Source organism: Mesorhizobium sp. P2_D6, from assembly GCF_056404315.1.
The window spans coordinates 498,758-551,967 of record NZ_JBFUEG010000003.1 but is presented as its reverse complement, the minus strand read 5'-3'; the positions used below and the strand labels follow the sequence as shown (position 1 = coordinate 551,967).

The 53,210-nt window shown below is 62.2% G+C and carries 67 protein-coding genes (2 of these 67 running past the window's edge); 50 read left to right on the top strand and 17 right to left on the bottom strand.

Going from position 1 to position 53,210, the window contains the following annotated elements:
- A protein-coding gene (locus AC1D1L_RS09200) for a hypothetical protein (RefSeq protein ID WP_477340613.1) crosses the window boundary here: on the bottom strand, nt 1-135 show its 5' portion. Its footprint begins 36 nt before the window's first position; only the first 135 of its 171 coding nucleotides appear in the window; the start codon lies at nt 133-135; its stop codon lies beyond the left edge, outside the window.
- A gap of 200 nt (nt 136-335) precedes the next feature.
- Nucleotides 336-992 carry an alpha/beta hydrolase gene (locus AC1D1L_RS09195; protein ID WP_477340611.1) on the bottom strand — a complete coding sequence of 219 codons (657 nt, stop codon included), beginning with the start codon at nt 990-992 and terminating at the stop codon, nt 336-338.
- Nucleotides 993-1,209: 217 nt separating this feature from the next.
- Here AC1D1L_RS09195 and AC1D1L_RS09190 point away from each other — a divergent pair, with 217 nt between their 5' ends.
- Entirely contained in the window at nt 1,210-2,397 is a 1,188-nt protein-coding gene (locus tag AC1D1L_RS09190) for an OpgC family protein (protein ID WP_477340609.1), read from the top strand.
- A 15-nt stretch (nt 2,398-2,412) separates the two neighbouring features.
- Here AC1D1L_RS09190 and AC1D1L_RS09185 read toward each other — a convergent pair whose 3' ends face one another.
- Complete coding sequence (locus tag AC1D1L_RS09185; RefSeq protein ID WP_477340607.1) at nt 2,413-3,492, bottom strand: LacI family DNA-binding transcriptional regulator; 1,080 nt, start codon at nt 3,490-3,492, stop codon at nt 2,413-2,415.
- 146 nt (nt 3,493-3,638) lie between these two features.
- On the opposite strand from AC1D1L_RS09185, the gene AC1D1L_RS09180 reads away from it, so the two are divergent.
- The gene (locus AC1D1L_RS09180) at nt 3,639-3,782 is read left to right on the top strand and encodes a hypothetical protein (protein WP_477340605.1); all 144 of its coding nucleotides are present in this window, start codon (nt 3,639-3,641) and stop codon (nt 3,780-3,782) included.
- Between the two features lie 62 nt (nt 3,783-3,844).
- Nucleotides 3,845-3,988: a hypothetical protein gene (locus tag AC1D1L_RS09175; RefSeq protein ID WP_185970435.1), complete on the top strand. Its 144-nt coding sequence runs from the start codon at nt 3,845-3,847 to the stop codon at nt 3,986-3,988.
- Between the two features lie 42 nt (nt 3,989-4,030).
- Here the strand turns inward: AC1D1L_RS09175 and AC1D1L_RS09170 are convergent, their stop codons facing one another.
- Nucleotides 4,031-4,405 (bottom strand): DUF423 domain-containing protein, encoded by a 375-nt coding sequence (locus AC1D1L_RS09170; RefSeq protein ID WP_477340603.1) that lies wholly within the window; start codon nt 4,403-4,405, stop codon nt 4,031-4,033.
- A 40-nt stretch (nt 4,406-4,445) separates the two neighbouring features.
- Nucleotides 4,446-5,711 (bottom strand): MFS transporter, encoded by a 1,266-nt coding sequence (locus AC1D1L_RS09165; protein WP_477340601.1) that lies wholly within the window; start codon nt 5,709-5,711, stop codon nt 4,446-4,448.
- Between the two features lie 151 nt (nt 5,712-5,862).
- Between AC1D1L_RS09165 and AC1D1L_RS09160 the strand changes: the two genes are divergently transcribed.
- Together AC1D1L_RS09160 and AC1D1L_RS09155 are read left to right on the top strand one after the other, a co-directional pair.
- Nucleotides 5,863-6,528, top strand: coding sequence for a GntR family transcriptional regulator (locus AC1D1L_RS09160; protein ID WP_477340599.1), 666 nt, complete (start codon nt 5,863-5,865; stop codon nt 6,526-6,528).
- An 82-nt stretch (nt 6,529-6,610) separates the two neighbouring features.
- Nucleotides 6,611-6,871: a DUF982 domain-containing protein gene (locus tag AC1D1L_RS09155; protein ID WP_112563470.1), complete on the top strand. Its 261-nt coding sequence runs from the start codon at nt 6,611-6,613 to the stop codon at nt 6,869-6,871.
- 65 nt (nt 6,872-6,936) lie between these two features.
- Here the strand turns inward: AC1D1L_RS09155 and AC1D1L_RS09150 are convergent, their stop codons facing one another.
- Nucleotides 6,937-7,095 (bottom strand): hypothetical protein, encoded by a 159-nt coding sequence (locus AC1D1L_RS09150; RefSeq protein ID WP_192253203.1) that lies wholly within the window; start codon nt 7,093-7,095, stop codon nt 6,937-6,939.
- A gap of 178 nt (nt 7,096-7,273) precedes the next feature.
- On the opposite strand from AC1D1L_RS09150, the gene AC1D1L_RS09145 reads away from it, so the two are divergent.
- Nucleotides 7,274-8,245 (top strand): glycosyl transferase family 90, encoded by a 972-nt coding sequence (locus AC1D1L_RS09145; RefSeq protein ID WP_477340597.1) that lies wholly within the window; start codon nt 7,274-7,276, stop codon nt 8,243-8,245.
- Between the two features lie 2 nt (nt 8,246-8,247).
- On the opposite strand, the gene AC1D1L_RS09140 is transcribed toward AC1D1L_RS09145, so the two are convergent.
- The gene (locus AC1D1L_RS09140; protein WP_477340595.1) at nt 8,248-9,291 is read right to left on the bottom strand and encodes an aldo/keto reductase; all 1,044 of its coding nucleotides are present in this window, start codon (nt 9,289-9,291) and stop codon (nt 8,248-8,250) included.
- A 247-nt stretch (nt 9,292-9,538) separates the two neighbouring features.
- On the opposite strand from AC1D1L_RS09140, the gene ppk2 reads away from it, so the two are divergent.
- A complete protein-coding gene (gene ppk2, locus AC1D1L_RS09135) occupies nt 9,539-10,459 on the top strand; it encodes a polyphosphate kinase 2 (protein ID WP_112567462.1) in 921 nt (306 codons plus the stop codon).
- A gap of 233 nt (nt 10,460-10,692) precedes the next feature.
- Here ppk2 and AC1D1L_RS09130 read toward each other — a convergent pair whose 3' ends face one another.
- Together AC1D1L_RS09130 and AC1D1L_RS09125 are read right to left on the bottom strand one after the other, a co-directional pair.
- Nucleotides 10,693-11,337, bottom strand: a complete 645-nt coding sequence (locus tag AC1D1L_RS09130; RefSeq protein ID WP_477340593.1) for a dihydrofolate reductase family protein — start codon at nt 11,335-11,337, stop codon at nt 10,693-10,695.
- Between the two features lie 426 nt (nt 11,338-11,763).
- Nucleotides 11,764-12,459: a winged helix-turn-helix transcriptional regulator gene (locus tag AC1D1L_RS09125; RefSeq protein ID WP_477340591.1), complete on the bottom strand. Its 696-nt coding sequence runs from the start codon at nt 12,457-12,459 to the stop codon at nt 11,764-11,766.
- Between the two features lie 176 nt (nt 12,460-12,635).
- Between AC1D1L_RS09125 and AC1D1L_RS09120 the strand changes: the two genes are divergently transcribed.
- Entirely contained in the window at nt 12,636-12,962 is a 327-nt protein-coding gene (locus tag AC1D1L_RS09120) for a DUF1330 domain-containing protein (RefSeq protein ID WP_352560442.1), read from the top strand.
- A gap of 64 nt (nt 12,963-13,026) precedes the next feature.
- Here AC1D1L_RS09120 and AC1D1L_RS09115 read toward each other — a convergent pair whose 3' ends face one another.
- Entirely contained in the window at nt 13,027-14,235 is a 1,209-nt protein-coding gene (locus AC1D1L_RS09115) for a polyhydroxyalkanoate depolymerase (protein ID WP_477340589.1), read from the bottom strand.
- 112 nt (nt 14,236-14,347) lie between these two features.
- Between AC1D1L_RS09115 and AC1D1L_RS09110 the strand changes: the two genes are divergently transcribed.
- Nucleotides 14,348-15,004 carry a glutathione S-transferase family protein gene (locus AC1D1L_RS09110; RefSeq protein ID WP_203280044.1) on the top strand — a complete coding sequence of 219 codons (657 nt, stop codon included), beginning with the start codon at nt 14,348-14,350 and terminating at the stop codon, nt 15,002-15,004.
- Nucleotides 15,005-15,032: 28 nt separating this feature from the next.
- On the opposite strand, the gene hemB is transcribed toward AC1D1L_RS09110, so the two are convergent.
- Both hemB and AC1D1L_RS09100 read right to left on the bottom strand, forming a co-directional pair.
- Nucleotides 15,033-16,064: a porphobilinogen synthase gene (hemB, locus tag AC1D1L_RS09105; RefSeq protein WP_192253223.1), complete on the bottom strand. Its 1,032-nt coding sequence runs from the start codon at nt 16,062-16,064 to the stop codon at nt 15,033-15,035.
- Nucleotides 16,065-16,183: 119 nt separating this feature from the next.
- On the bottom strand, nt 16,184-16,684 hold the full coding sequence (locus tag AC1D1L_RS09100) for a pyridoxamine 5'-phosphate oxidase family protein (protein ID WP_477340586.1): 501 nt from the start codon (nt 16,682-16,684) through the stop codon (nt 16,184-16,186).
- 192 nt (nt 16,685-16,876) lie between these two features.
- On the opposite strand from AC1D1L_RS09100, the gene AC1D1L_RS09095 reads away from it, so the two are divergent.
- The 10 genes from AC1D1L_RS09095 to AC1D1L_RS09050 all read left to right on the top strand — a co-directional run bounded on the left by AC1D1L_RS09095 (nt 16,877) and on the right by AC1D1L_RS09050 (nt 26,251).
- Nucleotides 16,877-17,914, top strand: coding sequence for an enoyl-CoA hydratase/isomerase family protein (locus AC1D1L_RS09095; protein ID WP_477340584.1), 1,038 nt, complete (start codon nt 16,877-16,879; stop codon nt 17,912-17,914).
- Nucleotides 17,911-18,333 carry a DUF6163 family protein gene (locus tag AC1D1L_RS09090; protein WP_192253233.1) on the top strand — a complete coding sequence of 141 codons (423 nt, stop codon included), beginning with the start codon at nt 17,911-17,913 and terminating at the stop codon, nt 18,331-18,333. Before AC1D1L_RS09095 ends, AC1D1L_RS09090 begins: the two co-directional genes overlap by 4 nt.
- A gap of 203 nt (nt 18,334-18,536) precedes the next feature.
- A complete protein-coding gene (gene ldtR, locus AC1D1L_RS09085; protein ID WP_112562982.1) occupies nt 18,537-19,052 on the top strand; it encodes a transcriptional regulator LdtR in 516 nt (171 codons plus the stop codon).
- 54 nt (nt 19,053-19,106) lie between these two features.
- Nucleotides 19,107-19,619, top strand: a complete 513-nt coding sequence (locus AC1D1L_RS09080) for a hypothetical protein (protein ID WP_477340582.1) — start codon at nt 19,107-19,109, stop codon at nt 19,617-19,619.
- A gap of 344 nt (nt 19,620-19,963) precedes the next feature.
- Entirely contained in the window at nt 19,964-21,217 is a 1,254-nt protein-coding gene (locus AC1D1L_RS09075; protein ID WP_352589350.1) for a L,D-transpeptidase family protein, read from the top strand.
- Nucleotides 21,218-21,737: 520 nt separating this feature from the next.
- Nucleotides 21,738-23,051, top strand: a complete 1,314-nt coding sequence (gene glyA / locus AC1D1L_RS09070; RefSeq protein ID WP_477340579.1) for a serine hydroxymethyltransferase — start codon at nt 21,738-21,740, stop codon at nt 23,049-23,051.
- A gap of 79 nt (nt 23,052-23,130) precedes the next feature.
- Nucleotides 23,131-23,718, top strand: a complete 588-nt coding sequence (locus AC1D1L_RS09065; protein WP_477340769.1) for a hypothetical protein — start codon at nt 23,131-23,133, stop codon at nt 23,716-23,718.
- Nucleotides 23,719-23,965: 247 nt separating this feature from the next.
- On the top strand, nt 23,966-24,445 hold the full coding sequence (nrdR, locus tag AC1D1L_RS09060) for a transcriptional regulator NrdR (RefSeq protein ID WP_477340577.1): 480 nt from the start codon (nt 23,966-23,968) through the stop codon (nt 24,443-24,445).
- Between the two features lie 2 nt (nt 24,446-24,447).
- A complete protein-coding gene (gene ribD, locus AC1D1L_RS09055; RefSeq protein ID WP_477340575.1) occupies nt 24,448-25,569 on the top strand; it encodes a bifunctional diaminohydroxyphosphoribosylaminopyrimidine deaminase/5-amino-6-(5-phosphoribosylamino)uracil reductase RibD in 1,122 nt (373 codons plus the stop codon).
- 64 nt (nt 25,570-25,633) lie between these two features.
- Entirely contained in the window at nt 25,634-26,251 is a 618-nt protein-coding gene (locus AC1D1L_RS09050; RefSeq protein ID WP_477340573.1) for a riboflavin synthase, read from the top strand.
- Nucleotides 26,252-26,264: 13 nt separating this feature from the next.
- Here AC1D1L_RS09050 and AC1D1L_RS09045 read toward each other — a convergent pair whose 3' ends face one another.
- Nucleotides 26,265-26,912: a glutathione S-transferase family protein gene (locus AC1D1L_RS09045; protein WP_477340767.1), complete on the bottom strand. Its 648-nt coding sequence runs from the start codon at nt 26,910-26,912 to the stop codon at nt 26,265-26,267.
- Between the two features lie 223 nt (nt 26,913-27,135).
- Here AC1D1L_RS09045 and ribH point away from each other — a divergent pair, with 223 nt between their 5' ends.
- From ribH to AC1D1L_RS09005, 8 genes are all read left to right on the top strand, one after another.
- Nucleotides 27,136-27,630, top strand: coding sequence for a 6,7-dimethyl-8-ribityllumazine synthase (gene ribH / locus AC1D1L_RS09040; RefSeq protein WP_203280035.1), 495 nt, complete (start codon nt 27,136-27,138; stop codon nt 27,628-27,630).
- Nucleotides 27,627-28,118 (top strand): transcription antitermination factor NusB, encoded by a 492-nt coding sequence (gene nusB, locus AC1D1L_RS09035; protein WP_112562963.1) that lies wholly within the window; start codon nt 27,627-27,629, stop codon nt 28,116-28,118. The genes ribH and nusB overlap by 4 nt, the downstream gene beginning before the upstream one ends.
- Nucleotides 28,115-29,347 (top strand): MFS transporter, encoded by a 1,233-nt coding sequence (locus AC1D1L_RS09030; protein ID WP_477340571.1) that lies wholly within the window; start codon nt 28,115-28,117, stop codon nt 29,345-29,347. Before nusB ends, AC1D1L_RS09030 begins: the two co-directional genes overlap by 4 nt.
- Before the next feature lie 155 nt (nt 29,348-29,502).
- Nucleotides 29,503-30,414, top strand: coding sequence for a glycine betaine ABC transporter substrate-binding protein OsmF (osmF, locus tag AC1D1L_RS09025; RefSeq protein WP_436259610.1), 912 nt, complete (start codon nt 29,503-29,505; stop codon nt 30,412-30,414).
- 286 nt (nt 30,415-30,700) lie between these two features.
- A complete protein-coding gene (locus tag AC1D1L_RS09020; RefSeq protein WP_477340569.1) occupies nt 30,701-31,864 on the top strand; it encodes an ABC transporter permease in 1,164 nt (387 codons plus the stop codon).
- Nucleotides 31,861-32,799 carry an ABC transporter ATP-binding protein gene (locus tag AC1D1L_RS09015; RefSeq protein WP_112561324.1) on the top strand — a complete coding sequence of 313 codons (939 nt, stop codon included), beginning with the start codon at nt 31,861-31,863 and terminating at the stop codon, nt 32,797-32,799. Before AC1D1L_RS09020 ends, AC1D1L_RS09015 begins: the two co-directional genes overlap by 4 nt.
- The gene (locus AC1D1L_RS09010; protein WP_192253270.1) at nt 32,796-33,548 is read left to right on the top strand and encodes an ABC transporter permease; all 753 of its coding nucleotides are present in this window, start codon (nt 32,796-32,798) and stop codon (nt 33,546-33,548) included. The genes AC1D1L_RS09015 and AC1D1L_RS09010 overlap by 4 nt, the downstream gene beginning before the upstream one ends.
- Before the next feature lie 261 nt (nt 33,549-33,809).
- Entirely contained in the window at nt 33,810-35,951 is a 2,142-nt protein-coding gene (locus tag AC1D1L_RS09005) for a sodium-translocating pyrophosphatase (RefSeq protein WP_436259613.1), read from the top strand.
- A gap of 87 nt (nt 35,952-36,038) precedes the next feature.
- Here the strand turns inward: AC1D1L_RS09005 and AC1D1L_RS09000 are convergent, their stop codons facing one another.
- Both AC1D1L_RS09000 and AC1D1L_RS08995 read right to left on the bottom strand, forming a co-directional pair.
- Complete coding sequence (locus AC1D1L_RS09000; protein WP_477340566.1) at nt 36,039-36,227, bottom strand: hypothetical protein; 189 nt, start codon at nt 36,225-36,227, stop codon at nt 36,039-36,041.
- A gap of 217 nt (nt 36,228-36,444) precedes the next feature.
- Nucleotides 36,445-36,957 (bottom strand): outer membrane protein assembly factor BamE, encoded by a 513-nt coding sequence (locus AC1D1L_RS08995; protein WP_477340565.1) that lies wholly within the window; start codon nt 36,955-36,957, stop codon nt 36,445-36,447.
- 115 nt (nt 36,958-37,072) lie between these two features.
- Here AC1D1L_RS08995 and AC1D1L_RS08990 point away from each other — a divergent pair, with 115 nt between their 5' ends.
- The 9 genes from AC1D1L_RS08990 to AC1D1L_RS08950 all read left to right on the top strand — a co-directional run bounded on the left by AC1D1L_RS08990 (nt 37,073) and on the right by AC1D1L_RS08950 (nt 43,263).
- Complete coding sequence (locus tag AC1D1L_RS08990) at nt 37,073-37,615, top strand: ubiquinol-cytochrome C chaperone family protein (protein WP_477340563.1); 543 nt, start codon at nt 37,073-37,075, stop codon at nt 37,613-37,615.
- Nucleotides 37,616-37,638: 23 nt separating this feature from the next.
- Nucleotides 37,639-38,187, top strand: coding sequence for a YceD family protein (locus tag AC1D1L_RS08985; RefSeq protein WP_477340561.1), 549 nt, complete (start codon nt 37,639-37,641; stop codon nt 38,185-38,187).
- A gap of 144 nt (nt 38,188-38,331) precedes the next feature.
- A complete protein-coding gene (plsX, locus tag AC1D1L_RS08980) occupies nt 38,332-39,402 on the top strand; it encodes a phosphate acyltransferase PlsX (protein WP_112561328.1) in 1,071 nt (356 codons plus the stop codon).
- A gap of 10 nt (nt 39,403-39,412) precedes the next feature.
- The gene (locus AC1D1L_RS08975; protein ID WP_477340559.1) at nt 39,413-40,381 is read left to right on the top strand and encodes a beta-ketoacyl-ACP synthase III; all 969 of its coding nucleotides are present in this window, start codon (nt 39,413-39,415) and stop codon (nt 40,379-40,381) included.
- Nucleotides 40,382-40,483: 102 nt separating this feature from the next.
- Complete coding sequence (locus AC1D1L_RS08970; RefSeq protein ID WP_006201891.1) at nt 40,484-40,807, top strand: integration host factor subunit alpha; 324 nt, start codon at nt 40,484-40,486, stop codon at nt 40,805-40,807.
- Nucleotides 40,808-40,997: 190 nt separating this feature from the next.
- Nucleotides 40,998-41,429, top strand: coding sequence for an SgcJ/EcaC family oxidoreductase (locus AC1D1L_RS08965; RefSeq protein ID WP_477340557.1), 432 nt, complete (start codon nt 40,998-41,000; stop codon nt 41,427-41,429).
- Nucleotides 41,430-41,696: 267 nt separating this feature from the next.
- Nucleotides 41,697-42,239: a MerR family transcriptional regulator gene (locus AC1D1L_RS08960; RefSeq protein ID WP_477340555.1), complete on the top strand. Its 543-nt coding sequence runs from the start codon at nt 41,697-41,699 to the stop codon at nt 42,237-42,239.
- Between the two features lie 89 nt (nt 42,240-42,328).
- The gene (locus AC1D1L_RS08955) at nt 42,329-42,631 is read left to right on the top strand and encodes a hypothetical protein (RefSeq protein ID WP_352560376.1); all 303 of its coding nucleotides are present in this window, start codon (nt 42,329-42,331) and stop codon (nt 42,629-42,631) included.
- A 428-nt stretch (nt 42,632-43,059) separates the two neighbouring features.
- Nucleotides 43,060-43,263 carry a hypothetical protein gene (locus tag AC1D1L_RS08950; protein ID WP_352591216.1) on the top strand — a complete coding sequence of 68 codons (204 nt, stop codon included), beginning with the start codon at nt 43,060-43,062 and terminating at the stop codon, nt 43,261-43,263.
- A gap of 224 nt (nt 43,264-43,487) precedes the next feature.
- Here AC1D1L_RS08950 and AC1D1L_RS08945 read toward each other — a convergent pair whose 3' ends face one another.
- Nucleotides 43,488-43,691 carry a hypothetical protein gene (locus tag AC1D1L_RS08945; RefSeq protein ID WP_477340553.1) on the bottom strand — a complete coding sequence of 68 codons (204 nt, stop codon included), beginning with the start codon at nt 43,689-43,691 and terminating at the stop codon, nt 43,488-43,490.
- Between the two features lie 170 nt (nt 43,692-43,861).
- The gene (locus AC1D1L_RS08940) at nt 43,862-44,476 is read right to left on the bottom strand and encodes a hypothetical protein (protein ID WP_477340551.1); all 615 of its coding nucleotides are present in this window, start codon (nt 44,474-44,476) and stop codon (nt 43,862-43,864) included.
- 274 nt (nt 44,477-44,750) lie between these two features.
- On the opposite strand from AC1D1L_RS08940, the gene AC1D1L_RS08935 reads away from it, so the two are divergent.
- The 14 genes from AC1D1L_RS08935 to AC1D1L_RS08870 form a co-directional block, all read left to right on the top strand.
- On the top strand, nt 44,751-45,032 hold the full coding sequence (locus tag AC1D1L_RS08935; protein ID WP_112561791.1) for a helix-turn-helix domain-containing protein: 282 nt from the start codon (nt 44,751-44,753) through the stop codon (nt 45,030-45,032).
- A gap of 213 nt (nt 45,033-45,245) precedes the next feature.
- Nucleotides 45,246-45,704: a YbaK/EbsC family protein gene (locus AC1D1L_RS08930; protein ID WP_477340550.1), complete on the top strand. Its 459-nt coding sequence runs from the start codon at nt 45,246-45,248 to the stop codon at nt 45,702-45,704.
- 48 nt (nt 45,705-45,752) lie between these two features.
- The gene (locus AC1D1L_RS08925; RefSeq protein ID WP_477340548.1) at nt 45,753-46,541 is read left to right on the top strand and encodes a hypothetical protein; all 789 of its coding nucleotides are present in this window, start codon (nt 45,753-45,755) and stop codon (nt 46,539-46,541) included.
- A gap of 224 nt (nt 46,542-46,765) precedes the next feature.
- Complete coding sequence (locus tag AC1D1L_RS08920) at nt 46,766-47,113, top strand: CatB-related O-acetyltransferase (RefSeq protein WP_477340546.1); 348 nt, start codon at nt 46,766-46,768, stop codon at nt 47,111-47,113.
- 297 nt (nt 47,114-47,410) lie between these two features.
- Nucleotides 47,411-48,727, top strand: a complete 1,317-nt coding sequence (locus AC1D1L_RS08915; protein WP_477340544.1) for a tyrosine-type recombinase/integrase — start codon at nt 47,411-47,413, stop codon at nt 48,725-48,727.
- On the top strand, nt 48,724-49,242 hold the full coding sequence (locus AC1D1L_RS08910) for a hypothetical protein (RefSeq protein WP_477340542.1): 519 nt from the start codon (nt 48,724-48,726) through the stop codon (nt 49,240-49,242). Before AC1D1L_RS08915 ends, AC1D1L_RS08910 begins: the two co-directional genes overlap by 4 nt.
- Nucleotides 49,243-49,320: 78 nt before the next feature.
- Nucleotides 49,321-49,542, top strand: coding sequence for a DNA-binding protein (locus AC1D1L_RS08905; protein WP_477340540.1), 222 nt, complete (start codon nt 49,321-49,323; stop codon nt 49,540-49,542).
- Nucleotides 49,539-49,769 (top strand): hypothetical protein, encoded by a 231-nt coding sequence (locus AC1D1L_RS08900; RefSeq protein WP_477340538.1) that lies wholly within the window; start codon nt 49,539-49,541, stop codon nt 49,767-49,769. The genes AC1D1L_RS08905 and AC1D1L_RS08900 overlap by 4 nt, the downstream gene beginning before the upstream one ends.
- On the top strand, nt 49,753-50,097 hold the full coding sequence (locus tag AC1D1L_RS08895; protein ID WP_477340536.1) for a hypothetical protein: 345 nt from the start codon (nt 49,753-49,755) through the stop codon (nt 50,095-50,097). The genes AC1D1L_RS08900 and AC1D1L_RS08895 overlap by 17 nt, the downstream gene beginning before the upstream one ends.
- Nucleotides 50,098-50,853 (top strand): helix-turn-helix domain-containing protein, encoded by a 756-nt coding sequence (locus AC1D1L_RS08890; protein WP_477340534.1) that lies wholly within the window; start codon nt 50,098-50,100, stop codon nt 50,851-50,853.
- Nucleotides 50,850-51,116, top strand: a complete 267-nt coding sequence (locus AC1D1L_RS08885) for a hypothetical protein (RefSeq protein WP_477340532.1) — start codon at nt 50,850-50,852, stop codon at nt 51,114-51,116. Before AC1D1L_RS08890 ends, AC1D1L_RS08885 begins: the two co-directional genes overlap by 4 nt.
- A 28-nt stretch (nt 51,117-51,144) precedes the next feature.
- On the top strand, nt 51,145-52,191 hold the full coding sequence (locus AC1D1L_RS08880) for a phage major capsid protein (protein WP_477340530.1): 1,047 nt from the start codon (nt 51,145-51,147) through the stop codon (nt 52,189-52,191).
- Between the two features lie 10 nt (nt 52,192-52,201).
- Complete coding sequence (locus tag AC1D1L_RS08875) at nt 52,202-52,987, top strand: hypothetical protein (protein ID WP_477340528.1); 786 nt, start codon at nt 52,202-52,204, stop codon at nt 52,985-52,987.
- A protein-coding gene (locus AC1D1L_RS08870; RefSeq protein ID WP_477340526.1) for a hypothetical protein crosses the window boundary here: on the top strand, nt 52,984-53,210 show its 5' portion. It continues 58 nt past the right edge of the window; the window shows 227 of its 285 coding nt (coding positions 1-227); it begins with the start codon at nt 52,984-52,986; its stop codon lies off the right edge, out of view. Before AC1D1L_RS08875 ends, AC1D1L_RS08870 begins: the two co-directional genes overlap by 4 nt.

Genomic DNA, 53,210 nt, shown 5'->3' with positions numbered 1-53,210 from the left:
CACGACGCTGGCCTCTTGGAGGGTTTTGAGCGCTTCCTCTTTGGTGAGGCCGAACTTGCGGGCAAAGTAGGCGGCTTCGATCGCCATTTCGCGGTCTGCCTGTGGTTCAGCTTTCTGCTTTGCCTTCTTGCTCACGACAAGAATCATAGCACATTCCACTAGATAGATCCAAAGAAGCTCGTCCACCGCGCTTTTTACTCGGGCAGCGGCCAGTGGGCTCCCGGCTTACTTAGCCTAGATCGCGGCGCGGTCGCGAACGTCGATAGCTCTCTCAATCCTGGCCACTTTCGGAGGGATGGCCACGATTGCCGGCACGACCCGGTAGTGATGATTTGCTATGCAGCAATCGGCGCAGCAAGCCATTGCCGGACGATGGCGGCGTCAGGTTCGCCGATGTCATGACCTGAGGCGACGATCCGGGCATCGACCTCGGCGCCGCGTTTGGTGAGCAGCGTCACCAGCGCCGGCGCGAACGGCCCGTAGGTCTCGTCGGCGGCGCCGGCAATAATCAGGACCCGCGTTCCGCCGAGGTCGGCTGACGGCGCATCGTCAAGCACCGGCATCGCTCTCAGCAGCGCCGCTTTCCGGACGAGGCCTGCGTTCAGCAGCATCAGGCTGGAGACCAGATTTGCCCCGTTCGAATAGCCGAGGAATGTAGCCCGTGTGAGATCGAGCCGATGGCGCTTTGCGGCCTCGCTTGCGAATGCGGCAAAGGCCGATGTCTCGGCGCGGATGCTGACCTGCTCGAAGCGGGTCGGGTTGATCCGCTCGAACCAGCGGAAGCCGTCCTCCTGGGGGATGCGGCCCCGCACCGCGACCAGCGTGGCGTCGGGTGCGATCTGCCTCGCAATCGGCAGCATCGTCGTTTCGTCGACGCCCGATCCGTGCAGCAAAAACAGGCATTCGCCGCTTGCATTTGCCGGCTCGAGGAACCGGTAAGGGAAGGCCAGATCCTGGCGCAGAACGTCATGCTTTTCGGTATATTCAGGCACGCTCATATCTCTTTGATTTCGTGATTGTTTTGTTCGTTTGCCGGCTTCAAAACGGAATATTTTCACGCTCCGCGAAATGTGATTGAACCAGGCTCATTTCAGACCGTTTCTGCGCCGATATGCTTCCCGCGGGAGGAATCGAAGCGGTGTGCGCCGATGGTCGCATCCCGGCATGACAACACGAGCACCCTTGCTCTCGCTTTGAGGCCTTTTGTCGATGACTATGCAACTCCCGCCGGATCGCGCCGAACGCGACACCCGCATTGACGTGTTCCGCGCGCTCGCCCTGTTGACCATCTATATCGACCACGTGCCGGGCACCGTCTTCGAAACGCTGACCTACAAGAATTTCGGATTCTCGGACGCGGCGGAAGCCTTTGTGCTGATCTCCGGCATGTCGGTGGCGCTCGCCTATGGCAGCAAGTTCCAGACCGGTGGTCGGCTATTGGCGACGTTGAAGATGTGGCGCCGCGCCGGCGTCCTCTACACCGCCCACATCGTCACCACCATGGTGGTGATGGCGATGTTCTGCGCGGCGGCGGTGTTCGCCCACCGGCCTGAGCTGCTGAAACTGATCAACATCGAACCGCTGATGAAGAACACGCCCGAGGTGATGGTCGGCATCGTCACGCTCGGCCACCAGCTCGGCTACAACAACATCCTGCCGGTCTATGCGGCTCTGCTGTTGATGGCGCCGCTCTTCCTGCTCTTCGTCAGCTACAGGCCGCTGCCGGCACTTGTTTTCTCTGGCGCGCTGTGGCTCGTCGCCGGCATCTGGCAGATCGCGCCGCCGAACTATCCCGAGCCGGGCTTCTGGTTCCTCAACCCACTGTCCTGGCAGTTCCTGTTCAACATTGGTCTCGCCGGCATGCTGCATGTCCGGCGCGGCGGTACGATTCCCGTCAATCGCTGGCTGGTGGGCGCAGCGGCGACCTATGTCGCGGCAGCGCTGGTCTGGGTGCACAGCCCGCTCTGGGGCCAGATCACCTGGTTCGATCTGCCTGTGGTGATCGGCGGCTTCGACAAGACCTTCCTGTCGCTGCCGCGGTTGCTGCACATTCTGGCGGTGAGCTATCTGATCGTCGCGGTGCCGGCTTTCTCGAACCTGTTCCGTGTCAGCCGCGACCATCCGCTCGCTCTGCTCGGCAAGCGGTCGCTGCCGGTCTTCCTTGCCGGCACGGTGATCGCCATGGTGGCGCAGGTGATGAGGCTGATCAATCCGGGCGGCTTCGCCTATGACGCCCTGCTGATATCGGCCGGCATCGCCATGCAGTTCGCGCTCGCCTTCTATCTCGAATGGCTGTCCGCAATCGGCTGGTCGGGCAAGAAACCGGTTCGCACCGAAGCGCCGGCCGCTCGCCAGCCTTTCGGCATGTCGCCCGTGGTGGCAAGGCTGAGCAGGTAATTCAGCCGGGCTGATCTAGCCAGGCGAAGGGCCGGATGAAGCTCGCACAACAAGATCGACCGGCAGTAGCAGCCGTTGGTGCGAGCCGTCATTGTCTAGGATCGCCTTGACGGCAAGGCGGCCCATCTCGGCGATCGGTTGCGCGACGGTGGTCAGCGGCGGCTTGGAAACAGCACCTTCCGGCACACCGTCGAAGCCGACGACGGACACGTCGCCCGGTACAGCGATGTCATGTTGGCGAAGCCAGTCGAGCGCATGCAGCGCCATTCTGTCCGACATGGCCAGGATCGCCGTCGGCTTTTCCGGCAGCGCGAAAATATGCTCGAGACCGGCCCGCACGGTCTCTTCGTCATTCAGGGTTTCGTAGATAGGCACCTGCGAGACGTCGATGCCGAAGCGGGAGAGTTCGGCGAAATAGCCGCGCAAACGGTCCCGCGTGCCGGAATAGAGTGCCGACGTCTCGACCTGCTCTTGCGTGACAGGACCAAAGCCGGCGTCGGCAGATTCCAGGGCGAGTACGGCAAAGCGGCGATGGCCGAGCTCGGCCAGATGGCGCGCGGCAAGGCTGGCGCCGGCGATGTTGTCGATGCCGATCGCCGCGACTGTCTCATCCTCCGAATCGAGGTCGAGCGCCACGAAAGGCAGTTTGCGCTCACGCGCCAGTTCGACCGCCCGTGAACCGCCCTCGATGCAAAACACAATGAAGCCGTCGACAAGGGCGCTCTGGATGTTCCAGGCGAGCTGTTCGTTGTTGGCGGCGGAGACCAGTGAAATCCCCGCACCGGTCGCATCGCAGGCTTGTGAGATGCTGGCCATCATGACGCGGGCGAACGGATCGTCGAAGAAATACGACAAGGGTTCCGCCGTGGCGACGCCGATAGCGTTGACCTTGCCGGCGCGCAGCAACCGGCCCTTGGGGTCGGGGCCGGCATAGCCCATTGCCTCCGCTGCCGCCTTGACGCGCTCGCGCACCTCTTCACGCACGATCTCGGGTCGGGCGAAGACATTGGACGCCGTGCCGTGCGAGACGCCGGCTGCCTTGGCAATGTCGGCCAGCCGCACTGGTCTCGTCTTCCCGGAGGTCAATACCGTCATCTTCGTCTCCTGAACCGGGCCTATCTAACACTTTCGTTGGATCGGTTCAAATTTTCTCTTGATCGGAAGCGGAGGAGGGTCTATATTTGAATCGATCCAAAGCAATTTACTGCGATGCGATTGGATCGGTTCAAGAGGAGGGTGCCATGCATCCCATGAATTATCTGTTCGAAGACATCTACGGCAATGACTGGGGCATCGCCTCGGATACCGCCACCCGCAAGCGCCGTGGCCGGACTGGCCCGTGGAAGCGCGACCTGCATTTCCTCGTGGAACGCAAGCGCAGCTGATCGGTCGGTATTTTCATGCCGATTGATTGGATCGATTCAAATTCTTCAAGAGGAGACCGAACATGCATCCCGTGAAGCATCTGTTCGAAGACATCTATCGCAACTATTGGGGCATCTCGCCAGCTGCCGAGCGCCCGGAACGGCAGCGGCTGACCAAGCCTGCCAAGCGCAAGCGCGACCTGCTGCCGGAACGCCGGCAGGATTAAGCCTCGTGTGAGAAATTCTGATGGGGCAGGGTTCTTGCCCCGTCAGGAACGCCGGTGCACCAGCGCCGAGGCCGCGATCGCCATCCAGCCGGCGATCAGCAAGCTGCCCCCGATCGGCGCCGACATCGGGAAAAGCCGCGATCCCACGAAATCCCGGGCCAGCAGATCGCCGCAGAACAGCACCAGCCCGACGAGTAGCACCAGGCTGCCGATCCGCAGGATCCGGTTTGCACCGGCAAGGCCGACGGCCAGAAACACCGGCGCGTGCATGATCAGGAATGATGCGGCGGTGCCGACGAAAGCGCCGCCCAGATGCGCGGCCGCAGCCGACAGTGCCACGCCCGCCGCGCCGCACAGGCCGCCGGCGAAGACGAGGATGCGGGCGCTGCCTGTTGCCGGATGGTCGGCGATGCTCATGTCTCGGGCTCCTGTGATTGGCGATAGGCGGCGCAACCTGTCAGGATTTGCCTGATACCGCCAGCATGTCACGCGTGCGGCGTGACTGGACCAGCCAGTTGTAGACAGCGCCGCCGGCCATCAGCACGGAGGTGCCGAGAAACACCGCGCGCATGCCGCAATGACCGCCGACGAAGCCGCCGAGCAGCGGACCTGCGACCTGGCCGACATATTGCGCCGAGATCGCCAGGCCCAGCACATTGCCGCCGACGCCATCGGGAACATTGTGGCGGATGACGCTGGTGATGCAAGGCAAGAGACCGCCCAGCACCAGACCCATGAGAAAACGCAGGCCGACAAGCTGCCAGCTTTCGGTGACGAAGGCTTGCGGTATCAGCAGCATTGCCGAAACGGCAAGCGATGCGACGATGACGTTCCAGTGGCCGATGCGGTCGGCGAGCTTGCCCAGTCGTGACGCCGACAGGATGGCGCCGAGTGCGGCCGCCGACATGACGACGCCGGAGGTCAGTGTCACTCGACTGGCGTCCGCGACCAGTTGCTGGACATAGACGGTGATGATCGGCTCGATCGACATGTTGGCGAAGGTGAACAGCATGCCGGTTGCCAGCATGGCGGCGACAGGCCGCTTGTCAGGGATCTGCGCCCAGCCGCCCTTCGGCTTCTCCTTGGGTTTGGCTAGCGCTGTCGGGCGAGGCATCTCCTTGATCAGGAATGTCGTCGCCAGCGCCGCCAGGAAAATGACGCCGCCGGCGATCAGGAAGGTGGCGCGGATGCCGATCAGCGGCGGCAGCGCGCCGCCGAGCAGCGGGCCGACCAGGCAGCCTGCGGTGATGCCGGCCGACAGCACGCCAAGCGCCCAACCGGAGCGCTCCTTTGGCGTCTGCATGGCGACCAGTATGGTCGAGCCCGAGGAATAGCCGCCGGCAAAACCGATCAGCAGGCGCAGCAGCACCAACTGCCAGACGGTCTGCACCATGCCGGTCAGCGACATGCAGATCGCCATGCCGAAACTGGCGCGCACCAGCATTACCTTGCGGCCGTAGCGGTCGCCCAGCCGCCCCCACAGCGGCGCGACGAGGGCCGCGGCAAAGAAGGTTGCGCCGAAAGCGATGCCCGACCATTGCACGATCGCTGCGTGGCCCACGGCGCCCAGCTGCTCGACATAGAGCGGCAGGAACGGCAAGAGCAGCGTCATCGCCACAAGCGTGCTGAACGATCCGGCAAAACACACGAACAGATTGCGCTGCCAATGCACATTGTAGGCGGAGGGCGTGTCGGTCGCTTGCGCTGCACTGTCCTGCGGCATGTCATGTCCTGTCCGCTTGCTGCGGATACCATTTTGGGATACCAAACTGGTATCCGTCTTGAACGCAAGCTTTGCCGCTGTCAATGCGGCGCTCCCAAACGTGATCGGCCAGTCCTCAATGCGAGGCCGATCGCCAGCAACGGAACCAAAGATGTCGCAGATGCAGATCGTCGAAAACGCGCTTCGCGAGATGATCCTCGGCCTCGAGGTCGGGCCTGGCGAAAGGCTGACGGAACGCTGGATCGAGAGCCGCTTCGGCGCCTCTCGCACGCCGGTCAGGGCAGCGCTGCTGCGGCTTGAGACGGAAGGGTTGATCTGCCGCGACGGGCGCGGCTGGACGGTATCGCCGATCAACCTCGCCGAACTGGAACAGATCGCGGTCTATCGCGAGGCGGTCGAGGTAGCGGCCGTCAGGCTGACTTCGGCGCTGGCCGACAGAAGCGCCATAGAAATCATCGAGGCGATGCTGGACTCCTGCGATGCCGCTACCCCGCGCGAGGAATGGCATCGCGTCGGCATGGATTTCCACATCGAACTGGCGCGGCTCTCCGGCAACGAGTTCCTGTTCAGGGCGGTGCGCGATGCCATGACGCGGCTGTCGCGGGCGCGCTGGCTGGAGGTGCGTGACGAGGCAGCACTCGGCCGCGCCTGGAGCGAACATCACGCCATCCTGGCGGCGGTGCGGGCGGGCGACGCCGACGCGGCGGCAGCGCGGCTTTCCGCTCATATTGTCGGCAGCCGCGACCGCCTGGTGACGTCGCTGCACAATGACCGGCGCGGTCTGCGCGCCAGGGGATTTGCCGTCGTCGCCGCTTGATATCGGTCACGAAGGTGACAGATGTCAGGCGCCATCCGCTTTCGGCCTCGCTTCATGAGCGCCGATGGCGTAAGGAGCGGCCATGGAAAACAACCGATTTGAAACACCCGTGACCGTCAAGGCAGCCGCGGGGGGAGAAAACCAGCTCCTGCGCACGGCCCGCGAGGCCTCCGATTACCTGCTCAACAGCTGGCCCGGCAAGCGCAGCCCCAAGCATCGCGAAGCGCTGCAGGCCTGTCATGATGCGCTGGCCGGCGACAAGCCGGCGATGATTGCAAGGCGTGCCTTCATTGCCGCGGCGCGCGAAGTCAACGTCTTCGTCAGCGACAAAGCGACGGCCTGATTCACAACACCATCGCCGGAATCCGGCCCGTGAAGCGGGCCGGACATCGTGCAATCCTGTCTTGCCTATTTTGCCGTCTCGGTCTCGGTTTCGGAACCGGCCTCGTTTTCAGGCTCGGAGCGCTCCTTGGCCGCAACCTTGGCGGCCAGCTTCTCCGCCTTCTTGGCGGCCTTCTGCCGGTCGCGCTCCTTGCGTTCCTGACCGTAGTTCGGTGGTCGCGCCATATCGTTTCCTTTCGCTGTGCCTGATCCTGCCTAGAAGCATTGGCGGGCAAACACAACAGCGCGGGGAGGGCAGATGCCAGCGGTTCGGGACTTGCGTGATGGCTAACACAATGGTTTAGAAAAGGCTGCGGGACAGTTACTGGAGCCGCCGCCGACCGATTTCGAATCAAAACGACCGATGGCCACGCTTCAAAGAAACGCACAGAAGCTCGTCTATTATGCGCGCAACGCCATGCGCGACATTGCGCCGCCGGTCCTTTTCCGGCGCCAGCTCGGCCGTCTGCTCGCTCAGGCCAGGCTTTCCGACGCATCGGTCCGTGAGCGGCTCAATTATTACAACACGCTGCGGGAGCCCTTTACGCCAAGCCCCGAGGCCGTGCCGGTCAATCGGCTGCCGACGGACCGCAGCATGTACTATTACGATCTGAAGGAGTTCACCCGCTATTTCGATCCGGGTCTGCGCATCGACCTGGAATTCGGCGACGTCATCGAGGTGCCGAAGATGCCGTCGATCGTCAAGGACCGGCCGATCCTCGGCGACAACGGCAACGGCGTCCTGTTCAAGCTGAACAAGTTCCGTCATTTCCACATGCCGGCCGACGATGTCGCCTTCGCCGACAAGCATCCGCTCGTCGTCTGGCGCGGCGAGCTCAACAATCCGATCCGCACCTTGCTGCTGGAGGCCGCCCGCGACCTGCCGATCTGCGATGTCGGCACGCCAAGGGCGACGGCGCCGGCGGAATACCGAAAACCCTATCTCACCATCGATCAGCAGCGGCGCTACCGCTACATCATTTCCCTCGAAGGCAACGATGTCGCAACCAATCTGAAATGGATCATGAGCTCGAATTCATTGTGCCTCATGCCGCCGCCGACTTACGAGACCTGGTTCGCCGAGGGGCAGCTCGAGCCCGATGTCCATTATGTGCCGCTGGCGCCCGATTTCAGCGATCTGGCCGAGCGGGTGCACCACCTCGAAAAGCATCCGGCCGAAGCCCAGCGCATCGTCGCAGCGGCCAACGCCTATTGCCGCAAATTTGCCGACGAGCGGGCCGAGCAGGCCATCAGCCTGCTCGTGCTCTACAAATATTTCGTGCTCAGCGGCCAGATCGAGCCCGATCCGGAGGTCTGGCGGTTTATCGCGGGCTAGCGTCAGATGACGCTGCGGTCGAGAACCAGATCGGCCGGGCCGAACCGGTCCTTCGCCGTGAACTGCTGGTGCCAGTAGGGGTAGAGCACCGGCGGCCGGCTGACGGCATCGAGACGGTCGCGTTCCTCAGCGGTGAGGGAGAGTGCCGCCGCGGCAAGATTGTCCTTCAGCTGGGTCTCGTTGCGCGCGCCGATCACCAGCGAACTGACGGCCGGCCGGCCGAGCAGCCAGGCAAGCGCCACCTGCGCCGCCGAGACGCCGCGGGCCGCACCGATGTCGACGAGAACATCGACGATCCGCCACAGCCGGTCCTCGTCGCGGATCGGCGGTTCCGACCAGCCGGCAAGCTGGCGCGCGGTCGGGCTGTCGCGCCGGTATTTGCCCGACAAGAGGCCGCCGGCAAGCGGGCTCCACACCAGCACGCCAAGGCCCTGGTCGACCGAGATCGGCAAGAGTTCGTATTCAGCCTCGCGCGCTTCCAGCGTGTAATGGATCTGCTGAGTGATGAAGCGCGGCTGGTGCTGGCTGTCGCTGATGCCGAGCGCCTTCATCACCTGCCAGCCGGAGTAATTGGAGCAGCCGACATAGCGGATCTTGCCCTGGGCAACCAGCGTGTCGAGCGCGGCGATAGTTTCCTCGAGCGGCGTCTCACCGTCCCATTCGTGCAGGAAATAGATGTCGATGACATCGGTCCTGAGGCGCTTCAGGCTCTTCTCGCATTCGAGGATCAGATGATGGCGCGACAGGCCTTCGTCATTGGGACCTTTGCCGATCCGCATGCGCGCCTTTGAGGCGATCAGCACATCGTTCTTGCGCCTGCCGCCAAGCGCCTCGCCGATGATCTCTTCCGACAGGCCGTTCGAATAGACATTGGCGGTGTCGATGAGATTGATGCCGGCATCGATGCAGGTGTCGATGATGCGTGATGCCTCAGCGAGATCGGAATTGCCGACGGCGGCGAAAGGTCCGCTGCCGCCGAAGGTCATGGTGCCCAGCGTCAGCGTCGAAACTTTCAAGCCTGAACGGCCAAGCGTGCGGTATTCCATGTCAGATCCTCGCAATTTTGGTGGGGTGGGGCGGTTTTGGTCGAGAAGGGCGGGGGCAGCCCGAATGGGTCAGCCATTTGTAGGACAATTTAAGCGGTTTGTCGTCATGCCACGGCAATGGATCGACCAAACCCCGCCGATTTGCGGCGATGATCGACCTGCCGGCGGCTTGCAATAAAACCGTCATTGCCGGCCTATATCAAGTCGGCTCAGGGTTTCATGACAGCCGGCAAGCGGAGCAGCAGAAATGACCGAGTTAAAGCAGAATTCTCCGGCCAGGGATTGGCTTGAGGCCGAACTCGCCGACACGCTCGACGAAGACTATGAGCTTGAAATGTCGGAGCCGGCGCTGTCGCTGGAGATCGCCAAGATCTACAAGAACGCCCATCCGCCATCGATCGATCGCATGCAGTATTTTCGCGATCTGATCAGCTTGCAGTCGGAACTGATCAAGCTGCAGTCCTGGGTCGCCTACCACAAGAAAAAGCTGGTGGTGATTTTCGAGGGCCGCGATTCCGCCGGCAAGGGCGGCGTCATCAAGCGCATCACCCAGCGCCTCAACCCGCGCATCGCTCGTGTCGTGGCGCTGCCGGCGCCGACCGAGCGTGAGAAATCGCAATGGTATTTCCAGCGTTATGTGCCGCATCTGCCGGCCGGCGGCGAGATCGTGCTGTTCGACCGCTCCTGGTACAATCGCTCCGGCGTCGAACGGGTGATGGGCTTTGCCGACCAGGATCAGGTCGAGGAGTTCTTCCGCGACGTGCCGGAGTTCGAGCGCATGCTGGTCCGCTCCGGCGTCACGCTGGTCAAATACTGGTTCTCGATCACCGACGAGGAGCAGCAGATGCGCTTCCTGATGCGCATCCACGATCCGATGAAACAGTGGAAACTGTCGCCGATGGACCTCCAGTCGCGCGTGCGCTGGGAGCAGTACACCAAGGCCAAGGAAGAGACGTTTGCCCGCACCAACATTCCCGAGGCGCCGTGGTACATCGTCGAAGGCAACGACAAGAAGCGGGCGCGGCTGAACTGCATCGATCATCTGCTCAAGCAGATGCCTTACGAGGAAGTGCCGCACGAAGAAATCACGCTGCCCGAGCGGGTCTTCAATCCGGAATACGAACGGCAGGTGTTGCCGCGGGAGCTTTACGTGCCGGAGAAGTATTGAGACGGAATGCTAAGGACCGGACGGGCGGCGCTCTTGCGCGCCCCCTCTGTCCTGCCGGACATCTCCCCCACGAGGGGGGAGATTAGCAGCTTCGTCGATCGCGCCATTCCTGCAGCGATGATGATTGGCGAAGGCCAACGTGTCGTCTGATCTCCCCCCGTTTGGGGAGATGTCTGGCAGGACAGAGGGGGCGCGAAGGATCACGGCGCAGAAGGCTGCCCTCTAGCGAGAAACTAACCCCGCTTGATTGTCACGTGCGTGGCAAGCGCCGTCGCCACCTGGTCGGTGCACTGATAGCCGAGCTTGAGCATATCCAGGCCTGCAAACAGATTCTCACCCCTCCCGAGCAGCACCGGGGACACCGCCAGATGCAACTCGTCGATGAGCTTCTCCTGGAGATACTGCCGGATGGTGGAGACGCCGCCGCCGACGCGGACATCCTTGCCACCGGCCGCGGCTTTCGCCTGGTCGAGTGCCTCACGGATGCCGCCGGTGACGAAGTGGAAAGTGGTGCCGCCTTCCATTTCGATCGGATCGCGCTTGTAGTGGGTCAGCACGAACACCGGCACATGGTAGGGCGGGTTGTCGCCCCACCAGCCTTTCCAGTTCTCATCTGGCCATTCGCCGCGGATTGGCCCGAACATGTTGCGGCCGAGGATCCAGGCGCCGAGATTGTCGAAGCTGCGGACGGTGAACCGGTCGTCCACATCTGTGGTGCCGCCATCCTTGCCGACCATCTCGTGGAAGGTGCGGGTTCCGATCATCCATTTGTGCAGATTTTCGCCACCGACCCCGAGCGGATCTTGCAGGGTCTGGTCGGGACCGGCGCCGAAACCGTCGAGCGAAAGAGTGAATGCATTGACACGCAGCTTGGACATGAGAGCCTCCGAGGCAACCGGTTGTGATTTGCAAGTAGTTGTCTTGTAGCAAACCGATTGCGAATTGCAAGTGGTTTTTTTAAAAATCACAAAGAGTTAGAATATTCTAATACTTGACGGAAAAAGCCGCCGCGTTACCTTCGGGAGGCCCTGAGTCGGGAGCGCACAAGATGAAGGCATATCGCGTCGAGAGGATGGACGGAGAGGTCGTCCAGGAGAGTCAGGAGACCCAGGCCAGTACACCATTTGGAGCAGCCGAAAAGGTGATCGGCCGGAAGGTCACCTTGAGAGGCGACGCATGCAAATGGATCCGCGTGGTAGACCTGACAGACAAGGTCCCGACGCGGCGTCGCCCCAGCACCTACGAGTATAGAGCGCTGGCGGGATAGGTCAGCAAATTTGCGGCGCCTATGACGGCAACTGGCCTCAAGCCGCGGCGCGCTTCGGCATCACCGCAAACGGGCTGAGGCCAAGCCAGGTCTGCATCTTGCCGGCGACGTCGAGATCGCCGGTCAGGCTGATCTTGTCGCGTTCCTTGTGAACCGTGGTCAGCCCCATCCAGATCGACGTCATGGTGCAGAGGTCCGTCGAGACATAGAGATCGACGTCAAAGCCCGGATCGTACCAGCACAGATCGACATCGCCGTGCTTTTCGACGATCAACCACCATGAGCGTTTTGACGCCGGCAGGTCATGGTACAGGAATTGTATCACGGTGCGCCCGTCGGGCAGCGGGGAGGGGTTCAGATTGCGGCGCATGTCCCACATCAGCAGCGACGGATCGAGGTTCCTAAGCGAGAGCCTTGCCTCCACCCATTTCTGCCCCCAAAAACCCATCGCCTCGACCACCGGGCGCAAATCCCGGCCCGCTTCGGTCATCCGGTATTCGAACACGCCCTTCTCGGATTCGATCTCGGTGCGCTCGACAATGCCGCCGGCTTCGAGATCCCTAAGCCGTTGCGACAGAAGGGTCGGCGACATTTTCGGCACGCCGCGGCGCAAATCGTTGAAGCGGGTTGAGCCCGCCACCAGTTCGCGCAGCAGCACCATGGTCCAGCGTGTGCACAACAGCTCCGCCGCCATGGAGAGCGGGCAGAACTGCTTATATCCGGCTTGTGTCATGTGGCGATCTCCAAAAGAAGTTGCCGAACCTTATTCAGAAAACCTGAGATCAGCCAGTACAGAAGCTGTACTGGTCCCCCTGGTACAGTTTGGTGACTGGAGGCGCCCGGCGCCGTCATGCGAGGCAGCGGTCACGTCGCCGGGCAGTCCGGCGCCGATCCATGAGGAGTTAGACAATGACCGCTTACGTGATCGCAGACATCAAGGTGAAGGACGACAAATGGGTGCCGGCCTATGCCGCTTCGGTGCACGACCTCGTGCACAAGCATGGCGGCAAGTATCTCGCCCGCAGCGGCAACGTGAAGACACTCGAGGGCAAGCCGCTCGACACCAGCCTGATCGCCATCATGGCGTTTCCGTCGGCAAAGGCAGCCGAAGCCTTCACCAGCGATCCGCAATACGCCCCGTTTGTGGCGGAGCGCCAGAAGGGCAGCGACAGCCGCTTCCAGCTGATCGACGATACCGATCTGGCCGGAACGATCCCTTATTTGCCCAAGGCGTGAGGAAAAGCCGGAACCCGGAAAGTCCTGGTTCCGGCTATCCCTTCAGCGTCCCTGTGGGCAAAACCTATTCCATCGACAGGATGAGATTGCGCACGGCCGGATAGATTTCGCGCTCCCAGCGCTTGCCGTTGAAGACACCGTAATGGCCGACATTGGCCTGCAAATGATGGCGCTTCAGATGCGGACGCAGCGACCGACACAATTCATGCGCGGCCGAGGTCTGACCGAGGGCGCAGATGTCGTCGCGCCCGCCCTCGACGGTCAGCAGGGCCGTGTTGCGGATCGCGCCCGGATCGACCGGGCTGCCGCGGAACGTGAACGTACCGGTGGCGAGCTCCGCCTTCTGGAACACGCGGTCGATGGTTTCGAGATAGAATTCTTCGGTGAGGTCGAGCACCGCCAGATACTCGTCGTAGAAGGCTTTTATCTTCTCGGCCTCGGCGGTCTCGCCAGTCGCCAGATGGTCATGCAGTTTTTGGTGGGCCTTGTTATGGCGGTCCATGTTCATGGCCATGAACGCGGCAAGCTGGAGAAAGCCCGGATAGACGCGGCGTCCGCCGCCGGCATGGCGCCACGGCACGCGCGAAATGACGGAACTCTGGAACCACGCCAGCGACTTGCTGACGGCGAACTCATTGACCTTTGTCGGACTCTCCCGCGGATCGATCGGCCCCGCCATCAGCGTCATCGAGCGCGGTGTCGCAGGATGCTTGTCCTCGGACATCACGGCGACTGCGGCAAGCGCCTGGACGCAGGGCTGGCAGACCGCCAGTAAGTGCGCGCCCGGCCCAATCGCTTCGAGAAAGCGGATGATGTAGTCGACATGGTCATCTACGCCGAAGCGGCCGGCGACGAGCGGTACGTCACGGGCATTGGCCCAGTCGGTAATGTAGACCTCGTGGTCTGCCAGCAGCGTCTCCACCGTACCGCGCAGCAGCGTCGAGAAATGACCCGACAAAGGGGCGATCACCATCACCTTGGGCTGGCGCGTATCCATGTCCTTGGCGAAGCGCAGCAACGTTCCGAACGGCAGCTCGAGTGCTGTCTCGACGGTGACCGGTACCTCGCGATTGCCGACCCTGACGGATCTGATGTCGAAATCCGGTCGCGTATGGGTAAGCTTGAAGCGGCCGATCATCTCCAGCCCGGCGGCAAGGCGCTGCTTTACGCTGTCGCCTGAAACCATGCTGCTCATCGCCGAGCGCAAGAGATCGGCGAAAAAACGCGACGGGGCGATGAGGTCGTCCTGAAGCTGGTAGGCCTGGTACAGCATCGAGATGCATCCCGTTCCGAAGCCGCCATGTGGCAGTGCAAAAAATCTAGTGCAAAATTTTGTGCATTGCGAGAGGATTGTTGCCGGTAAAGGGGCTCGGAGGGCCGACGGCATGACCAAGGCGACGTTGACGATCTCGTCGAAGAACTATTCCTCCTGGTCCTTGCGTGGCTGGCTACTCTGCCGCATGGCCGGGCTGGAGTTCGAGGAGAAGCGCATCGACATCGATGACCCCGAACAACGGCAGGAATTGCTGCTCTTGTCGCCATCGGTGCTGGTGCCGCGGCTGACCCATGACGGGGTGACGGTGTGGGACACGCTGGCGATCGCCGAATATCTGGCCGAGACCATGCCGGATGCCGGTCTGCTACCTGCCGACCGCGTGGCGCGCGCGCATTGCCGTGCGGTATCAGGCGAGATGCATTCAGGCTTTCACAATTTGCGCTCGGCGCTGCCGATGAGCCTGAAAGCCCGGCACAAGAGCTTCAAGATATTTTCCGGCGCGCGCCCGGACGTGGAGCGGATCAAGACGATCTGGTCCGAATGCCTGGCAGCCTATGGCGGGCCGTTTATGTTCGGTTCCTCGCCGACCGTGGCCGACGCGATGTATGCGCCGGTCTGCACCCGTTTCCGCACCTATGCGGTTGAGCTCGAAGCGCCACATGCGGGCTATTGCGAGGTGATCCTCGACTGGTCACTGATGCAGGAGTGGACGCGGGACGCGCTTGCCGAGCCCGAGGACATTATCGAACTCGACGTGGAATTTTAGGAAGGTGAGCAGGGTGGCCGCGGCGCGGCTAGCCCTTCAGCATCTGCGCCACTTCAGGCGCGAAGTAAGTCAGGATCCCGTCGCAGCCGGCGCGCTTGAAGGCGAGCAGGCTCTCCAGCATCGCCTTTTCGCCGTCGATCCAGCCATTGGCGGCGGCCGCCTTGATCATCGAATATTCGCCCGACACCTGGTAGGCGAAGGTCGGCATCTGGAACTCGTCCTTCAGCCGGCGGATGATGTCGAGATAGGGCAGGCCGGGCTTGACCATCAGCATGTCGGCGCCCTCGGCGATGTCCTGCTCGGCCTCGCGCACCGCTTCGTCGGAATTGGCGTGATCGAGATAGTAGGTCTTCTTGTCGCCCTTGAGCAGGCCGGCGGTGCCGACTGCCTCGCGATAGGGGCCGTAGAAGGCGGATGCGAATTTCGTCGCGTAGGACATGATCGCCACGTCGGAAAACCCGTTGGCATCGAGCGCGTCGCGGATGGCCCCGATGCGGCCGTCCATCATGTCCGACGGCGCAATGATGTCGGCGCCGGCCGCCGCCTGGATGACGGCCGCCGCGGTCACCTGTTCCACCGTCTCGTCATTGACGATGATGCCGTCGCGCAAAATGCCGTCATGGCCATGCGAGGTGAAGGGGTCGAGCGCGGCATCGGTGATGATGCCGATCTCCGGCACTGCGTCCTTGATGGCGCGGGTTGCACGGTTGATGATGTTTTCCGGGTCGAGGATGTGCGAACCGGTCTGGTCTCGCAGCGCAAGCTCGACATTGGGGAAGGTGGCGATCGCCGGTATGCCGAGCTTTGCCGCGCGCTCAGCCTCCTTGACGGCGAGGTCGAGCGACAAGCGGAAGACGCCGGGCATGGCGGCGATCGGCTCGCGCGTGTTCTTGCCGTCGATGACGAAGATCGGCCAGATCAGGTCGTCGACCGACAACCGGTTTTCCTGCACCAGGCGGCGCGACCAGTCGGCCTTGCGCATGCGCCGCAAGCGGCGGCTGCCGGTGATCTCGTCGACGCTGCGCGCGCCGGCGGGCTTTGCGGGGGTGAATTTGTTCATCGCCATAACTCCGGATCGCGCGGCTTTTACCACGAGCCCCGCCGCTATTTCGAGGCGGCTTTTACCACGAGCCCTTGCCGCTGACCAATGCGACACGATTGTGCCAGCCGATCTCGCCGCTATGCCTTCGGCGGCCACGCCAGCTCCGGCCCGGTTTTGAAGAATGACACATTGTTGGTGAAGATGCTCTCCGGTGTGAGTCGGATCAGGCGCCCGTTCGGATGGTCGATATCGGCCACGGTGTCGATGAACCAGCGGTTCCAGTTCGCCTCGGGACCCAGATATTTATGCAGCAGTCGTTTGAAGCGGTCGGGCGACATCGGCTCGACGGTGGCCGCGCCGCGCAGGCCGAGATGCAGCAGGATGCCGGCCTCATTGTCGAAATGCACGATCTCCACCGCGCAACGTGGGTCGCGTTCGAGGTGTTTGACAGCACTTGCCTCGGTTGAGCCGAGCAGCCAGATCGCATCGTCCTCCCAGATGAACCACATCGGCGCGTTGCGCGGCGCGCCGTCCGCGGTAACCGTTGCCAGATTGGCCATCAGCGGGCGGCTGAGGACATCGTCCGGGTCGAACTTTTTCGGCATCTCCCAGCCCGGCGCTGCGGTTTCAAGCGTCATCGTTCGCCCCTGGGTCACAAACAGGCTGGTGCTGAGGTGGTGTTTCTCCGGCAATCTTGCGCGCATTTTTTGCCTGACGACAAAGCACGGTAGCGTTCCCGGCGAAAATCCAAACCACCTCCGCCGGTTGACGCACCCATGCGCCACCTTTAGCACTTCAGTCCCGCAGGCGCGGGGAGGGAATCTCTGACGATGGATTTTGGCGGCGGCGACGAGATCCGCTTCGAACGGTTGGGCAAGGCAGGCGTCGTCACGCTGACGCGGCCGCAGGCGCTCAATGCGCTGACGCATCGCATGATCAAGGCGCTGGACAAGGCGCTCGACACTTTTGAGCACGATGCCGGCGTCGATGTCGTCGTCGTCAAGGCCGAGGGCAGGGCGTTTTCAGCCGGCGGCGACATCATGCATGTCTATGAGGCCCGCGCCGGAAAGCCGCCGGTCGAGTTCTTCGCCGACGAATACCGGCTCAACGCCCGCATCAACAGCTTCAAAAAGCCTTATGTCGCGCTGATCGACGGCATCGTCATGGGCGGCGGCGTCGGCATCTCGTTCCACGGCTCGCACCGTGTGCTGACCGAGAATGCCCAGTTCGCCATGCCGGAGGTCGGCATCGGCTTTTTCCCCGATGTCGGCGGCAGCCATCTGCTGCCGGACCTCGGCGGCAGCTTCGGCATGTATCTGGCGCTGACCGGCAACCGCATCCGCTATGGCGATGCGCTGTGGTCGGGCCTGGCCACCCACACCATCAAGGCGGCCGACCAGCCCGCCTTCCTCGACCGGCTCCGCGCCAACGGCGATCCGGAATCGGTGCTGCGCGGCTTTTTCGTGCCGGCCAAGCGCGAGACCGGCCAGCCGGTGCTGGAAGCGATCGCCCGCCATTTCGCCCAACCTTCGCTTGCCGATATCGTCGCCAGCCTGGAGCGGGCGTCCGGCGCCGACGAATTCGCCGCCAAAACGCTGGCCACAATCCGCTCGCGTTCGCCGACCAGCCTCAATGTCGCCTGGCGCCAGATCAGCGCCGGGCTGACTTTGTCGATGGAGGCCTGCATGAAGATGGAATTCCGCATCCTCAACCGCATGCTGGCCGGCCATGACTTCTATGAGGGTATCCGCGCCGTCATCGTCGACAAGGGCTCGACGCCGCAGTGGCGGCCGGCAAGCCTCGCCGAAGTCGACGCGGCTTCGGTCGACGCCTATTTCGCGCCGCTCGAACGGGAGCTCGAACTGTGAGCGAGGTCACGTCACGGCGCATCGTGCTGCAGCCCTCGGGCGTCGAAATCATCTTCGCCTGGTTCCAGCGCGTCATAGCCGGCTACTGCCTCTTGTTCGGCATCCTGTACTGGATCCGGCTGATCGGCTTCTATCCCGGCCCGCTATGGCGCTTCGACCTGATGCCCGTGCACTGGCAGGTCGCGGCGGTGATGCTGGCCGTGTTCTTTCCCTTCGCGGCCGCCGGCCTTTGGATGCTGGCCTCCTGGGGCCCGGTGATCTGGTTCATCTGCGCTGTCACCGAGATCATCATGTATGCCGGCTTTCCCGATCTGTTCGGCCACCGGCCGCTGATCCTGTTTTCGCACTTCGCGGTGGCGCTGCTTTACATCGTCTTCCGTGTCGTGATCTGGATGCAGAAGCGCCCCGCGCGCGCCTGAAACGCCGCCCTGCCGCCATTGGCTAAATCTTTAGGTTAATTATCCTTGCTCGGGTGACCGTTCGTTAAGCGTCTTCCGAAACCTATTACCGGTAAGCTCTTGTTAGCCCTAGCGTTTAAGTCGAATTTTATGAGTATTCGATAGTGTCGCGATCAAGGTGAAAAACAAAAAATCACCAGGGCGACAAACGAGAGGCAAAGACAATGATCAATTCGCGTCCGGCGGCGAAGACCGCCAACGTATCCGACGATCGCCGCGAGGCTATCCGTACGCTTTACATGGAATCGCTGCAGCTGGTGGAGCGTCTGCATCGCCGTCTGCTTGACGTGATCAAGGACGAGTTCGACCGCAACGGCCGTTCCGACATCAATGCCATCCAGGCGTTGCTTCTGTTCAACATCGGCAATTCCGAGCTGACCGCCGGCGAGCTGCGTTCGCGTGGCTACTATCTCGGCTCGAACGTCTCCTACAACCTGAAGAAGCTGGTCGATCTCGGCTTCATCAACCACCAGCGCTCGCGCATCGACCGCCGTTCGGTCCGCGTCTCGCTGACGCCGAAGGGCAACGAAGTGGCCGACGTCGTCGCCGGTCTCTATGAGCGCCATGTCGGCTCGATCGAACAGGTCGGCGGCATCAACAGCGAAGAGTTCAAGCAGATGAACCGCGCGCTGCAGCGGCTGGATCGGTTCTGGAACGACACCATCGCCTATCGGATGTAATCCGGACATCGAATCGTGAGCCGCGCCAGAAGAAGCGCGGCCGGGGGAAAGCAAATGAAGGACCGGCGCCGGGGGGCGTCGGTCCTTTTTGCGATCATGGCCGTGACACCATTTGACCATGCCGCCGCGCCTTGCTGCGGTTTGCTTTCGCCTCCGCAATGCCTAATCTCACCGCCCGGAGGGGACAGCATGCGTTTAGGCAACAATTTCAAAATCTTTCCGGTCGCAATGATGCTCCTGGCTGCGCCGCAAATGGCGTTTGCGCAGGAGTGGTGGCAAGGCGCTTTCGCCAGTGAAGGCTCGAGCCCGTGCGACAACAATGACTCCATCGTCACGTTCACAGACAAATCGGCAGATATGTGGGAAGTCGCTTGCACCGTCCAAAAAGTCCAGAAACTGAAGGGCCTGGACGCCATCATTCTCGACATGACGTGCTCGGATGATGAGCAGAGCATCGAAAAGAGACGAACGCTGTTGCTCAAGCTCGATGACAACAAGGTGTTGCGATATCCGGAAAACCAGGTGCTGCAGCGCTGTTCGGAGCTGGAAGGCAACCCCAGGAACTGAGCCGGGCCAGCGAGACTCGGGCTTGAGGGAGCAGTCAGGGAACGGTGCCGAAAAGCACCGGTCACTCCATTTCAGATCGCCGGCAGATCCAAATTGTGCGCAAAGCCACGTTGCCGCCATATTCGCGGTGGAAGCGAGGATGCGGGTGATGCAGCGGCGAAAGCCATTGGCGCGCCTGTAAGGTCGCATCGCCGTTCGCTTTTCACGGCTAAGTGATGCAGGTCATGGTTGGCTAATTGTTAACAGTGCCAACTTTAGAGTGCGGGCGATATTGCCCAATGATCGTGCAAGTAGCCGAAGCCAAACGCTACAAGCCAAGTGCTACAAGAATGTCTGGAACGTCGATGAGAACCAGCCGCCGCTTTTTCCTTTCCGGAGCCTCCGCGCTCGCCGTTGCCATGGTCGCCAATGCCGCCAGCGCGCAGGACGTCATCGACGATATCCTGAAATCCTCGGCCCGCGGCAATTGGGACGACCAGTTCGACGCCCGCGCCTCGGAAGGCGGCAAGGTCGCCTCGACGCTGCCGATCTTCAGCCTGCAGACGGTTGCCTTCACGGAGCAGGCCGTGGCGCAGTACCAGAACATTGTCGCCCAAGGCGGTTGGGAAGAGGTACCGGCGACCAAGAAGCTGCAACTTGGCGTCGACGATCCGGATGTTGTGCCGCTGCGCAAGCGGCTGATAATTTCGGGCGACCTGGCGCAGAGCGCCGGCATTTCGACGTCGTTCGATTCCTATGTCGACGCCGCGGTCAAGCGCTTCCAGGCGCGCCATGGCCTGCCGGCAGACGGCGCCATGGGCAAATACACCTATGCCGCGATGAACGTTTCGGCGCAGATCCGGCTCGGCCAGCTGCAGACCAATCTGGAACGGCTGCGCGAAAAGGCCGGCACGCTGGGCAGCCGTTATGTGCTGGTCGACATTCCGGCGGCACAGATCGAGGCGGTCGAGAACGACCGCGTGGTGCTGCGCCACACCGCAATCGTCGGCAAGATCGACCGCCAGACCCCGGTGGTCAATTCCAAGATCAACGAGATCATCGTCAATCCCTATTGGAACGCGCCTGTCTCGATCGTGCGCAAGGATATCATTCCGCTGATGCGGAAGAACCCCGACTATCTCAAGGACAGCCACATCCGCCTGTTTGCGCCGGATGGCAGCGAAGTCGACCCGATGACTGTCGACTGGTCGACGGACGATGCTGAAAAGTACCGCTTCCGCCAGGATCCGGGCTCCGGCAATGCCATGGCCTCGGTCAAGATCAACTTCCCGAGCCCGGACGGCGTCTACATGCACGACACGCCGCAGCAGAGCCTGTTCGGCAAGATGATGCGTTTCGATTCCTCGGGCTGCGTGCGCGTGCAGAACGTGCGCGACCTCGTCACCTGGATCCTGCGCGATACGCCCGGTTGGGACCGCCAGCATTTCGAGGCGACCATCAAGACCGGTGAGAACACGCCTGTGCAGGTCGTCAACCCGGTACCGGTGCACTTCCTCTATCTGTCGGCGTGGTCGACGGGTCCGGGCGTTGTGCAGTTCCGCGACGACGTCTACGCACTCGATGGCGCCCAAGAACTTCAGATCACGTCTGCGCTCTAAGCGGCTGATCTCGTTTGGAAAAAAGCCGCCGCCAAGGCGGCTTTTTTGTTCCGGCACTGGTCGCGGGCCCGGATCAGTCTTGGAAGTTGCAGGAACGGCAGCGTCGCGTATCCCGGAACGGCTCCAAGGCGAGCTATCCAGGAGATATGCGGCGCCGGCGCCTCACTCAAGTCTTGAAACGACGGGCGGCTTGAGCTCGAAATGCGGCTTGCTGGCATCGAAGCCGAGCGCACCGCCGTGCGCGACATGTTCCGCAGCGGCGTTATCAACGACCATACGCACGATCACTGTTTACCGAGATCACGCTTACTGAAGCCTTGCTCCAGGGGCGGCAGGAGCGGAAATAGCGACCTGGGGTCCGCTCTGGCGCAATCCGGCCAGCAAATTTCGCGCCGCAAACGTGGCGAGGCCAAAACAACTGTGTTAATGGCGCGGCAATGCGTGTCGCCCAGAACTGCGCAGCGGTTTTGGGGCAGCGATATGCATAGGTAAATTGCCCCGAACCGGAGGATTTCAGGCCATGGCAACTGCAGCGGCAGCGTCGAACAAATTCGAATCTTTCTTCGAAACCACGCTTGCCGATGCCGATCCGGATATTTTCGGCGCCATCCGCAACGAACTCGGTCGTCAGCGCCACGAGATCGAGCTGATCGCCTCGGAAAACATCGTCTCCCGCGCTGTGCTCGAGGCGCAGGGGTCGATCATGACCAACAAATATGCCGAGGGTTATCCGGGCAAGCGCTACTATGGCGGCTGCCAGTTCGTCGATGTCGCGGAGGAACTAGCCATCGAGCGCGCCAAAAAGCTGTTCGGCTGCAACTTCGCCAATGTCCAGCCGAATTCCGGCAGCCAGATGAACCAGGCGGTCTTCCTGGCGCTGCTTCAGCCCGGCGACACCTTCATGGGCCTCGATTTGAATTCCGGCGGCCATCTGACCCACGGCTCGCCCGTCAACATGAGCGGCAAGTGGTTCAAGGTCGTCTCCTACGGCGTGCGTAAGGACGACCATCTGCTCGACATGGACGCGATCGAGAAGACCGCGCATGAGACCAAGCCGAAGCTGATCCTGGCCGGCGGCACCGCCTATTCGCGCGTGTGGGACTGGAAGCGCTTTCGCGAGATCGCCGACGCGATCGGCGCCTATCTGATGGTGGACATGGCCCATATCGCCGGCCTCGTCGCCGGCGGCGTGCATCCCTCACCGCTGCCGCATGCCCATGTAGTCACGACGACGACGCACAAGTCGCTGCGCGGCCCGCGCGGCGGCATGATCTTGTGCAATGATGAGGACATCGCCAAGAAGATGAACTCGGCCGTTTTCCCCGGCCTGCAGGGCGGACCGCTGATGCATGTTATCGCAGCCAAGGCGGTCGCCTTCGGCGAAGCGCTGAAGCCGAGCTTCAAGGTGTACGCCGAGAGCGTTGCCGCCAACGCCAAGGCGCTGGCGTCGAGCCTCCAGGAAACCGGCCTCGATATCGTCTCCGGCGGCACCGACAACCATCTGATGCTGGTCGACCTCAGGCCCAAGAACGCCACCGGCAAGCGCGCCGAGGCGGCGCTCGGCCGCGCCAACATCACCTGCAACAAGAACGGCATCCCGTTCGATCCGGAAAAGCCTTTCGTCACCTCGGGCGTTCGCCTTGGCACGCCGGCCGGCACCACGCGCGGCTTTGGCCAGGCCGAGTTCCGCGAGATCGGCAAGCTGATCGCCGAGGTGCTGGACGGGCTGAAGGTTGCCAATTCCGACGAAGGCAATGCCGCGGTCGAGGCGGCGGTGAAGGCCAAGGTCATGGCGCTGACCGATCGTTTCCCGCTCTATCCCTATCTCGGTTGACCGCACGCCGCGCGTCGTCTTTTATCCCGCGCTCCGCGCCGCTCCTGTTCGGGCGGCGCGGCCTGTTGGAGATTTGATGATGCATGTGTACCGTCCTGCCATTCTGGCCCTCTTTGGCTCGCTTGCCGCTTTCACTGTGTCGGGCGCGGTTGCCCAGGAGCAGACGCAGCCGAGCACGGATATGCCGGCGACCACCACCTTTGGCAGGTGGACCACCATCATCGATGCGCTCGATACCGGCCAGGATTCGCACAAGACCTGCGCCGCCTCTACCGCCTTTCTCGATGGCAGCGGCAATGCGGGCACGCTGACGCTTTCGATCTCGACCGGCGACGCCCTGCCGCCCGACGCCTATCCGGCCATCATGATCACGGTCGCCAACAAGGAGCTACCGACGGGCAAGAAGATCGCGGCGACCTTCGGCGACCCCGGCGTCAAGGTTTCCGCGACGGTCTATTCCAATGATGCCGCCGGCCGCCCGAGCTGGACAGTCGACAACCAGGCCAAGACCAGCCTCGCGCTGCTGCGTGCCATGCGCCAGGTCATCTCGCTCGATGTGACGTTCGGCAAGCAAACTGTCGCCAGCATCCCGATGGATGGTTTCACCAAGGCTTACCGCAACCTCGGAACGTCCTGCGGCTTCCCGACCAAGGACGTAGCGCCCTGACGTATCTGGCGCGGCTGGCAATTTTCCTCGCGCCTCGCTATCTCTGAGGGAGCGAGCGGCCTTTGCCGAACCTTTGCCGGTCCCGGCAAAAACCTCTAAGCCTCTCGTCTAAAGCATGATCCCGAAAAGTGGGAACCGGTTTTCGGGAAAGATCATGCTCAACAAAGAGATAGATCAGGATACCGATTCGGTCATTCAACCAAACGTCATCCTGATCTAGCCAGAATCGCCAACCCGAAGGCTCTCCATGCGCTGTCCCTATTGCCAGTCCGAAGATACGCAGGTGAAGGATTCGCGCCCCGCCGAGGATGGCGCGGCGATCCGCCGGCGGCGCGTCTGCCCCGATTGCGGTGGCCGTTTCACCACCTTCGAACGCGTCCAGTTGCGCGACCTCGTGGTGGTGAAGAAGTCCGGCCGCAAAGTGCCGTTCGACCGCGACAAGCTGCTGCGCTCGGTCGAGATTGCGGTGCGCAAGCGCAATGTCGATCCCGAACGCATCGACCGCGCGGTGACCGGCATCGTGCGCCAGCTCGAAAGCTCCGGCGAGACGGAAATCGCCTCGGGCGAGGTCGGCCGTCTCGTCATGGAGGCGCTGAAGTCGCTCGACGACGTCGCCTATGTCCGCTTCGCCTCGGTCTATCGCAATTTCCGCGAGGCCAAGGATTTCCATGACGTGCTGGGAGAACTCAAAGGTGACGAGCTGAAGAGCGAAGAGGACGCCGGCTGAGCATGGCAGCGCCTGGCAAAGCCGAGCAGGAAGCTCTCGATCGCCGTTTCATGGCGGCCGCGCTGCGGCTCTCGCGCAGAAATGCTGGCCGCACCTCGACCAACCCTTCGGTCGGCACGATCATCGTGCGCGATGACGGCGCCGGACCGATGATCGTCGGCACCGGCGTCACCGCCGTCGGCGGCCGGCCGCATGCCGAGACCGAGGCGCTGGCTGAGGCGGGCGAGCTCGCGCGCGGCGCTACAGCTTACGTCACTCTCGAGCCCTGCGCCCACCACGGCCGCACGCCGCCCTGCGCCAACGCGCTGGTCAATGCCGGCGTGGCGCGGGTGGTGGGGGCGGCGAGCGATCCCGATCCGCGCGTTTCCGGCAAGGGCTACGCCATCCTGCGCGCCGCCGGTATCGAGGTGGTCGAAAGGGTGCTGGCCGCGCAAGCCGCCGAGCAGATGGCCGGCTATCTCACTCGATCGCTGAAAAAGCGTCCGGAAGTGATTCTGAAGCTTGCGCTTTCCAGCGACGGCAAGATCGGCATGCATGGCGCCGGCCAGGTTACGATCACCGGCGATATTGCACGCCGCGAAGTCTATCTGATGCGGGCCGAGGCCGACGCCATACTGGTCGGCATCGGCACGGCGCTGGAGGATGATCCGGCGCTTACCGTGCGGCTGCCGGGGCTGGAGAACCGCTCGCCGGCGCGGATCGTGCTCGACCGCCAGATCCGGCTGCCGGAAGCCTCGAAGCTGGTCTCCGGCATCGACCGGGTGCCGCTCTTTATCGCCGCCTGCCTGGAGGCCGACCCGTTGCGGCGGTCGGTGCTGGAGCGTGCCGGCGTGCGCTTCATCGGCACCGAAACCCATGAAGGCGGGGTGGCTCTGCCGGAACTGCTTGAGGATCTCGGCGCGCTCGGCATGGCCAGCGTTCTGGTCGAAGGCGGCGCCAAAGTGGCCAGCGCCTTTCTCGCCGAGGGGCTGGTCGACCGCATCGTGCTGTTCCAGGGGCCGGAGGCGATCGGCGAGGACGGCATTGCGTCGCCCATCGACGCCGACCATATCCCGGCAGGGTTCCGCAAGTTGCGCGAGATGCGCTTCGGCGAAGACAGCTATGCGGAATGGATACGACCATGATCCCAAAAAGTGGGAACCGGTTTTTGGGAAAGATCATGGTCAAACCGAAAGATAGAGATTTCTGATGTTTACCGGAATTGTTACGGATGTCGGCACCGTCGCCTCGGTGCGGCCGCTTAGGGAAGGGGTGGGCCTTCGCATCGATACCGCATACGACCCGCAAGGCATCGCCATCGGCGCCTCGATCTCCTGCGGGGGAGTCTGCCTGACGGTGACGGCGCTGCCGGACAGCGGCTCGAATGCGCGCTGGTTCGAGGTCGAGGCCTGGGAAGAGGCGCTTCGGCTGACGACAGCAATGGGCTGGAAAACCGGTACCCGGATCAATCTGGAGCGGGCGTTGAAGATCGGCGACGAACTCGGCGGTCACATCGTCTCCGGCCATGTCGATGGCATGGCCGAGATCGTCGAGCGCAAGGACGAGGGCGACGCCGTGCGCTTTACGCTCGAGGCGCCGCGCGAACTGGCGAAATTCATAGCGCCCAAAGGCTCGGTCGCGCTCGACGGCACCTCGCTCACCGTCAACAAGGTCGAAGGCACCCGCTTCGACGTGTTGTTGATCCACCATTCGCTGACCGTCACCACCTGGGGCGAGCGCAAGGTCGGCGACCGCGTCAATCTCGAGATCGACACCATGGCCCGCTACGCCGCGCGCTTGGTCGAGGCGGCGAAAGAGGGTTTGTAGCGTTCAGGCGGCTTCAACTGGCTGATGGGGCGTTGACCGCAAATTGCGCGGAGAAAGCCCTGATATAAGCGGGCCGGGCTTCTCCGCGCGCGACATAGGCAGCCAGGTTTTGATATTCGTCCAGGATGCCTGACATTCTCAGCCGCAGCAGCACGGATACCATCAACAAATCGCCCGCGCTGAACGCACCATCGAGCCAGTCGGCGGCGCCCAAATGAGCCGAAAGCTTGTCCAGCGGGGCGCGAACACGGTCCTTTACCAGGGGCAAGCGCTCCTTGCTCCAGGGCTTGTCGGCTTCGAATATCCTTGCCGTCGTCAGTTCGAGGATCGGTGGCTCGACAGTGTTGAGGGCGGCAAACATCCACGTGATGGCGCGCGCCCGCGCATCGCGATCCCCAGGCAGCAGCCCCGCATGCTGCTCGGCAAGATGAAAGACGATCGAGCCGGTCTCGAACAGGCGGAGGGAACCTTCCTCATAGGTGGGGATCTGGCCGAAGGGATGGATGGCCAGATGGTCAGGCGCCTTCATCCCCGCGAAGGACACGAGACGAACCTCATAGGGCTGGCCCACTTCCTCGAGCGCCCAGCGAACGCGCGTATCGCGCGCCAGTCCCTTGCCGCCATCGGGCGATCGCTCAAAGGCCGTGATGGTGATTGTCATCGCATTCGTTCCTTGCCTGGGCGAATTTCTTCCGCCTCCTATCACAAGACGAATGTGCCTCCCGAAAGTCGACATCGGTCCTGAACTATTTTCATTGTCGGGCGCAGTTCGCGAATGCCCGCTCCCGAGGTCGAGGTAGCACGGAAATTGGTCTGGCCCTTCGGACAAAGCTTGCGAATGCGGCCGCTTCGGCCTAAGTCACCGGCGACCCCCGGAGACATTTATGGCTGGCACATCCCAACACGGCAAAGCGTTCATCCGCCCGAAGAAGAAGGCCCACCTTCTGATCATCGAGGCACGTTTCCATGACGATCTTGCCGACGCGCTGCTCGACGGCGCAACGAACGCACTCGACGAAGCCGGCGCGACCTATGACGTCGTCACCGTTCCCGGTTCGCTGGAAATTCCAGCCGTGATCACGTTTGCGCTGGACGGCATGGGCGAGGGCGGCAAGGACTATGACGGCTTTGTCGCGCTCGGCACCATCATCCGCGGCGACACCTATCACTTCGATATCGTTGCCAATGAATCGAGCCGTGCGCTGATGGATCTGTCCGTGCAGGAAGCGATCCCGATCGGCAACGGCATCCTGACGACCGAGAATGATGCGCAGGCCTGGACGCGCGCCAAGCGCACGGAAGGCGACAAGGGCGGCTTTGCCGCGCGCGCGGCACTCACCATGATCGCGCTCAAAGAGCAACTGGGAGCGCAATCGTGAGCGAACCCGCTTCGCCCGGTCCGCGCCATGCCAACAAGCGTGGCGCTGCCCGTCTGGCCGCCGTGCAGGCGCTTTACCAGATGGACGTGGCCGGCAGCGGCGTCTTCGAGATCACCGCCGAATATGAGGCGTTCCGGCTCGGCAAGGAAGTCGACGGCGCGCTTTATCGCGAGGCCGACGCGCAATGGTTTCGCGCCATCCTGACCGGCGTCGTCGAGAACCAGAAGACCATCGATCCGATCATCCGCCAGGCGCTGACCGAGGACTGGCCGCTGTCCAGGCTGGATTCGACGCTGCGCGCCATCTTGCGCGCCGGCGTCTATGAACTGATGAAGCGCGACGACGTGCCGGTGGCCGTCATCGTTTCGGAATATGTCGACATCGCCAAGGCCTTCTACGAGGAAGAGGAGCCGAAGCTGACCAACGCCGTGCTCGATCGCGTGTCGCGCCGCGTGCGCGGTGAGGGGCGCGGCAAGGACGCGTCGTGACCGACGCGGTCGCCGGGGCAGCAAGGGAAGCGCGCCGCACGGCGATCATCCTGGCGGCGTCGCAGGCGATCATCGGCTCTGCCGCGCCGATCGCCATTTCCATGGGCGGACTGGCCGGGCAATATCTGCTCGGCCCCGACAAGTCGCTGGCGACCGCGCCGATCACTGGCTTCAATATCGGCGTGGCGCTCGGCGCCTTGCCGGCCGCCGCCATCATCCGCTGGCTCGGCCAGCGCGGCGGCTTCATGACCGGCACCATCGTCACCGCACTCGGCGGAGTTGTCTCCACGCTGGCGCTGTATCAGGCGAGCTTCTGGCTGTTCGCTTTCGCACTGCTGGTGATTGGTGTCGGCGGCGCCTTTGTTCAGCAGTTCCGCTTCGCCGCCGCCGACAACGCACCGCCAGAATTCAAGGCGCGCGCCATTTCCTTCGTGCTGGCCGGCGGCATCATCACCGCCATACTCGGGCCGCAGATCGTCATCTTCACCCGCGAATTGCTGGCGCCCGTGATGTTTGCCGGATCCTTCGTGGCCATCCCGGTGCTGGCTGCGGTCGGCGCCATTATCCTGTCGTTCCTCCGCATCCCGGCCAAGGCCGCCGGCCACGCCGAAGTTGCGTACAGCGACGCTCGGCCGCTATCCGACATCGTCACCCGGCCGCGCTTCGTCGCGGCGCTGTTGTGCGCCGTCGGCAGCTACGCGCTGATGAGCTTCGTCATGACCGGCGCGCCGTTGGCCATGGTCGGCTGCGGCCTGTCGACGGATGACGCCACGCTCGGCATTTCCTGGCACGTGATGGCGATGTTTGCGCCGAGTTTCTTCACCGGCTCGTTGATCCATCGCTTCGGCGCCGAACGCGTCGTCGCCGCCGGCCTGATCCTTTTGATCGGCTGCGCCGCGGTAGCGCTGTCAGGCCTGCATCTATGGCAATTCTGGACGGCACTGATCCTGCTTGGCCTCGGCTGGAATTTCGCCTTCATCGGCGCCACTTCAATGGTCGCCGACAGCTACCACCCCTCCGAAAAAAGCAAGGTGCAGGGCTTCCACGATTTCGTCCTGTTCGGCTCCGTCGCTTTCGCCTCGCTGATGTCGGGCGCGGTCTACAATGCCTGGGGCTGGGAGATGCTGAACTGGCTCGTCTTCCCGGTCGTCGCACTGTGCTTCGTGGCGCTGGGTGCGCTCAAGCTGACCGGATTGCGCAAAGCCGGCGCCCGAGATCATCTTGCTTGACACGGCCTGTCAGCATGGCGCCGGCCGAAATCGCGGCGACGGCACAAAATTATTGCGTCTGTGCCCGTTGTTATGAAACCGTGTGCCCCGACGGAGCGTTGAAGCCATGCTCATATGCGGCCACCGCATTCCGGTTCAAAGCAAGGGATTTCACAATGTTTTCAGTCAAGGTTCTGGCCAGTGCGGCATTGGCGCTCGGCATCACAGCGGCTTCCGCCAACGCCCAGGTGGTCGTTTCCTCGAAGATCGACACCGAGGGCGGTGTCCTCGGCAACATCATCCAGCTGGTGCTGAACGCCAACAACATCAAGACCACCGACCGCATCCAGCTCGGCGGCACACCGGTTGTGCGCAAGGCGATCACCGCCGGCGAGATCGACATCTATCCCGAATACACCGGCAACGCCGCCTTCTTCTTCGAGAAGGCCGACGATCCGGTCTGGAAGGATGCCGCAAAGGCCTATGAGACCGCCAAGAAGCTCGACTACGACGCCAACAAGATCGTCTGGCTGTCGCCGTCGCCGGCCAACAACACCTGGGCGATCGCGCTGCGCAAGGAGGTTGCCGAGACCAACAAGCTGGCGACGCTCTCCGACTTCGGCAAATACGTCGCGGGTGGGGGCAAGGTGGTTTTGGCCGCCTCGGCCGAATTCGTCAATTCGGCGGCAGCCCTGCCGGCCTTCCAGACCACGTATGGCTTCACGCTCAAGCCGGACCAGTTGATCACGCTGTCCGGCGGCGACACCGCGGCGACCATTGGCGCGGCCGCCAACCAGACCAACGGCGCCAACGCCGCCATGGTCTACGGCACCGACGGCGGTATCGCGCCGTCCGGCCTGGTCGTGCTCGACGACGACAAGGGCGTGCAGCCGGTCTACCAGCCGGCGCCGATCATCCGTGAAGCCGTGCTGAAGGAGCACCCCGAGATCGAGACGCTGCTCAAGCCGGTCTTCGCCAAGCTCGACCTCGTCACGCTGCAGGATCTCAACGGCCGCGTCCAGGTCGGCGGCGAGCCGGTCAAAGGCGTTGCCGAGGACTTCCTGAAGAAGAACGGGTTCTTGAAGTAGTCAGCGCGTAGCTCATAGTGACACCGGTGCAAGGCGCTCCACTCTGGAAGCTGCTGATCTCCCCCCTTGCGGGGGAGATGTCCGGCAGGACAGAGGGGGGTGCTGTCCCGCTGACACCTCAACCCATCACAGCTGCGCACTTTGATAAGGTTGCTTCCGAACGAACCGACGGTCGAAAGCTGGCGATCCTTCACACCACCCTCTGGCCTGCCGGCCATCTCCCCCGCAGGGGGGGAGATTGGCTCTCACGCCGACCTGCGCCAATCGCCTCTCATGAGGGGCATCCATGACCCTTCGTTTGGACAAGCTCGGCATCGTCATCGCGGCGATCGTTGCCTATGCAGCGTTCTTCGCCTCGCTCGCCACCTTCCGCGCCAACCGCATCGTGCCAGGCGAGGCGCGTTCGATCCTGGAGGCGTTGCCTCCGGCCATCGGTCCGCTGCTGCTGGCGATCGTCGTCGTGGCCGCGATCATTGCCTTGCTGAAGACTCCTCTTGTGCTGCGCTTGGCCGCCAGCGTGGTGGCGCTTGTTGCCCTTGCCATCCTGATCGGCGTTGCCGGCACCTTCCTGACGCCGGCGGGCAACACCTTCGCCCGCATCTCGCCGGCCTCCGGCTTCTGGCTACTGATCTTCGCCTTCACGCTGCTTTTGGCCGATGTGCTGACAAGGCTCAACCTGTCGCCGCTGGCCCGCGTTGGGGTGCTCGTCATAGCGGCGCTCGCCATCGGCTTGCTGTTGATCTCGGGGCAATGGGACAGCCTGTCGATCCTTAAGGAATATGCTAACCGCGCCGACAGTTTCTGGGCCGAAGGCTCCAAGCACATCACGTTGGCGCTGGGCTCGCTGGCGGCCGCGGTGATCGTTGGCCTGCCGCTCGGCATTCTGTGCCATCGCGTCGAACGGTTGCGCGCCGGCGTGCTCAATGTGCTCAACATCGTCCAGACCATACCCTCGATCGCGCTGTTCGGCCTGCTGATCGCGCCGCTCGGCTGGGTGGCCGCGCATGTTCCAGGTGCTGCGGCGCTCGGTATCAGAGGCATCGGCACCGCGCCGGCTTTCGTCGCTCTGTTCCTCTATTCGCTGCTGCCGGTGGTGGCCAACACCGTGGTCGGCCTTGCCGGCGTGCCACGGGCGGCCAACGATGCCGCGCGCGGCATGGGCATGACCGACCGCCAGCGTCTGTTCGGCGTCGAGTTCCCGCTGGCCTTTCCGGTCATCCTCACCGGCATCCGCATCGTGCTGGTGCAGAACATCGGCCTGGCCACCATCGCCGCTCTGATTGGCGGCGGCGGCTTCGGCGTGTTTGTGTTCCAGGGCGTCGGCCAGACGGCGATGGACCTGGTGCTGCTCGGCGCCGTGCCGACGGTGGCGCTGGCCTTCGCCGCGGCTATCATCCTCGACGCAGTGATCGAAATGACCGCCACCAAGCGCAGGGTTGAAACGGCATGATCGAGATCGAAGGCATTACCAAGCGCTATGACGCAACGACCGTGGTCGACGACGTCTCGATGGTCATCGAGCCGCGCACGGTTTGCGTCATCGTCGGCACCTCCGGCTCCGGCAAGACGACGCTGCTGCGGATGATCAACCGGCTGGTCGAGCCGACCGCTGGTGTGATCAAGCTCGACGGCAACGACAACCGCTCGCTGCCGGGCTACGAGCTGCGCCGCAGCATCGGCTACGCCATCCAGGGCCACGGCCTGTTCCCGCACCGAACGGTGGCGCAGAACATCGCCACCGTGCCAGTGCTGCTCGGCTGGGACAAGGACCGCATCAAAGCCCGCGTCGACGAGCTGATGACGCTCTACCAGCTCGACCCTCAGGCCTATGGCCCGCGCTATCCGCACGAGCTTTCCGGCGGCCAGCAGCAGCGCGTCGGCGTCGCCCGTGCGCTTGCTGCCGAACCCAATGTGCTTCTGATGGACGAGCCGTTCGGCGCGCTCGACCCGATCATTCGCACCAAGGCGCAGGAAGATTTGCTGGCGATCCAGAAACGCTTCGGCACCACCATCATCCTCGTCACCCACGACATGGAAGAGGCGGTGCATATGGGCGACAAGATCGCCGTCATGGATGCCGGCAAGCTGGTGCAATACGCCAAGCCGGAAGAGATCCTGGCCAGGCCCGCCAGTGCCTTCGTCGAAACCTTGGTCGGCGCCAGCGAAAAGCCGTTCCGGCTGCTCTCGCTCGGCCGCGTGCGCGACGCCGTGGAGCAGGGCACCGCCGAAGGCGAGGCGATCCCCGGTGACGCCAGCCAGCGCGACGCGCTGGCGGAGCTTCTGTGGTCGGGCCGACCGGCGCTGCCGGTCAAGGGCGATGACGGCAAGCCGCTCGGCCGCGTCACCGTCGACGGGCTGGTCAAGCGCGCGGCGAGGCCGGCATGAAAGCCTGGCTGCCTTCACTGCTCAGGCTTGCCCTGGTGGTGCTGCTCATAGCCTTCGTCACCAATCCCGGCTGGTTCGAGCCGCTGCTGAAGCCGCTGACCGAAAACAATGCGCCGGCGATCTACAATCAGGGCAGCCTGCTGACGCTGACACTGCTGCATCTCAGGACGGTGCTGATCGCTACTGTAGCCGCCACCATCGTCGCGGTTGCGCTTGCCATCCTGGTCACCAGGCCGGCGGGCGCCGAGTTCCTGCCGCTGTCGCGCAGCCTGGTCAATATCGGCCAGACCTTCCCGCCAGTGGCGGTGCTGGCGCTGGCTGTGCCCGCCGTCGGTTTCGGCGAGAAGCCGACGCTGATCGCACTGTTCCTCTACGGCCTGCTGCCGATCTTCGAGAACGCGCTGACCGGGCTGACGACGCTGCCGGGCAATGTCATGGAGGCTGCGCGCGGCGCCGGCATGACCGGCTGGCAAAGGCTGATCAAGGTCGAACTGCCGCTCAGCGCTCCGATCATTCTGGGTGGTATCAGGCTGTCGGTGGTGATCAGCCTGGCCACCGCGACGATCGGCTCGACGGTTGCCGCCAAGACGCTGGGCGAGGTGATCATCGCCGGCCTGTTGTCCAACAACCTCGCCTTCGTCCTGCAAGGCGGCCTGATCGTCGCTGCCCTTGCAGTGCTGATCTATGACGGCCTGTCGGCCATCGAGCGCTACACCGCGCGCCGCATGGGGCAAGAGACCGGCGAATGATTTGCGGCCAGGCCGCACGCCACGGTTGAATGACGCTGCGTCATTTCAATCGATCTAATAGCAAGGCATAAGCGGCGGGAATGTTCTGGCCTAAACCTTTTGGCTGAAAGCCGGGCAAAAACCGAACAATATCTTGACGTTCCGAGCCCTGTTTCGCATACACCGCTGCGAAGGACGGATTCCGCCTAGGCTTTATCCGCTCCCCGCACCAACGGCCCAGGGAGGGGTTCTTTTGGGCCACCAATCGAGGAAAATTCGGCAATGACCATCCTATACGCCGTCATCGCCTGCGGCTTGCTTTCAATCCTTTACGCCATCTGGGCGACACGTTCGGTTCTTGCAGCCGATCAGGGCAACGCACGCATGCAGGAAATCTCCGCCGCCATTCGTGAAGGCGCGCAGGCCTATCTGGCGCGCCAGTACACCACCATCGCCATGGTCGGCGTGGTCGTGCTCATTCTCGCCTGGTGGCTGCTTTCGATCACCGCAGCGGTCGGCTTCCTGATCGGCGCCGTGCTCTCGGGTGCTGCCGGCTTCATCGGCATGCACGTCTCGGTGCGCGCCAATGTGCGCACCGCGCAGGCAGCGTCCAACAGCCTCGCCGCCGGCCTCGACATCGCCTTCAAGTCGGGCGCCATCACCGGCATGCTGGTGGCGGGCCTGGCACTGCTCGGCGTCTCGATCTACTACCTCATCCTGACCGGCCCGATGGGCCTGCAGCCCAATGACCGCATCGTCATCGACTCGCTGGTCTCGCTCGGCTTCGGCGCTTCGCTGATCTCGATCTTCGCCCGTCTCGGCGGCGGCATCTTCACCAAGGGCGCCGACGTCGGCGGCGATCTGGTCGGAAAGGTCGAAGCCGGTATTCCCGAAGACGATCCGCGCAACCCGGCCACCATCGCCGACAATGTCGGCGACAATGTCGGCGACTGCGCCGGCATGGCTGCCGACCTGTTCGAAACCTATGCGGTGACGGTCGTCGCCACCATGGTTCTCGGCGCCATCTTCTTCGGCGGCACGGCGGTTCTCGGTGCTACGATGCTTTATCCGCTGGCCATCTGCGGCGCCTGCATCCTGACCTCGATCGTCGGCACCTTCTTCGTCAAGCTCGGTTCCAACGGCTCGATCATGGGCGCGCTCTACAAGGGCCTGATCGTCACCGGCCTGCTGTCGATCGCCGGCCTCGCCGTCGCCACTTCGGTATGCCTCGGCTGGGGCGAGATCGGCACCGTTGCCGGCATGGCCATCACCGGCAAGAACCTGTTCATCTGCGGCCTGATCGGCCTCGTGGTGACCGGCCTCATCGTGGTGATCACCGAATACTACACCGGGACCAACAAGCGCCCGGTGAACTCGATCGCCCAGGCTTCGGTGACCGGTCACGGCACCAACGTCATCCAGGGCCTCGCGGTCTCGCTGGAATCGACCGCGCTGCCGGCCATCGTCATCGTCGGCGGCATCATCTCGACCTACCAGCTTGCCGGCCTCTACGGCACGGCGATCGCGGTCACCACCATGCTCGGCCTTGCCGGCATGATTGTCGCGCTCGACGCTTTCGGCCCGGTCACCGACAATGCCGGCGGCATTGCCGAAATGGCCGGCCTGCCCAAGGAAGTACGCCACTCCACCGACGCGCTCGACGCTGTCGGCAACACCACCAAGGCGGTGACCAAGGGCTATGCCATCGGCTCCGCCGGCCTCGGCGCGCTGGTGCTGTTTGCCGCCTATTCGAACGATTTGAAGTTCTTTGCCGCCAATGGCGACAAATATCCCTACTTCCAGGGCATGGGCGACATCTCCTTCGACCTCTCCAACCCCTACGTCGTCGCCGGCCTGATCTTCGGCGGCCTGATCCCCTACCTGTTCGGTGGCATCGCCATGACGGCCGTCGGCCGCGCGGCGGGCGCTATCGTCGAGGAGGTGCGCAAGCAGTTCCGCGAGGATCCGGGCATCATGGCCGGCACCTCCAAGCCGAACTATGCGCGTGCCGTCGACCTTTTGACCAAGGCGGCGATCCGGGAAATGATCATCCCCTCGCTGCTGCCGGTGCTGGCGCCGCTCGTCGTCTATTTCGGCGTGCTGCTGATCTCGGGCTCGAAGGCATCCGCCTTTGCCGCGCTCGGCGCCTCGCTGCTCGGCGTCATCGTCAACGGCCTGTTCGTCGCCATCTCGATGACCTCGGGCGGCGGCGCCTGGGACAACGCGAAAAAATCGTTCGAGGACGGTTTTGTCGACAAGGACGGCGTCAAGCACCTCAAGGGTTCCGAAGCGCACAAGGCTTCGGTCACCGGCGACACCGTCGGCGATCCCTACAAGGACACCGCCGGTCCGGCGGTCAACCCGGCGATCAAGATCACCAACATCGTCGCGCTGTTGCTGCTGGCCGTGCTCGCGCACGGCTGAGGCAACGCCACTGCTTTAGGAAAAACCCGCGGGAGCGATCCCGCGGGTTTTTGTTTGAGAGTGCTGGACGGACGCGGGAAAGCTTTCTTAGCTCTCGTCCGGCTCGGTGTCGGCATCGCCGCGCTTGCTGTAGCGATCGAGCAATTCGCTTACGCCAGGCTCGCGCTCAGGCATCGGCGCCAGGCCACGCAGGCGCCGCAGATCGGCAACGAAGGCACCTCGCTTGTGCTTGCGGCGGAAGGCCCGAGCGCGGGGATGGATGCCGAACGCCGCCATCAGCCTGCGCCGGCGACCCCTCGACCTTCAACCATGCTTTTCGCAGGCATTTCGGTATGACGCCTTCGGAAGCGCGGCAAAGCGCGACGGGCGAGGCGGCGACGTGACCTCAAAACAAAAGCCCGCAGGATCGCTCCCGCGGGCTTTTGGTCGCCTGAGATGATGTTGCTTCGAGGGAAGCAAAAAGCGAGAAAATCTTGGAGGAAGCGGCCGCTTCTTAGGCGCCGCCGCTGGGGATGCCGGGCCCGAGCTTGCTGGCGCCATTGATGATCTGGCTGAGGAAGTTCTGGTCCTTGCCGCCGGTCGGCGTGGTGCGCGAAACGAAGTCGAAGATCTTGCCGTCCTTCAGGCCGTAATTGGCGATCTGGGTGACACGCCCGTCATCGCCGAAATAGACCGCCAGCACTTTCTGGTCGACCAGGTGCGGCTTGTCGAAGGCGACATAGCGCTTGCGCGTCTGCGAGATGTAATAGAAGGCCTCATTGTCGAAAGTTGCCGTCGTCGACGGCGTGCCGAGCGCCAGAAGCACCTGTTCGCGGCTGGAGCCTACCGGCACCGAGTCTACCGCCTGTTGGTCGATGACATAGCCCTGCGTCAGCGTCTCGCCCGGGGTAAGGTCGCCGAACATTTTGGATGAATTGCAGCCTGACAGCGCGGAAGCCACCAACACCAGCGAAACCGCCGCGGTAGCCCCGGGCAGCAAAGTCGACTTGAATTTCAGCGCGCGCAACAACAACTCCATTAGCTGACCGCAACTTGCGCTGGGCGGCAAAACCGGTAAACCAGCTTGCTTGCCGATGCAACAAGGCCAATTCAAACAAACGGTCCCCAGGAGACCACCCTCAATGTTCCAGCGCCTTTTTGGCCGCGAACGCAACGCCAACCGCGCTATCACCGAGGCGCTTTACGCACAAATCGTGGCAGCGGCGCGGCAGATTGTTTTTTATTCCGACTGGAATGTGCCGGACACGCCGCTCGGCCGTTTCGAGATGCTGTCGCTGCACATGTTCCTGTTTCAGCACAGGCTGCGCGGCGAAGAGGGTGTCGCGCTAGAGGTCGCACAGGTGCTGATCGACGAGTTCTTTCTCGATGTCGAGCATTCGCTGCGGGAACTGGGCGTTGGCGATGTCGGGGTGCCGAAGCGCATGAAGAGGCTGGCGAAAATGTTCTACGGCCGTACCGCCGCCTATGACGATGCGCTGGAACGCAGTGATGACGATGCGCTTGCTGCCGCCCTGGCGCGCAATGTCAGGCCCGACGCCGGCGCTTGGCCGCAGGCCGTGCCGCTGGCGTCCTATGTGATCGATGCCGCAAGGCAGCTTGCGGCACAGCCGTCCGAGTCGATCCTCTCCGGAACGGTGGCGTTTCTCGTCGCCAAGGCGCAATGAAGGAAATCAAGAGGGAGGCTGAGATGAAACATGCGGACACGCCGAGCCCGGTGTCCTTCAAGGCCAATGTCGGTCGCCTGCCGCAAAAAGGCCTACCGGTGGTGATCGATGCCGACAAGGCGCAGCGCGCCGCCCTTGCCGCGGAGCACGAGCTGCTTTCGGTCGAAAACTACCGCGCCGAACTGCTGGTGACGCCATGGAAGCGCAACGGCGTCAAGGTTAGTGGCCACGTCGAGGCCGATTTCACCCAGGCCTGTATCGTTACCCTTGAGCCGGTCGTAGCCCATATCGACGAGGAGGTCGAGGCGCTGTTCCTGCCCGAGCAATCCAAGCTCGGGCGCCAAGGTTTCGAAGGCGGCGGCGAGATACTGATCGATGCAGAGGGGCCCGACAGCCCGGAAACCTTCTCCGGCGACACAATCGACGTCGGCGCGCTCGCCGAACAGTTCTTCGGGTTGGCGATCGATCCCTATCCGCGCAAGTCCGGCGCCTCGCTCGGGGCGGCTGGCCCGGACGAGCCGGTCGAGAACGAATTCCAGCAAAAGCTGCGATCCTTGCTTGGAAAATCCTAAAACAGGATGCGATCCGAGAAAAGTCGGTTGTGCGGCAGCCCAAAACCGCTATTTTCCCCGAACCTTCGCGAGCCCCCCTTATTTCGCGAGTTTCGTATTTCGCGGGCCATGCGCCCTGGCCCCAGCTAGTGAGATAAAGACCGCGTGATCAGGATTTCCATCGATGCCATGGGTGGCGATCACGGGCCAAACGTGGTCATCCCGGCACTCATGACGGTCGCTGTCAGGCGTCCCGACATCCGCTTCATCATCTATGGGCGCGAAGAGATGGTGCGCCCCGAGCTCGCCAAATTCCCCAAACTGGCCGAGATCAGCGAGTTCCACCATTGCGAGATCGCGGTCAGGATGGACGACAAGCCGAGCCAGGCGTTGCGCCACGGCCGCTGGAAGTCGTCGATGTGGAAGGCGGTCGAAGCGGTCAAATCTGGCAGCGCGCAGGCCTGCATTTCGGCCGGCAATACCGGCGCGCTGATGGCGATGTCGAAATTCTGCCTGCGCACCATGGCCACCATCGACCGCCCGGCGATCGCGGCGATCTGGCCGACGCTGCGCGGCGAGAGCGTGGTGCTGGACGTCGGCGCCACGATCGGCGCCGATGCGCATCAGCTGATCGATTTTGCCATTCTCGGCACCGGCATGGCGCGTTCGGTGTTCGGCATCGACCGGCCGAAAGTCGGCCTGCTCAATGTCGGCGTCGAGGAGATAAAGGGCCAGGAAGAGGTCAAGGAAGCCGGGCGCATGCTGCGCGAGGCCAATATGGCTTCGATGAATTATCACGGCTTCGTCGAGGGTGACGACATCGGCAAGGGCACGGTCGATGTGGTCGTCACCGAAGGATTTGCCGGCAACATCGCGCTCAAGACGGCGGAAGGCACGGTGCGCCAGATCTCAGGCTATCTGCGCGCCGCGATGAGTCGCACGCTGATGGCCAGGATCGGCTATGTCTTCGCCAAGGGCGCATTTGACCGTTTGCGTGAAAAGCTCGATCCGGGCCGCTCCAATGGCGGTGTCTTCCTGGGTCTGAACGGCATCGTGGTAAAAAGCCATGGCGGCGCCGATTCGGATGGTTTTGCGGCAGCGATCGAGCTTGGCTACGATATGGTGCGCAACAATCTGATCGACCGCATCGAGGCCGATCTCGATCTGTTTCATGCGCGCAATCCGCATGCCCAGGCAAACAGGAAAGCCGACGCCGCCGTCGACGCAAAGGAATAGGAAAGACACTTTGATCAGATCAGTCGTGSGCGGCACCGGTGCCGCGCTGCCCCGCCGCATCATGAAGAATGCCGATTTCGAAGGCATGGTCGAGACCTCCGATGAGTGGATCGCCCAGCGCACCGGTATCCGCCAACGCCATATCGCCGCCGATGACGAAACGACGGCATCGCTCGGCGAGGCGGCCGCGCGCGCGGCACTCGACAGCGCCGGCCTGACGCCCGCAGACATCGACCTGATCGTGCTGGCGACCTCGACGCCCAACAACACCTTTCCGGCGACCGCCGTCGATATCCAGAACCGGCTCGGCATGCATCATGGCTTTGCCTTCGACATGCAGGCGGTGTGCTCGGGCTTCGTCTATGCGGTGACCACCGCCGACCTCTACATCAGAGGCGGCCTCGCCAAACGCGTGCTGGTGATCGGCGCGGAAACGTTTTCGCGCATCCTCGACTGGAGCGATCGCTCGACCTGCGTCCTGTTCGGCGACGGCGCCGGCGCGCTGGTGCTGGAAGCGGATGAAGGCACCGGCATTGCCGACCGTGGCGTACTGGCGATGAGCCTGCGCTCCGACGGCGTCCACAAGGACAAGCTTTTCGTCGATGGCGGTCCGTCGACCACCGGCACGGTCGGCCATCTCAGGATGGAGGGCCGCGAAGTGTTCAAGCACGCCGTCGGCATGATCACCGACGTCATCGAGGCAACGTTTTCGCAGGCCGGCATCACCGCCGCCGACCTCGACTGGTTCGTGCCGCACCAGGCCAATAAACGCATTATTGACGCTTCGGCCAAGAAGCTCGGGATTGCTGAACAAAAGGTGGTGGTCACCGTCGACTTGCACGGTAACACCTCAGCTGCTTCCGTGCCGCTGGCGCTTTCGGTGGCCGTCGCCGACGGCCGTATCAAGAAGGGTGACCTCGTGCTGCTGGAAGCGATGGGCGGCGGTTTCACCTGGGGCGCGGTTCTGGTTCGCTGGTAAGTGCCGAACGGCCCGGTTCGGTCCTTGACCTTGCCGGATCAATTACTTAGGCTCTGCCTTTGCTTGTATCGATTTATGTTTTTGAACTGATGGGACGGTCGCATGGGGGGAAAGACACTTACGCGCGCCGACCTTGCCGAAGCTGTTTATCGTAAGGTCGGCTTGTCGCGCACTGAATCGGCAGAACTCGTCGAGGCGGTGCTGGACGAAATCTGCGAAGCCATCGTGCGCGGCGAGACGGTGAAGCTGTCGTCCTTCGCCACCTTCCATGTCCGTTCCAAGAACGAACGCATCGGCCGCAATCCCAAGACCGGCGAGGAAGTGCCGATCCTGCCGCGCCGGGTGATGACCTTCAAGTCGTCGAACGTGCTGAAGAGCCGTATCTTGCGCTCGCACCAGAACAGCAAGGCCAAGGGCGGCAAATAAATCTTCCGCAGCAATTCCAGGAAAAGTGTAAAGCGGTTTTTCCCGCGAAAGTGCGCAGCGCTTTCCTAGGAAATTGCGTAAGGATACACAAACCTTGGTAGTGTCTCAGTTTGAAATCTGAGCTCGCGCTTGTCGCCGTCCGGCTCGAACTCCTATAAGCTTAGCGGAAAGAGCATGGAGGAAATTGGGCGTGAGGTCGGCGGTCAGCAAACCTAAGGATGTTGCGACTGCCTTTGCCGATGCTTGGAATCGGCACGATATGGACGATTTCGCAGCGTTATTCGCCGACGATGCAAACTTCGTCAATGTCGTAGGTATGTGGTGGAAGAACCGCGCAGAGATCGAAGGCGCGCACCGCGCGACGCATGCAAGTATGTTTCGTGATAGCCAATTGGACGGCGACGTCTCGTCGGTTGTTGAACTAGCGCCCGGTCTTAATGCCGTTCACTACACATGGACGCTGACCGGCGCATCCGCCCCGGACGGCTCGTCCGCTGGAGTCCGAAAAGGTATCCTGCTTCTGATTGTGAAGGAAGAACGGACGGGCTGGCGAATAAAGGTGGCTCAGAACACGGACATTGTTCCGGGAATGATGGCTCCCCCTCCCAACGCAAAGAGATAATCCCGTCCTGCAAAATCCGGTTCGCCTTCCATGAGAATTGACCCTTTCGAGTGCTGTTGCTTGGCAGGCACCGCCGGGTCTTCTTCTGCCCGTCCGACTTCTCCAGCCTGGCCCGCTGTTGATCGGAAAAAAGCTTGTCACCCAAACCTTCGGTTGAAAACGGCCGCCGGTTTGACGCCGGGCTTGAATGTTGTTTCATAAACCGCTGAAATGATACCCGATTCGGCAGACTAGGCTGGATCGCCGTCCAGCGTGAGGATTTCGCCCATGGACAAGAGCCCCGACGCTTTCCGCACCATCAGCGAGGTCGCGGAGGATCTCGATCTGCCGCAGCACGTGCTGCGCTTCTGGGAAACCCGTTTCAACCAGATCAAGCCGATGAAGCGCGGCGGCGGCCGCCGCTACTACCGGCCGCAGGATGTCGAACTGATCAAGGGCATCCGCCACATGCTTTATGACCAGGGCTATACGATCAAGGGCGTGCAGAAGCTGCTGCGCGAGAACGGCAACCATTTCCTGGTCGCCATCGGCAATGGCGACATGGCTGCCGTCGAGGCGATCTCGCAGCGCAGGCAGGCCGATCAGGTGCCGCTGACGCCGGCGGCGCAACCGCGCGGCATGGATGACGAGATGCTGGTCGGCCAGCCCAAGGTAAAACCCAGCCGCCGCTTTTTCGGGCTGGGCAAAACCGACGAGGAAGGTCCCGTCCAGCCCGGCACGTCGAAACTGTCGCGCGACAACCGCGCCTTGCTGCAGGAGGCGCTGTTCGACCTTCTCGAATGCAAGCGTCTGCTCGACCAGGTGCGCTAGACCTCTAGGCAATTGCCAGAGGCAAGCAAAATCGGAACCGGTTCCGCGGCCGTGCGTTTGGCCTTCTCTTGAAAGAAGGAAGAACAATCATGGCATCGCTTTCGACCCTCTCCGATCTCGATCTTGAAAAGCAGGTCGCGACCCTTTCCAAGGAACTTGCTGCTTTGAGGAAAGCTGTAGCCAAACGCGGCGGCGGTTACTACGAGGACGGACGCGATGCTGCCTCCGACTACTATGCGCAGCTTGCCGACCGCATCAGCGATGCCATGCCCGCAATCAGGAAGCAGGGCAGGGCGATTGAAAAGACGGCGCGCGATCATCCGGCTACGGCGGCTGCCGTGGGTCTGGTCGTAGTCGGCCTTGTCGCCAGCCTGTTGCTCAGCCGGCGCTAGAGCAATTCCAGGAAAAGTGTGAACGGTTTTCCCGGGAAAAGCGCCACGCGCTTTCCTTTGGGAATTGCGTAAAAACAAAGAGGCCTCGCACAAAAGAAAATGGCGGCTGTCCCATGGACGGCCGCCATTTCCTTGATCAGGGGACCGATTACTTGGCGAGCTTGATCTTGCCCTGCGGCGAAACCTGCGCGGTCTGGCTGCACTTGCCATAGACCGTGCCATTCTTGTCAGTGGCATCGGTATAGACGCGCTAGGCCATGCGAAGGTCGCACGGTGGTGTGCCGAAAATAGCCGGCCAAGACCGAGTCCGCCCCGGCTCATGTCAGGTGGCGGCAGCAGTCATTGTCGCCATCTTGGCACCGCGCTTTCTGCCCCAACCGGCTGCGGCTATAACGCCAATCCAAAGATACCGGCGGAGGAGGCGGGGCGTGGTCGCAAATTACATCGACGAGTTCATCATGTTCTGCGTTGGGCTGTGGGTGACAGGCGTTGGCTTTGGGCTGCTCCAAAGTCCTTTTCAGGCTCGGTCAGGTCAGCAGCCGTGGTTGCTGCAGGTCGCGAGGCACTTCAAATGGATGGGACCGCTGTTGATTTTGATCGCGATAGTGCTCGCGTTCGCGGCGCCATCCTAGCGGGTTTTCGGCAACGCACTGAGACACTCGCGGTGTCCTGCAGCATACTCGCAACCGCTGTGCTGCCTCGGCCTTGCGCCCTTCGTTGGCTGCTCGCCTTCTGGCGCATGGGCGCCATCAAATCCTGTCTTCATCTCGCCACGTCTCGCCTGGCAAAACCCAATGGGAAGGCGGCCTTGGCGAGGACTCCAAAGCCAACCTTCCCATCGGGCAAGTCAGCCGGCTCAGGCCTTCTTGGCTTCCACCTTCTTGTGGTGATGGTGGTGATGATGGCGTTGATGCTTCTTGTGGTGCTTGTGGTGATGATGATGATGGTGGTGATGCTTCTTCGCCACCGGAGCTGCGTCCGCGCTGCTGGCGCCGATGATCGGCAGCGAGACAGCAAGGGCGAAAGCCAGCCCGAGAGCCGACAGGAGGGACTTCTTCATGACTTCGTTTCCTTTTCTGCGCGGGCTGAATTTGACCGCCACCGAGCAAGATCGGTGACGTGAACCCCGCAGCCATGACTATCGCCTCCGAATTTTTCGACAGTTTTTCCCGACTGTAGAATTTTGTTTCTGGATTGTGTCCGGCGCCTTCGCAGGGGCAGCAACCGCTTTCACATCGGCGGAACGACGCCGTTGTTGCCAACCACGACCCGGCCGGCGGTCAGCGTGCCGTCGCTGCCACGCTCGGCGTTGACGAACACCACGGCCCCGGGCTGAAGATCGGCCGGAGTGGCCGGCGCAAAGGCCACCACCGGTGTCGTCTGCGGGATCGCGATCTGCTTTTTCGGGCCATTGTCGTAGGTGAGTGTCACCGTCCGGCCCGCAATCTCGGTGACATCGGCAACCGTGCCGTTGGTCATCCGGCTGTTGGGCTCGAGATCCCACGGACGGTCGCCTTCGCCGGTGCCTTTGAGCGCAGCCGGGAAGATCACCACCTCCAGCGCGCCGCTGCCGCCATCGGCCTTTGAAACCGAGGCAATTCCGAGGAAATCGCCTTGCTTGATATCCCCGGCCTCGGCCTTGGCGACACCGGAAATCTTCCAGCCGTCAGCCAGCGCGATGGCGTCGGTGGCGCCTTCACGGGTCTTCACCGTCAGCGTCGATCCGGCAAAAGCGGCAACGGTGCCGCGAATGCGCACCGCGTCGGCGGCTTGTGCCTCGACCAGGCTGGCGCCGGCGAGGCCTGAGATCGTGGCGAGCACGATGGCTGATGTCTTCAATGTCATGGGTCTGATCCTCTTGGGGAAAGCTGGTCCGATGCGTTGCCAGCGACATCATGCCAACGCGCCAGCGGCCCCTAAACCGCTGAACACTTCGGCGTGCGGTCCTTCAAAAGAACTTGATCGCGACGTGCCGGACGCAGGCGGTTTTTGGCGCCGGTTCACGATGCCGTGACGGTCGGTTTGGGTCTTGGCAAATCGCGCTTGAGCGGGCATTGTCCCGGCTCTCAGGCAACACCCTATCATTTGATCCAAAACTCTTTAGCCCATGGAGTTGCCAATGCCCCAAAATGCAAAACACGAACCCTTCTCCAGGCTGGCGGCCGATGTTGCGCTTGAGCACCCAGGCCTTAAAGCCATCCGGGAAACAAAGGGATACAGTATTGAAGAGCTTTCCCTGACCTGCGGTCTGTCGACCAGCGAGATTGCCGACATAGAGAGCGGCAAGGACACCGATCCGTCGAAACTTCGCCGGATCGCCGCAGCATTGCAATTGCCGGAAACGGCCCTGATCGATGCCCCGGCGCCAACAGCGCCTGTGGAAAATCGGTCCGTTTCATAAACGACGACGCCAAAGCGTCTCTCAACAAGCTCGCCATGGTTTGCCCTGGCGAGCTTTTTCATGTTCGAGTGGCCAGAGTAATTCCAGGAAACCAGGGCAATTCCAGGAAAAGTGTGAGCGGATTCCCGGGAAAAGCGCGTAGCAATTTCCCTTGGGAATTGCGAAAAACAAGTGTCTGTTGCCCGCCGGATCGAATGGAGGAGAAACACCGGAATGAGCCTTGAGTCCGTGCGTGCTTTTCTGGCTGCCCGTGCGCCCGATGTCGAAGTTGTAGTCACCGATGCCAGTTCGGCGACCGTGGCGCTGGCAGCGGCAGCGCATGGCGTGGAACCGGCGCAGATCGCCAAGACCATCTGCCTGCGCGTCGGCGAGCAGACCATGCTGATCGTGGCCGGCGGCATGTCGAGGCTCGACAACCGCAAATTCAAGGACCGCTTCGGCGGCAAGCCGCGCATGCTTGACGCCAATGAGGTTGTCGCCGCCACAAGCCATCCTGTCGGCGGCGTCTGTCCATTCGGCCTGCCGGCGCCGCTGCCGGTCTATGCCGACGTCTCGCTGCGTGCCTTCGATGAAGTCGTCCCCGCGGCCGGCGCCACCAACGCCGCCGTGCGGCTCAGCCCGCAGCGCATGACCGAGATCGTCAACGCCGAATGGGTCGATGTGTGCCAGTAGCGGCTGAGCGCCTGGTAGAAGATTGGGCGACTCACTATACGTGATCGAATGAACGACGTTTTTGGTTACATCGCCTATGGTGAGAACGAGCTTTACCATCGCGGTGCGCTACTCAGCGCGCTCAAGCTTTTGCACCATTGCCCGACCGCTAGAATAGTCGTCGCAACTGACAGGATTGAACTCTTTCGCGCTTATCCTGTTGAGACAATGCTCATAACGGCTGAGCAGAAACAGCAGTGGTCTTTCGGAGGAAGCTACCATTTCGGCATCAAGGCCGGTGCTATGCGTGAGCTTTTGCAGCGAGCAAATCGGCTCCTTTTCATGGACACCGACATGTACCCGGTGGGGGACCCGTCGAAAGGCTTCCGCTTGATCTCCGCGACCCATTCCTTTATGCGCCTGTGCGAAGGGCCCCATCGCATCTATCAGAGCGCGCTGCCGGGCAAGAACATCAGCATCGGTGGCCAGATCCTGAGCGGCCAGGAACCGATGTGGAACAGCGGAATCGTAGGAATCCACCGCGACAACCTCAGTGCCATGGTGGACGCCTTCGCCGCTATCAAGGCCGTTTATGAGGTGACCGACACGTGGGCGCCAGAACAGTTCTGCCTCGGGGTAGCCCTTTCTCAAAACGGCCGAACCATCAGCCCTCATGGCCTGCCGATCCGACACTACAACACTCGAGGCAAAAAGCAGTTTGCTGAGCCGCGTGTTCATGCGTTCTTTAACGCTTATGGCAAGGTGCCAGTCGGCCAGCAGGTTGCAAAAGCCGGTCGATATCGTCTGTGGCGAACTCCCGCGGATCTCTTGCGCCAGAAGCTGAGGAGATCACCGTGACCGGGTGGCTCCGCATGAAGAATCCGTTTCGATCCAAGCTGCCCTCAAGCGTGACCCTCGGACGTCACACCTATGGAGTGAGCCGGAAGAAGGTGCTTGGAGCGTCTGACGCCACTCCGTTGACCATTGGGGCGTTCTGTTCGGTCGCCGGCAACGTCAGCTTTGAATGTTCTGGGGGAAGCCACGTGCCTTGGGCTGCAACCACTTTTCCGATCCATAGCCGCATGATGGACTCGACCGATCCCAATGCGCATGGCGGCAAACCCGTCGGCATTACCATCGCCAACGATGTCTGGATCGGCCGGCATGCGATGATCATGCCAGGCGTCCACATCGCGGATGGCGCTATAGTTGCGGCCGGCGCCGTTGTCACCAAGGATGTGCCGCCATATGCGATCGTCGGCGGGGTTCCGGCCAGGCTTATCCGCTATCGGTTTTCGGAGGACGTCATTGCGAAATTGCTGGCGATCCGGTGGTGGGAATGGAGCGACGAGAAGATCAAGCAGGAGGCTGCTCTTCTTACAGGCCCCATCGAGCCTTTCCTGGAGCGACACGCCGGCGTGACGCCGTAAGAAACGCATTCTGCGAGTGGCTGCAATGCGGCTGAGAAATCACGTGGCCACTTTGGGGGAAGCAGCTAGCCGCCTGTGTTGTTTGGTCGGAGTGGCCGGATTCGAACCGACGACCCCTTGACCCCCAGTCAAAAATCTTGGCCTAACTCGACACCACAAATCATAACATCGGTCTTCCTCCAATCCCTTGCGTTACAAGGCGTTCAACGCTAATGTTGCGCCCTGTTAGCAACACGGGGTAACGCGGCATAACACGCCATTTCCGTTACCCCTCGTTACCCAGAGGGGCATTTGACCATGGCAAGTGTGCTCACCGCGAAAGCCGTCGAGACAGCAAAACCGGACGGCTCGAAGCGCATCGAAAAGCCAGACGCGGCCCTGCCTGGGCTCTATCTGGTTATCCAGCCATCCGGCGCCCGATCTTGGGCGTTGCGCTTTCGCAGGAATGGCAAACCGGCCAAGCTGACGATCGGCCCGGTCCTTGACCGTCGTGATGATACGCCGCCGGAATCATTGCCGTTAGGACAGGCGCACACGCTCACAGAGGCTCGCGCAGCGGCTCGGCAGGCGCTTCAGGCATTGGCGGAAGGCAGAGACCCTACCGGGGACAGGAAGGCGAAGCTGGCGGCGGCAAAGGCAGATCCTGAGCGCGACCTCATCAAGAAACTCGGGACCACCTTCATCGATCGGTACTGCAAACCCCGCAACCGCCGTTGGCAGGAAGTCGAGCGGCAATTCACCGCTGAAATAAATCCGAAGTGGGGCGCCAAGCGAGCGCAGGATATCAAGAAACGCGATGTGCTCGACCTCCTCGACGGCATTGTTGACCGGGGCTCGCCGGTCACGGCCAATCGTGTCTTTGCCACGCTGCGCAAGTTTTTCGGATGGCTTGTCGAACGCGACGTGCTCGAAACTTCCCCCTGCGTTGGCGTCAAGAAACCTACTGCGGAACAGTCGCGAGACCGCATTTTGACCGACGCCGAGATCAAGCTGTTCTGGAAGGCGGCGGCCTCATTCGAATATCCCTTCGGCCCAATGTGGCGGCTGCTGTTGCTCACTGGCCAGAGGCGCGAGGAAGTCGCGGGCATGACGCGCAAGGAACTGTCGTTAGACGACGACAAGCCGGCATGGACCATTCCGGCACCAAGGACGAAGAACGGCATTCCGCATTCGGTCCCGCTGTCTCCGGCCGCAGTCGAGATAATCAAGGCTCTGCCGAAGATAAAAGGCAAGGACGGCTTTTGCTTCACGACGACCGGCGAAACACATGTCACCGGCTACAGCCGATCGAAGGCGCGCCTTGATGCCAAGATGCTCGAAATTCTCCGGAATGGTGCCGACGATCCCAACTCGATAAAGCTCCCCGGCTGGACGCTGCACGACCTCCGGCGGACAATGGCATCTGGCATGGCGCGGCTTGGCATCAATCTGCCCGTCATAGAGAAAGTGCTCAATCACACGTCCGGCAGTTTCGGCGGCATTGTGTCGGTCTATCAGCACCACGACTTCGCAGAGGAAAAGCGGCGCGCGCTCGATGCGTGGTCTTCCTTCATTGCATCACTCGTCGCCGACAAGCCGGCCAGCAATGTCGTCGCGATGAGGACCGCATCATGACCGACGTCAGCACGTTCATCCAGCGCCTGGGAGAAACAAGGCGCAAGTTCGACGCCAAGGACGACGAATGGCGCTACAGCGTACTCCTTGCCGTGCGCGAACTTTTACAGGGACTTGGCGTAGAACGCAGGCTTCTCGACCCGATTCAAATGATGGTTCTGGACGAGGGACACCGAGTGCTGAACGAGCGCGCGAAAGGAGAAGGACAGACTGCGGCGCGCTCCAAACTTTCGGACGTGGCACCTTGGGCGTACAGCGCGGCGGCGGTAACTTATCTCAAAATTCATCAAGGCCTATCTCTGGATGATGCGCTGATCAAAGTCGCGGGAGCCTCAGGGATCAATAAGGAAGAACTGAAAAAGTATCGCAAAGACCTGCAACGGGGACCACCTCGCGTTCCGCAGACGGCCAAATCCAACCATGACGCGGCCATGAAGGAATTCAATTCTCAAAGCTACAACGTCTCTCAAATTTGTGAGTTTGTTGGCGGACTGGCTAAATATTTGTCAGGTTAAGCCCTTCAACCTCACACAAGTTCTGTGGCGTCCTGCCTCGCGTGATTACTAGAAATAACAACGCGAGGATTTCCGCATATGGAAGTTTCGATCAACGAGCCGCAGGCGGCTGGCTTTCTGCCTGCCCGTCGCGTCTGGGAACGCTACGGCATCACCAGCATGACGCTGCACCGCTGGTTGCGTGACGAGCGCATCGCCTTCCCGCAACCCGTCTATATTGGACGCTTCCGCTATTTCGAGTTGACCCGGCTCATGGCTTGGGAACGGGCGAACGCCAGCAACAAAGCGGAGGCGGCATGAGCACCGACACCGCGCTTCCTGTCGGCGGCACAACGGGCCTTTGCCACGAAAGCACGTCGGCGATCGATCAGGCCGCTCGCTTCCTTGCCATCACGCCGCCATGCGATCGGCCACGACCGCTCGTGCCAGGCCTTCGGGCGATGTTCGGCCTTAACGCCGTCGAGACGTGCCAGGCCATTCGGGAATCGTACCAGATCCGGGGAGGCGCCGATGCGCGCGGCTCCTAAAAAGCGAAAGCCCGCCGGCGAGGGCGAGCTTCGCGAGAACGATAGTCAAAGCAGCATCAATGGCAGCGACACTACCCAAAAGAAGCTTTCGCCGCAAGCACGGTGGCGGCAGCGCAACCCAACTGCTTACTGGTGTCACCTCGCTACGGCGTCAGCGCTGAACCGTGGAATCATCAAACGGCAGCCGTGCGAAATCTGCGGCGACGAACGCGTAGACGCTCATCATCCGGACCATCGAAACCCGCTTCGGATCGAGTGGAGATGTCGAAAGCATCACAAGCAGGCTGAGCGCGAACTGAAGCTTTCGCTGAAATGCGAGGCCTGTTGAATGGCCGCCGCTCCCAAGCCGATCTATGCGCCCGTCCCTGCCAGGGCGATGGGCGACAAGACGCTGACCGGCGAAGATTTGCGGGTGCTGATGGCGCTCGCAGCTCATGATCGATTGGGCGCCAATGGCATCGGCTGCTATGCCTCGCATCCGCGCCTTGCCGCTCTTGTCGGTTGCCATATCAAGAGCCTGTCACGGTCGCTGAACACGCTTGCAAGCAAGCGCTATATCACCGCAAAACAGCATCCGTTGAATGGTCGTTTGCGCGTCTATTCTGTCAGCTACAGCGAGTTCGATGGGCTCTATCTGAAGGCTGGGATAGGTAGCGAGCCTGTTACCAATGAGGCGGCAATAGGTAACAATCCTGCTACTGAACTCGGCCCGATAGGTAACAAGGATTTTGAGAAAGCAGAACAGGATCAATCACTTGCTGAGGTAAATATATTAGGTGAAACCTATAATAAATCCCGCGAAGCGGTTTTAATACATCCCGTTGAAACGGCGTCACCGACGCAAAAGCCCTTCGAAAAAGGGGCAAGGAACGCAGCGAACACCACCAGCGTCGGCACCATCTTGGCGATGGTCGAGCGTGGGTTCAAAGCCGGCGGCAAGTCCAATCTCAGACAATGGCACGAATGGCTTGATGGCCTTGTCGGTGAGAATGCCAGTCTCGACAACAACGACAGGAACTATGGCCGTGCCTACCGGCTCTATGAAGAAATCGGGAGCGCTCTCGAAGTCGGTGACGCAGCATGAGCGCGAAGGGAAGCCGGGACTATCGACACCGGGCAAAGGCCGGCGTTCGGCCGCTGAAAATCGGCGCCGTTGACATCGAGGACACCAAGGAACTGCTGATTGCTTCAGGGGATCTGAAGCATCCGCCTGGAGCGTACGTCGGTCGCGACTTCACATGGGCAGAAGTCCAAGCCGCTGCCACCAAGCTTTGGCGCCGGCTGCGACCCGCCGACATCTACGAGCGCGTGAACTGTGACGGCAGACCCCGTGGCGATCAGGCATGATTCGGCAAATCAACGGAGATTTCAGCCCATGCGCGGCGTCGTAGCAGTGAACCATGACTCCAGCACCAGCAACCTGGCCTTACTCGCAAAGGCGATTGCGCTTGGCGGCGACACGCGCCGCGATCAGATCGACATTGCCGAACGGCTCGGCATGCCCGAGCGTGTGAAGGCAGCGGTTGCCGCCGGGAGCACAATCGATCCTACACAGGTCGGCCTCACCAGCGCTGCGCAGATCGCGACCAGCTTTTTTCCGATCTTGCGGAACACGAGCGTGTTTTACAGGCTCCTGGCCGATGGCCTGATGCGCAAGCTTCCGTTGCGCATGCGTGTCAGCTTCACGTCTGGCGCCGCTGCAATGGCTGTCATCGGCGAAGCACAGGCGATCCGCGTCACCAGGATGACGACCGACGAGATCTTTCTCGATCCCTACAAATCGACCGGGATTTTGATTTTCACAAAAGAACTTTTGAAGTGGTTGACCACCGGCGGCGAGGCGTTCCTTTCGACTGAGCTGCGACGTGCGATCACCAAGAGCGTTGATGCCGGTTTTCTCGACTTGATCGAAGATGGCTCGACACCGACGCAGGCATCGTCCGGCTCGACCGAATCCGCCGCCTTGGCCGATGTCTACAACCTGTTCGAAGCGGTCCAGCTGACTTCGGAAAGCAAGCCGCTGCTCATTGCCTCGCCCGATGTCGCTCGGCGCGCTGCCACGCTGATTGGCGGCGGTGGCCGTGCTTTCCCGAATATGGGTCCGACCGGCGGCGAGATGTGCGGCGTCGCCTGCATGGCCGTTGACGCGCTCGCGGCGGGAACGCTCGGCCTTATCGACGGCGCCGGCATTGCTGGCGATTCGGAAGGGATTACGATCACGTCTTCCAATGAAGCGCTTGTGCAGATGTCGGACACCCCGGATTCTCCGGCAACCGCCTCAACCACGCTGATCAGCCTTTTCCAATCGAATCAGGTCGGCTTGAAGCCGGAGGCATATTTCGCCGCGCATCGGCTCCGAGACAACGCCTACGCGAAAATCACGGGCGTTCAATGGAACGCTTCTGGAAATAGCCCGGCTTGATGGTGACATCATGAGCACGGCAAAGACAAAGGCAAAGCAGCCGCCGATCATCTATCGTCGTGAACCATGGGCCGATGTCGATGACGAGATCAGGACGCTAACGGCAAGCATCAAGCAGCTTGCAGCCGACGAGGAAGACGCTGCCTACAAGCTGCAGGATACCCGGTGGCGCGCTGTCGGCAAGGCGCTGCAGGTGGCTCGCAGCAGCCTGGATAAGCTCGAAGAGAAACGCGCCCTGATCATGGCCGGCGCTTGGGTTGAGCCAGTCGTTGCCAAGGTAGCGCCTGCACCTGTTCGCGAGCATGCAAAATGGGAAATAAATGAGGCCGTCCTAAAGGGTGGCGCTCCAGAATATCCAAAGGCCGCACGTCCAGGTGACCGCGACGTTTGGAACGAGGGCCAGGACAAGTTCCGCGAATTCTGGATACAGGCTTCGCAAGACGCCTTGCGGAAGGCTGGCACAAGCCCGGATCAGAAGGTGGACCTCGAACTTGTGGCGACCCTGAGAGGGATCGAAGAGGCCCGATGGCTCTGGCTGTCTGCCCGTTGCAAGGCTCTGGAATCTCGCCTTGAGGCCATGGAAGAGGGCAAGGTGATAGGGGTCAAGTATCTCGGCACCTATCAGCGCGCCATGACCTACGACAAGGGCAGCGTGGTCACGCATCAGGGCGACATGTGGACGTGCCTGCAGAACGTTGCGGAAGGCATCGTGCCGGGCAGCAACACCGCTGCATGGCAGCTATCCAGCAGAAACGCCAAGCCTGTCACCGTCACCAAACCGAGGGCCAGCAAATGATCATCAACATCAACCTAGACGGACTGACGCCAGAGCAGATTGAGGCGAAGAACGGCGCTGCGTTCGATCTCGCCATTCAACGCCAGCTTGAGCGCGACGAGTTGTTTCTGTTCGACCACGGCGACCCGACCGAACAGGAAGTTACGGACTTCCTCGCAATGCGCCGCGCCGTCCATGCAGAGTGGAAAGCCGAGTGCATGGCAGAGGTGAGACGCTGGCTCCT

Coding starts and splice junctions, on each gene's coding strand:
- AC1D1L_RS08955 (WP_352560376.1), top strand. CDS start 42,329: ATGGCATCGCTTTCGACCCTCTCCGATCTCGATCTTGAAAAGCAGGTC.
- glyA (WP_477340579.1), top strand. CDS start 21,738: ATGGCAACTGCAGCGGCAGCGTCGAACAAATTCGAATCTTTCTTCGAA.
- AC1D1L_RS09005 (WP_436259613.1), top strand. CDS start 33,810: ATGACCATCCTATACGCCGTCATCGCCTGCGGCTTGCTTTCAATCCTT.
- AC1D1L_RS09130 (WP_477340593.1), bottom strand. CDS start 11,337: ATGTCCAAGCTGCGTGTCAATGCATTCACTCTTTCGCTCGACGGTTTC.
- AC1D1L_RS09000 (WP_477340566.1), bottom strand. CDS start 36,227: ATGGCGGCGTTCGGCATCCATCCCCGCGCTCGGGCCTTCCGCCGCAAG.
- AC1D1L_RS09180 (WP_477340605.1), top strand. CDS start 3,639: ATGCATCCCATGAATTATCTGTTCGAAGACATCTACGGCAATGACTGG.
- AC1D1L_RS09140 (WP_477340595.1), bottom strand. CDS start 9,291: ATGGAATACCGCACGCTTGGCCGTTCAGGCTTGAAAGTTTCGACGCTG.
- AC1D1L_RS09120 (WP_352560442.1), top strand. CDS start 12,636: ATGACCGCTTACGTGATCGCAGACATCAAGGTGAAGGACGACAAATGG.
- AC1D1L_RS09145 (WP_477340597.1), top strand. CDS start 7,274: ATGGCCACGCTTCAAAGAAACGCACAGAAGCTCGTCTATTATGCGCGC.
- ppk2 (WP_112567462.1), top strand. CDS start 9,539: ATGACCGAGTTAAAGCAGAATTCTCCGGCCAGGGATTGGCTTGAGGCC.
- AC1D1L_RS08930 (WP_477340550.1), top strand. CDS start 45,246: ATGAGCCTTGAGTCCGTGCGTGCTTTTCTGGCTGCCCGTGCGCCCGAT.
- AC1D1L_RS09190 (WP_477340609.1), top strand. CDS start 1,210: ATGACTATGCAACTCCCGCCGGATCGCGCCGAACGCGACACCCGCATT.
- AC1D1L_RS09160 (WP_477340599.1), top strand. CDS start 5,863: ATGTCGCAGATGCAGATCGTCGAAAACGCGCTTCGCGAGATGATCCTC.
- AC1D1L_RS08905 (WP_477340540.1), top strand. CDS start 49,321: ATGGAAGTTTCGATCAACGAGCCGCAGGCGGCTGGCTTTCTGCCTGCC.
- AC1D1L_RS08935 (WP_112561791.1), top strand. CDS start 44,751: ATGCCCCAAAATGCAAAACACGAACCCTTCTCCAGGCTGGCGGCCGAT.
- AC1D1L_RS08945 (WP_477340553.1), bottom strand. CDS start 43,691: ATGAAGAAGTCCCTCCTGTCGGCTCTCGGGCTGGCTTTCGCCCTTGCT.
- AC1D1L_RS08990 (WP_477340563.1), top strand. CDS start 37,073: ATGTTCCAGCGCCTTTTTGGCCGCGAACGCAACGCCAACCGCGCTATC.
- AC1D1L_RS09015 (WP_112561324.1), top strand. CDS start 31,861: ATGATCGAGATCGAAGGCATTACCAAGCGCTATGACGCAACGACCGTG.
- AC1D1L_RS09095 (WP_477340584.1), top strand. CDS start 16,877: ATGGATTTTGGCGGCGGCGACGAGATCCGCTTCGAACGGTTGGGCAAG.
- AC1D1L_RS08985 (WP_477340561.1), top strand. CDS start 37,639: ATGAAACATGCGGACACGCCGAGCCCGGTGTCCTTCAAGGCCAATGTC.
- AC1D1L_RS09185 (WP_477340607.1), bottom strand. CDS start 3,492: ATGACGGTATTGACCTCCGGGAAGACGAGACCAGTGCGGCTGGCCGAC.
- AC1D1L_RS08895 (WP_477340536.1), top strand. CDS start 49,753: ATGCGCGCGGCTCCTAAAAAGCGAAAGCCCGCCGGCGAGGGCGAGCTT.
- AC1D1L_RS09010 (WP_192253270.1), top strand. CDS start 32,796: ATGAAAGCCTGGCTGCCTTCACTGCTCAGGCTTGCCCTGGTGGTGCTG.
- AC1D1L_RS08940 (WP_477340551.1), bottom strand. CDS start 44,476: ATGACATTGAAGACATCAGCCATCGTGCTCGCCACGATCTCAGGCCTC.
- AC1D1L_RS09100 (WP_477340586.1), bottom strand. CDS start 16,684: ATGACGCTTGAAACCGCAGCGCCGGGCTGGGAGATGCCGAAAAAGTTC.
- AC1D1L_RS08925 (WP_477340548.1), top strand. CDS start 45,753: ATGAACGACGTTTTTGGTTACATCGCCTATGGTGAGAACGAGCTTTAC.
- ribH (WP_203280035.1), top strand. CDS start 27,136: ATGGCTGGCACATCCCAACACGGCAAAGCGTTCATCCGCCCGAAGAAG.
- AC1D1L_RS09150 (WP_192253203.1), bottom strand. CDS start 7,095: ATGGCGCGACCACCGAACTACGGTCAGGAACGCAAGGAGCGCGACCGG.
- AC1D1L_RS09115 (WP_477340589.1), bottom strand. CDS start 14,235: ATGCTGTACCAGGCCTACCAGCTTCAGGACGACCTCATCGCCCCGTCG.
- AC1D1L_RS08910 (WP_477340542.1), top strand. CDS start 48,724: ATGACCGACGTCAGCACGTTCATCCAGCGCCTGGGAGAAACAAGGCGC.
- AC1D1L_RS08900 (WP_477340538.1), top strand. CDS start 49,539: ATGAGCACCGACACCGCGCTTCCTGTCGGCGGCACAACGGGCCTTTGC.
- AC1D1L_RS09050 (WP_477340573.1), top strand. CDS start 25,634: ATGTTTACCGGAATTGTTACGGATGTCGGCACCGTCGCCTCGGTGCGG.
- AC1D1L_RS09075 (WP_352589350.1), top strand. CDS start 19,964: ATGAGAACCAGCCGCCGCTTTTTCCTTTCCGGAGCCTCCGCGCTCGCC.
- AC1D1L_RS09110 (WP_203280044.1), top strand. CDS start 14,348: ATGACCAAGGCGACGTTGACGATCTCGTCGAAGAACTATTCCTCCTGG.
- nrdR (WP_477340577.1), top strand. CDS start 23,966: ATGCGCTGTCCCTATTGCCAGTCCGAAGATACGCAGGTGAAGGATTCG.
- AC1D1L_RS09175 (WP_185970435.1), top strand. CDS start 3,845: ATGCATCCCGTGAAGCATCTGTTCGAAGACATCTATCGCAACTATTGG.
- AC1D1L_RS08920 (WP_477340546.1), top strand. CDS start 46,766: ATGATGGACTCGACCGATCCCAATGCGCATGGCGGCAAACCCGTCGGC.
- hemB (WP_192253223.1), bottom strand. CDS start 16,064: ATGAACAAATTCACCCCCGCAAAGCCCGCCGGCGCGCGCAGCGTCGAC.
- AC1D1L_RS08885 (WP_477340532.1), top strand. CDS start 50,850: ATGAGCGCGAAGGGAAGCCGGGACTATCGACACCGGGCAAAGGCCGGC.
- AC1D1L_RS09165 (WP_477340601.1), bottom strand. CDS start 5,711: ATGCCGCAGGACAGTGCAGCGCAAGCGACCGACACGCCCTCCGCCTAC.
- AC1D1L_RS09045 (WP_477340767.1), bottom strand. CDS start 26,912: ATGACAATCACCATCACGGCCTTTGAGCGATCGCCCGATGGCGGCAAG.
- AC1D1L_RS09170 (WP_477340603.1), bottom strand. CDS start 4,405: ATGAGCATCGCCGACCATCCGGCAACAGGCAGCGCCCGCATCCTCGTC.
- AC1D1L_RS09155 (WP_112563470.1), top strand. CDS start 6,611: ATGGAAAACAACCGATTTGAAACACCCGTGACCGTCAAGGCAGCCGCG.
- AC1D1L_RS09065 (WP_477340769.1), top strand. CDS start 23,131: ATGCATGTGTACCGTCCTGCCATTCTGGCCCTCTTTGGCTCGCTTGCC.
- AC1D1L_RS08880 (WP_477340530.1), top strand. CDS start 51,145: ATGCGCGGCGTCGTAGCAGTGAACCATGACTCCAGCACCAGCAACCTG.
- AC1D1L_RS08915 (WP_477340544.1), top strand. CDS start 47,411: ATGGCAAGTGTGCTCACCGCGAAAGCCGTCGAGACAGCAAAACCGGAC.
- ldtR (WP_112562982.1), top strand. CDS start 18,537: ATGATCAATTCGCGTCCGGCGGCGAAGACCGCCAACGTATCCGACGAT.
- osmF (WP_436259610.1), top strand. CDS start 29,503: ATGTTTTCAGTCAAGGTTCTGGCCAGTGCGGCATTGGCGCTCGGCATC.
- AC1D1L_RS09020 (WP_477340569.1), top strand. CDS start 30,701: ATGACCCTTCGTTTGGACAAGCTCGGCATCGTCATCGCGGCGATCGTT.
- AC1D1L_RS08890 (WP_477340534.1), top strand. CDS start 50,098: ATGGCCGCCGCTCCCAAGCCGATCTATGCGCCCGTCCCTGCCAGGGCG.
- AC1D1L_RS09125 (WP_477340591.1), bottom strand. CDS start 12,459: ATGACACAAGCCGGATATAAGCAGTTCTGCCCGCTCTCCATGGCGGCG.
- AC1D1L_RS09080 (WP_477340582.1), top strand. CDS start 19,107: ATGAAGGACCGGCGCCGGGGGGCGTCGGTCCTTTTTGCGATCATGGCC.
- ribD (WP_477340575.1), top strand. CDS start 24,448: ATGGCAGCGCCTGGCAAAGCCGAGCAGGAAGCTCTCGATCGCCGTTTC.
- AC1D1L_RS08970 (WP_006201891.1), top strand. CDS start 40,484: ATGGGGGGAAAGACACTTACGCGCGCCGACCTTGCCGAAGCTGTTTAT.
- AC1D1L_RS08875 (WP_477340528.1), top strand. CDS start 52,202: ATGAGCACGGCAAAGACAAAGGCAAAGCAGCCGCCGATCATCTATCGT.
- AC1D1L_RS08960 (WP_477340555.1), top strand. CDS start 41,697: ATGGACAAGAGCCCCGACGCTTTCCGCACCATCAGCGAGGTCGCGGAG.